Genomic DNA, 57,671 nt, shown 5'->3' with positions numbered 1-57,671 from the left:
CGACGAACTTCGGATAGGCCTTGCCCAGCGCCTCCGGCGAGATGTCCTGGTAGGTGAACTGGAAGCCGACCACCGAGGAGCCGGCGGCCTGGATCAGGTCGGCCGACATCAGGCCATTGCTGCCGAGCAGGGAGGTTTTCTCCAGGCCGGGGACATCCTTCGCCTGGCGGATGATCTGCGAGGCCGCCGCCACGAAGATCGGCATATAGACGAGGTCGGGCTTCAGCGCCGCGACATTGGTCAGCAGCGGCTTCATGTCGACTTCGGTGGGGGTCGTGGCCTCCTGCGAGAGCACCGTCCCGCCCAGTTCCTTGAAGCGCCCGGCCATGACCGCCTGCAGCTGTTCCGCGAACGGGCTGCCGTCATGGATGGTGACGATCGACTTCTTCTTGAGGGTGTTGAAGACGTATTCGGCGTCGGCCTTCCCCTGGTCGAGATCATTGGGAATGGTGCGGACGAAGCCGTCATAGCCGGGCTTGCGATCGGGCGCGGTCAGCTTCGGCGCGGATGCCGAGGTCCCGATATTGGTGATGCCGGCTTTCCAGAGGATGGGGGCCGCCGCCGTCACCTCGCTGGAGCACGCCGAGCCGAGCACGATCACCGTCGCCGGATTCGCCGCAAGCTTGGTTGCCGCCGTCTGGCCGCCTTCGGGCGTGCAGAGCGAATCCTGGGCGTTGAGCTGAAGCTGGTGGCCGTCGATCTTGCCGCCCCGATCCTTGAAGGCCAGCTCGACGCCTCGCTTGGAATCGATGCCGAGCGCCGCGTCAGGCCCGGACAGCACCCAATAGCCGCCGATCTGGATCGGCGCGCCCTTCTGGATCTTTATCACTCCGAGCGGGTCGGAAACCGGGTCCGCCGCCATGGCCGGAGTGGCGACGACGCCAGCCAGCAGCAAGTGCAGGCCTGCCGCTCCCGCCCAGCCCGATACTTTCAAAGACGATAAGTTAGGCATCCGAATTCTCCCTCTGGTTTCGTTGTTCTGGATCAGTACCCGGCCGCAGCGTGCCCAATGCCGTACCGGCCCGGGGCGATGATGCCCCTGGGGTCGAGCACGTCCTTGATGGCGTCGCAGGTCTTCTTCGTCGCTTCGCTCAGCAGCGACATGTGAAGGTCCTGGTACCGGATGGGTGAGCGCCCGACCTGCAGTCCGAGATCGGTATAGGCGGCGACCAGTTCCCGGTAGGCCTGGTCGGCGGCGCGGTCTTCGTCGGCGACCGCACGGTTCCACAGCAGATGGTGCAGGCCACGTGCGAAGCGCGGGCCGCAGACATACATCTTCAGATATTCGAGGCCATGCGCGCGCAGGATCTCCCGTGACTTGCGGCTGGATTCGACGATCAGGTCGCGCTCCATCGGAACACCCGGCGTGAAGCCCGCCATGCCGCCGCCCGGACGCCATGCCAGCTGCTTCAGCTCGTGAACGCTGGGAACGCCGGCATAGGCGGCGACCGCCGCGGCCAGCGCCGGCATCTCCAGCGCTTCCTCGTGCGGGATGTAGCGTCCCTTGCCGAGGCTGGCGAAATGGTCGCGAACGCGATTGATCTGCGGGGCAAGGGCCTCGTGGCTGCCGCCATAGAAGGCGCCGGAAACCGTCCATGAGCCCAGGCCGTGCGCGCGTTGCAGGTCCTTGCGATCATCATCGCTCAGCGCCTGCCCGCTCACATAGTTCGGGTGCGGCCCCTCGGAGGCCAGCAGCCAGAGATCATTGCACAGCCGCATCATCGTCGGCACGAAGCCGGACAGCTTCAACGGCTTGATGGCGGCGACAATATCGCCGACATCGTCGTCATTCTCGAAGGTGAAGGCGAAGGAACGCACCACCGGCGGCTTCGGCATCAGCCAGAAACCCGCTTGGGTGACGATGCCGTAATTGGACTGGATGAACAGCCCATCGAGATGCGGGCCGTAGGAGTATTTCGACATGTGCCAGTTGCGGGCGCTCGCCAGCGCACCGTCACCGGTCCGCAGGATCTCGCCGCTGCCGAGGACGACCTCCAGGCCGCACGTCATCGAGAAATGATCGGCATAAGGCGTATAGCCGGCGCCCTTGTCGAGGGCGTTGCCGAGCACCGAGCCGGCGGGGGGGCCGGAGGTCACATCCGCCATGAACTTGCCGCCCAGCCGCTCCAGCTCGTCATGGAGCTGCTGATAGGAAACCCCGGGCTCGATGGTGGCGATGCCCATGTCTTCATTAATGTCGATGATGCGGTTCATCCGCCGGCCGAGATCGACGACGATCTGGTCGGAGCTGACCGGCGCGCGGCTGCCTTGCGAGATGTTGTTGCCATTGCTGATCGGAAAGATCGGCGTGCCGGTATCGTTCGCCGCCTTCACGATGGCGACGATCTCGGCCTTCGTGCCCGGATAAAGCACCGCCGGCGGCGGCAGATCCGGCCCCGGCAGCGTCGTCTCGCCATAGCGGCTCACCGTCGCTTCCGACGTGTGAACCCATTCATCGCCGAGGACGCCGCGCACGATGTCGAGGAATTGCTGCGTCTGGGGTGGTAGGTTCGGCTTGCTCAACATCGGTTCTGTCACCAAAAGGCGCCTTCGGGGGCAGCGGTGAGTGCCGCCTCCCGGGAGGGCGTCAAATCTGCGGTTTCGGGGGAGAGATCGCGGCCGCGAAGCGCCGCCGGTCGTGGGCCACCGGTCGCCCAGTCGAGCAGTTCGACGGTGTGGACGGCCGGCAGCTCGGAATAGTGGCCGATCTGGGTGAGGCAGCCGAGATTGCCGGCGCAGAGAATATCGGCGCCCGTCGCCCCCACATTCGCCGCCTTGCGCTGGCCGAGCCGCGCCGCCAGCTCCGGCTGCAGCATGTTGTAGGTTCCCGCCGAGCCGCAGCAGAAATGCCGCTCCGGGATATCGTGGACCTTGAAGCCCGCGCGCTTCAGCAAGGCCCTGGGCTGGCTGATGACCTTCTGGCCGTGCAGCATCGAGCAGGCATCGTGATAGGCGACCCGATAGGCCATGTTGCCGGTTGCCGGCTGGAGCGGCAGCTTGTGGAGTAGCTCGGAGATATCGCGCGTGAGGCCGGCGACCCGGGTCGCGGCCGCCGACATCTGCCGATCGGCGGCGAACAAATGGCCATAGTCCTTGACCGTCGTTCCACAGCCCGAGGCGGTGATGACGACGGCGTCGACCTCGTCGCTTTCCAGCTCCGCCTGCACCGCGGCGATCACCTGGCGGGCGGCCGCTCGCGCCTTGTCTTCCTTGCCCATATGCAGCGTGAGGGCACCGCAGCAGCCCCCGGCGCCGAGCGTCACAACTTCCACGCCATGGCGCGTCAGCAGCCGGATCGCCGCATCATTGATATGCTGCGCCACCACCTGCTGGACGCAGCCGAGATGCAGGATGACCCGCGAGCGGCGCTCGCCCTCGGCCGCGAACACCTGGCGTTTCGTTACGGCAGCAACCCGTGCTCCGGTGGGAGCGAGCTCCAGCATGGCGCGCAGCCGCCCGGTGAAGATGTGCTTCAGCGGCTGGGCAAGCGAGGCCATCCACAGCGCCGCGGTCAGCGCTTTCGGGTTCGGCAGGATCCCGGCCAGCGCCGTGCGGATGAAGCGATCAAACAACGGCCGATCATAGGTCTTCTCGATATGCACTCGCGCCCGGTCGATCAGATGCGCGTAGTCCACCTTGGCGGCGCAGGTCGTCATGCAGGACAGGCAGGAAAGACAATTGTCGAGATGCTGCACCGTCTCCTTCTTCGGAGCGGCGTTGGACGCGAGCATGTCCTTGATCAGGTCGATACGCCCGCGCGGCGATTCGTTCTCGTCGCCGAGGAGCACATAGGTCGGGCACGTATTGGTGCAGAAGCCGTAGTGCACGCAGGTCTTGATGATCGCGTTGGCTTCGGCCAGTTCGGCGCCCTTCATGGTCACGTCCGTCTGCATGGTTTCACGCCTGCTCCGCTGAACGATCAGCGACGAGACGAACGTTAGGCGGCCCTTTAGCATATGGAAAATATGCATTAAGTATCGCAGTGATCTGAAAATCAGATCATGGAGGATGCGATGAACCTGAGGCAGCTGCGCTACTTCGTGGCCGTGTGCGACGAGCAGCATTTCCGCCGCGCCGCCGAGAAGCTGAACGTCTCGCAGCCGCCATTGAGCCAACAGATCAAGGAGTTGGAGCTAGAGCTCGGGGTCCGGCTGCTCGAGCGTTCCAACCGCGCGGTGGAGCTGACGCCGGAGGGATCGCTGTTCCTGCGGCGCGCGCGGGCGATCCTCGACAGCGTGGAGGAAGCCCGCCACGAGATGCATAATTATTCCGCCACCGGCGGCGGCATCAATATCGGCTATATGAGCGCCGCAATGGCTTCGAGCCTGCCGCCGATACTCTCCGCGCTGCGGGAAGACAGCAGAGGGGCGATAACCTTCAAGCTGCGGCAGCTCGACCCGGAATCGCAGCTGAGGTCCGTGGCGCGCGGCGAGCTCGATGTCGGCTTTGCCAGCTTCTCGGCGCGCCCGGCGCCGATCTCGATCGACGACAAGTTCCTGGTGATCGAGCGGGCCTGGCAGGAGCGCCTCAAGGTCGCGCTCCCGCATGGCCATCCGCTCGCCGGCAAGACAGTGATCAGCTTGGACCAGCTCAATGACGAGAAGCTGATCATCATGGCACGCAACCCGTTGCCGGGCTTCTTCGATCAGGTCATCAGCCTCTGCTACAATGCCGGCGTGGCCATGAACATCGTCTATGAGGCGACCCAGATGCCCGAAGTCATGACCATGGTCGCGGCGGGCTACGGCATCTCGTTCGTGCCGGAGCGGTCATCGATGCTTTGGGAGCGCCAGCTCGCGCTGATTCCGCTCTCGCAAAGCCCGACCACAGACGTTTCCGTGATGTACCGGGCCGACAATACGTCCCCGGTACTCACGCGCTTCAAGCAACTCCTCAAGAAGATCTATGCCGACGGGCCTTCCGAGAACTGACGGCGCCCGTAGCTATCCCAGATACGCCGAGCGAACGCGTTCATCGTGCAGCAGCGAGGTGCCGCTGCCTTCGAGCACGATGCTGCCGCTTTCCATCACATAGGCATTCGCCGCGATCTTCAGGGACAAGCTGGCATTCTGCTCGACCAGCAATATCGACATGCCCTGGGCGTTGATCTTGCTGATGGTATCGAACACGAAATCCACCATCACCGGCGAAAGGCCCATGCTGGGCTCGTCGAGCAGCAGGAGCTGCGGCTTCGACATCAGCGCGCGCGCCATCGCCACCATCTGCTGCTCGCCGCCGGAAAGCGTGCCGGAGACCTGCCCGATGCGCTCGCGCAGCCTCGGGAACAGATCCATCATGCGCTCGCGATCCTCCGCGATGCCCTTGCGGTCGCTGCGCCGATAAGCGCCCATGCGGAGGTTCTCATCCACCGTGAGCTTGGCGAACAGTTTCCGCCCCTCCGGCACATGGGCGACCCCCGATCGGGCGATCATGTGCGCCGGCGTCTGCGCGAGGTTTCTGCCGGCGAAATAGATGCTGCCCGACCTCGGCCGGAGAATGCCGCTGATGGTGCGCAACAGTGTGCTCTTGCCGGCGCCGTTGGCGCCGATGAGCGTGACGATCGCGCCCTTGTCGACGCGCATCGACACGCCCCGCAAGGCCTCGATCTGGTCGTAGAAGACATGCAAATCGGACACCTGCACCAGGGGCTCATTGTTCACGCCAGTTCCTCCTGACGATGCGCGGCGCGACCGAGATACGCCGCGATCACCGCGCCATCCTTCTTGACCTCCGCCGGCAGCCCCTCCGCGATCTTCACGCCATGGTCGAGCACGGTGACCTTGTCCGACACCCGCATGACGAGGCGCATCTGGTGTTCGATGAGAACGATGGTGATGCCGAAGGTTTCCCGGATGCGCAGGATGAAATGCATCATCTCGGTGATTTCGTGCGGATTCATGCCGGCGGTCGGCTCGTCCAGCATCAGCAGCTTCGGCTTCATACAGAGCGCCCGGCCGATTTCCAGCCGCCGCTGGTCGCCATAGGACAGGTTGCGCGCCAGCATGTCGCCGCGGCCCGACAGGCCGACGAAAGCCAGCATCTCGCAGGCCTCGGCATGGGCGCGCGCTTCGTCCTGCCGGCAATGGGCGGAGTTCAGGATCGCCTCCCACCATCGCGACTTGAGATGAAGGTGCATTCCTACCAGCAGGTTCTCGATGGCGGTGATGCCGTGAAACAGCCGGATGTTCTGGTAGGTCCGGGCAATGCCGGCGGCGGCCACCCGATCCGGCGTCAGCCCATCCAGTCTTTGCCCGGCAAAATGGATGGCGCCGGAGGTGATCCGGTATCCCTGCATGATGCAGTTGAACAGCGTGGTCTTCCCCGCACCGTTGGGGCCGATGATGCTGTGGATCGAGCCCTGCTCCACGCCGAGGCAAATCTGGTTCAGTGCCGTCAGGCCACCGAACTTCATCGTCACGTCGGTGGCCTGCAGCAGCGCCGGAGAGGGTTCGACCATTACCGCGCGATCGACAGCTTGCTTGGTATCGATGGACATATTCATGGTCCTTGCTCAGGCCTCCGCGCGCAGTTCGCGACGACGCTGCGGAGACGGCCAGAGCCCCTCGGGACGCACGCGCATGACGATGATCAGCAGCGCTCCATAGAAGAGATAGCGATACTCCTCGAACTCCCGCAGCACTTCCGGCAGGCCGATCAGCACGATGGCGCCGACGATCACGCCCGGCAGGCTGCCCATGCCGCCGACGATCAGCAAAGCCAGCACATTGATCGAGATAAGCAGGCTGAAGCTGTGCGGATAGACCGAGGTCAGCATGGTCGCGAAGATCGCTCCGGCCAATCCCGCGAAGGCAGCTCCCAGCCCATAGGCCAGCAGCTTCGATTGCACGAGATTGATGCCGAGCGCCTGGGCGACGTCCTCGTCGTCGCGTATCGCCGTCCAGGCGCGACCGAGCCGCGAACCCTCCAGGCGCCATGCGACATAGGCGGCGATGAGGACGAAGACGAGCGTCAGGTAGAACAGGTAGACCGGGTCCGCCAGTTCGAAGCTGCCGATGCTCGGCTTCGGGATCTGAAGTATTCCCTGGGCACCGCCGAGGAACGGTTTCGCCGCGTCCGAGATGACCAGCACGCGGACGATCTCGCCGAGGCCAAGGGTAGCGACGGCCAGGTAGTCACCCTTCACGCTGAGCACCGGGAGGCCGAACAGTACGCCCACCGTTGTCGCCGCGAGCACGGCAAAGGGCAGCGCCGTCCAGAAACTCAGGGCCGGCAGGAAAGTGTAGTGCGCCAGCGCGTAGTCACTGTCGGCGGTCAGCAAGGCGATGGTGTAGGCGCCCACCGCGAAGAAGGCGACGAAGCCCAGGTCCAGCAGACCGGCCAGCCCCACCTCGATGTTCAGCCCCATGCCCATCAGGACGAACAGCGAGACCAGCATCATCACCTGGCCGATATAGGAACCGGCCACCACCGGGAACAGCACGAGCACGCCGAGCAGCACGAGCGCGTTGAGCAACTGGTTGCGCGACTGCGAGGCCGGGTCTTCCGTGTCGCCCGATCGTCTGCGGCGCTTCATCCGGCCAGCCAGCCAGCAGATGGCGCAGGCCGCAATGAAGACGATCGCCGCACCCTGCATCGTCAGGCCGCCCCAGACATAGAGCGCCTCCCGAATGGCCGACACCGGCCAGCCGAAACGCAGCGAAATCTGGATCAGTTCCTGAAACACGCCGGCGATGAGCACGGCCACCAGGCCGTAGGTGATGCCGCGCCGAAGCCCACTCGGTAATGCGGTCAGCACGGCGCCGGCGACCGCGGCGGCCACGCTTGCCACCAGTATGATCACGCTGCCACCGACCGCACCCTCGCCGAACGTCAGGGTACGGAGCAGGTCGGCGGACAGCGCCGTGAACATCCAGCGCAGGCTGAGGGTGGACATCAGCCACACCAGGGCCACCAGGCAAAGCCCGGCGATCAGGCCGGCGCAGATCACCTGGATCGTCCGCCCCGCGAGGGCCAGGCCGGAGCGGCTCCAGACATAGGCGCCGCAGGCTCCGGAAAGCGCCGCCAGGAAGACATGGCCGAGCGTGACCGCATCGACGATGACGTAGCGCCCGGCAAACAAACCGAGTATCCCGACCGCCGCCGCATACACCGCCAGGATGCCTGCAATCGCGCCGGCCTTCAGCGGGAGCGTGGCGTTTGCCGAGAGGAGGCCGCCTGTCCGCGGCACCGACAATTCTTGGACGTGTTCCACTTCCCTACCCCTTTTTCTTGGTGAGACGCTCGCCGAAGAGCCCATAGGGACGGAAGATCAGCACGGCGATCAGCAAGGTGAACGCGATCAGGTCGCGCATCTGGTACGGCGCCGGCACGCCCAGCCCATCGAGCAGCAGCGACGGCCCGAGCGACTCGCAGAGCCCGAGGAAGATACCGCCGATCATCGCGCCGGGCAGATTGCCGATCCCGCCAAGGACCGCTGCGCCGAACGCCTTGATGCCGGGCGTGAAGCCCATGAAGAAATAGACCTGCTTGAAGACCAGGCCGAACAGCACCCCGGCAATGCCGCCGACGGCGCCGCCAAGGGCGAAGGTGAAGGTCACGACCTTGTTGACGTCGACCCCCATGAGCGTCGCGGTGTCCACGTCCTCGGAAACCGCGCGCATCGCGGTGCCCATGCTGGTCTTGTGGACGATGATGTAGAGGCCGAGCATCACGATGAGCGCGCTGGCGACCACCAGGACCTGCACCGCCGGCACATTGAATCCGAGCAGCGAGACCGGTGCACGCAGCCATGCCGGATCGGGGTAGGAGCGCAGGCCGGCGCCGAAGAAGCCGCGGAATGACTGCTGGAGGAAGAACGACACGCCGATTGCACAGATCAGCGGCGCGAGGCCGCGCACATAGCGGAACGGTCGATAGGCCAGGCGCTCGGTCAGCACCGCGATCCCTGCGGACACGACCATCGCAACGGCGAGGATCGCCGCGAAGGCAAGGACCGGATGTGCGTTCAGCGCGCCGGAGCGATCCAGCGACGCAGCAACGAAATAGCCTGCGAACGAGCCGGCCATCATGATGTCGCCATGGGCGAAATTGATCAGCCGCAGCACGCCATAGACCATGGTGTAGCCGAGCGCGATCAGTGCGTAGACGCTGCCGATGGTGATGCCGAAGGCGATCAGGTCGACCCATTGGTCGGCGGAGTAGCGATCCTTCAGGACCGACGCCGCGATGCCGAACACCAGGATGGCCGTGATGCCGATCCGCAATACCCAGGATGTCACACTGCCGAAAGTGATGGTCCTGCGCCAGCGTGGCTCAGCCGTAGTATCTGCGATGGTCATACGCGTTCCCTCCCGGCGCACGATCCCTTGACGACAGCCGTAGGGGGTTGAAATTCAACAAGCCCCTCTGGTCGCCACGGAACTCTTCTGTTCTCAACGAATACATCCACTGCACTGTTGGCCGACTAGACGACGAGCGGGCCGACATACGATTCAAGCAATCGGACCAGGCTGAGTGCCGTCATGTCCGACGTCTTGGGATTGGATGGCATGGCCTCGTTCTCGATACTCAGGCGAAGCTCTCCGAAGGCGCCGCGCGCCCCGATCTCATGCCGGTTACGGCGCAGCGACGGATCTGCCACCAACCGGACCCGGGTGCCATCGAGGCCGATGCCGGCGAGGGACGATAGGACGGCGGCATTCGCATTCATAGGATAGGCTGCCGCCACCTGCCGCGCCGATCCCTCGAACAGTGTCGTCGCCTCCGCGAGCGTCGCCAGGTCGACGACGGCCGCCGCCGCGGTGCCGTTCCAGGCCGCCGGCGGCTTGGCGATGGTGTGGGTCACGCTCTCCATCGCAAGCAGCGAAGCCCCCGACAGCGCCTGCAAACCGCCGAGCGCTCCCGGCGCAATGACGAGCTGGCTGTTGCAGGCACGGGCGGTCTCCAGCAGCGCTGCGAGCAGCGCGTCGTCGGTGAACGCGCTGGCGGAACACACCACGAATCGGGGCGCGCACCGCAACGCGGCCTCACCCCATTGCGAGACCGCATCGCGACTTGCGACTTCCACCACGACATCCGGCCGGATCGCTGCCAGCTCGCCCGGATCCTCCAGGCGTTGCACGCGCGCGGGCCACCAAAGCTGGGCCGGCGTGCCAGGCTGAACCCCGATCGCCACCAGTTCGACCGGATGGTCCGGGTTTGCCGCGATCAGCTCGGCGACCCGCCGGGAGATCGCCCCCGAGCCGATCAGGCACAGCCGCAATCCGCGGTGGTATTCCGTGTCCTCAATCGCCATTGCCGGCAGCGGTATGCTTGGCCTATTCACGTGCCGATCCCCCGATCAGAGGACGACCCATCCCTTGGGCGGAACCTTGCCGGGATGGATGCTGCCGCAATGGCTGCAGGTGCGCGCCGCCTCGTCGGCATAGAACGCCTGGTAGATCGGCGGCAGGTCCCTCACGATGCTCTTGAGCGTTACCTCGACCCGCTTGACCAGGCCGTTGCACTCGAAGCAATACCATTCGAAGGCGTCGAGCTGGCCGGGGTCGCGCTTCGGCTCGACCACCAGTCCGATCGAGCCTTCCTGCGGGCGCTGCGGGGAATGCCGGACATGCGGCGGCAACAGGAAGATTTCGCCTTCGCGGATCGGCACGTCGTAGAACTCGCCATTGTCGACGACCTTCAGCACCATGTCGCCCTTGAGCTGGTAGAAGAATTCCTCGACAGAATCGTCGTGATAGTCGGTCCGCTGGTTCGGACCACCCACGACCGTGACCATAAGATCGGCGTCCTCCCAGATCTGCTGATTGCCGACCGGCGGCTTCAACAGATGCTGGTGCTCGTCAATCCATTTGGAGAAGTTGAAGGCGCTCAGTCGCCCGGTTCTGGCCATCGTTCGCTGTCCTCTCTAACGTTCTTCAGTATCGATTGCTTCAGTGTCGATCGACGTTCAAACCGCAGGCTTCGAACGCCTGCTGGGTGAGCCTGCGCTCCTCCGGGGTCAGTGCCAGCAGCGGCGGCCGCACGGCTCCACCGATTTGTCCGAGCAATTCCTGCCAGAACTTCTGGTGCGCATGCGGCTTCTCGGCCGGGCGCGTCGCCCGCAGCGCCTCCCTCACCGGATCCAGGCTATCGCGAACCGCGCGCGCCGCCGATGCCTCGCCGGCGAACGCCAGATCGGTGTAGCGGCGCATCCGAAGATCATTGGCGGTTTGCAGCAGATAGGGCGGCGACGAGCAGAGATAGAGTTGCCAGCCCAGCTCGAGGATATTGTCCAGCCACTCCTCTTCGGAGGCGGTGCTGACAAGGATGCGGTCGCCGGCGAGCCTGGTCAGCTCGACATACATGTCGCGCGGGACGCTATACTTGATGGCGACGACATTCTCGATGTCGGCAAGCCGCGAGCAGAGCTGCGGCGACAGCAGATAGCCGCTGTCCGGATGGCTCCACAGCGCAATGCCGATATCGACCTGCTCGGCAATTGTCCGGTAGTAGTTGAAAACCGTCTCGTCGTGCGCCTTGAAGAAGTGCAGGACCGGCGCGTGCACCACGATATAGTCGGCGCCGGCGCGCTGCGCGTGCTTGGCCAGATCGATGACCACGTCGAGATTCTGGTCGGAGCACGACATGATGGTCTGTGCCCGGCCGGCACAGGCATCGATGGCGATCTCCAGACTGCGCTTCCGCTCCTCGACCGACATCGAGAAGAATTCGCCCTGCTTGCCCGCGATGAAGAATCCGTCGATCTTGAGATCGCTGATCCAGTGCTCGTAATTGCGGCGCGCGCCCGCTTCATCGATCGCGAGGTCGGCGGTGAACGGCGTGAGCGCAGCCGCCCAGATGCCGCGCATCGTCTCGCGCGAATGACGCTTCGCATCCTGCTTGGTGTATTTCATCGAGTGACTCGCTTAGGTCCATTAGAGACCAGTTCCCGTCACCCAACCGTACCCCGACCTATATCTCAATCCGCTATATTCTTATTATGTAATAAGCCAATCCTATAAATAGGCCTGATTGGCTGCGTGGTTCCAAGCGCGCACGATGAGGCCGCGCGGGAAGATCCTTGCCCGTGCAAGCACGGCTTCGGTGAAAACATCCACGCGTGACACTCGTTCGGGAAGATAAATCTTCCGCATCCGATGCAAGCTTGGCGGCGAGTGCCATGCGGCACGCCGGATGGCGTCACGGATCGTGCATATGCAAGACGAAGAAAGATCAGTACGGACCGGGCGTCCGCGTCACATCCGCCTGGTGCGGGGACTTGCCGCCGCAGCGCTGGCAGGCCTGGCGCTGGCCGTACCGATACGCACGCTGGCGACAGGAATCGCGCCGCCCGAGCCTCCTATTATCCGCATCGGCGTTCCCTATGTGCCGCTGCCGACAGCCACTCCGGAAGCCCGCCTCTATACCGAAGAAGGCTTCGAGCTCGACCTTGCCGCCGAGATCGGCAGGCACCTCGGCAAGAAGGTAGAACTCGTCGAGGTCTCAGATGAGGCAGGCGCCGCCACGCTCGACGCCGGCCGGATCGACGCGCTGCTGGCCCGGATAGGCGACGAGGATCCGCGCTTTTCCGCCGTCGAGATCGTGCCGGCCGGATACGCCTCCGGCCTGTCTGTGGCGATGCGCTCTGACACCAATGTCCAGTCATGGCAGGATCTCGCCGGAAAGACGGTATGCGTCGCGCAGGCCAATCGGCAGGCGCAACGCCTCGCCGAGGCTGCCGGGGCCAAATTGCTGGTCCGGCGGGTACCGGCGCTGTCGCTGGTCGGGGTGCGCACCGGGGAATGCGACGCCGCAATCCATGATGCGCTGCTGCTCGATCGCCTGTTCACGGACGAGCAATGGAAGAAATTCTCCGCCACCTTGCCGCCGAGGGACCCGACGCGGCTGGTCGTGCTGTTGCCGCGGGCACAGGGCCGGCTGTTCGACCGGGTGCGCGGCGCCGTCGAGGAGATGGCGCATGCGAGCGAGTGGACCGCACGTCGGAACAATTGGGTCACGACGGTCGCATTCGAGGTCTATCTCGATCAGGACGCGCCGGATTGCCATTGATGGGTGTGCGGGGCGGCGCCCTCGGCCTGCTCGCACTCGTCTTGCTGACCGGCTGGAACGTACCCGACCCGTCTGACGCTGAGCGACTCCGGGCGCTCTATTCGGGGCCGGTCTCGACCTGGCCGGCGCCGACCATCGATGACGGCATCGACTTCGTGGAATTCGGCGCGCTGGAGCTGAAGTCCGTGCTGGATGCCGGCAAGGCTGCACTCGGACGCCGGCTGTTCCATGATCCGACGCTGTCGCGAACCGGCGACAAGGCGTGCGCAAGTTGTCACGACGCCAACCTTGGCTGGTCCGACGGGCGTCCGGTCGCGGCGGGGATGGACCCGGCCAGGGGCGCGCGCAATGTGCCGTCGCTGTTCAGTGCCGCCTATCGCCGGGAATGGGGATGGGACGGGCGCGGCAGTTCGCTGGCCACCCAGTCATTGCGGCCGCTGACGCATCCGGACGAGATGGCCAATGCGGACGTGGCGTCGGTGGTAAGCCGGCTTGGCGAGAGCGAAGCCTACCGGTCGTCATTCGCCGCAATCTATGGCGACCCGACGATCACAGCCGATCGGCTTGCCGATGCATTGGCGGCGTTCCAGTCCGGACTGGAGGAGCCAACGCGCTTCGACGCCTTCCTGCGCGGCGACAGCGCCAGCCTGAGCGATCAGGAGATACGCGGGCTGCACCTGTTCCGCACCAAGGCCCGCTGTGCCAATTGTCATATCGGCCCGCTGCTGACGGATGAGCGCTTCCACAATCTCGGCCTGTCGGCCTTCCGCGAGAAGAGCCAGGATCTCGGGCGCCATCTCGTCACCGGCAGGCCGGAGCATGCCGGCCAGTTCCGCACGCCGAGCCTCAGGCATGTCGCCCGCACCGCGCCCTACATGCACAGCGGACTGTTCGCTTCATTGGCAGGCGTCGTGAATTTCTATGCCCGCGGCGGCGGCGACGTATGGGCGCGCAATGCGCGGGAGGCGCAGGCGCCGCTGTACAGGGAAGCCGCGCGGATCGCGACGCCGATCCGCCCGCTCGATCTCGACACCGGGGAACGCGCCGCACTGGTGGCCTTCCTGAACGCGATCTAGCTTATTCTATAATTTCTAGAGATTATATTGACAACAGGGTATCGGCGATGCTGACGTAAGGACCGGGACGTCGTCGCCGCCAGGCGATGGCGCCGGTTTCAGCGGATCAGCATGCGGTGGAGCGTCATGGGCAATAAGCGGCAGCTGTCTCTCAATGTCTTCGTGTACCCGGGCGGGCACCATGAAGCGGCATGGCGCTACGAGGGCTCGGACATCTCGACGCTGTACGACATCGCCTATTATCAGGAATTGGCGAAGCGGGCCGAAGCTGCGCATTTCGATGCGCTGTTCTTCGCCGACGGTCCGGTGCTTGCCGACAATATCCGCTACGCGCCGCGCTCCCGGGTCGAGCCGATCACCTGGCTGTCCGCGATCGCGGGCGTCACCTCGCATATCGGGCTGATCGCCACGGCGTCGACCACCTATTTCGAGCCGTACAACCTTGCCCGGCTGTTCGCCTCGCTCGACCACATCAGCAAGGGACGCGCCGGCTGGAACATCGTCACGACATCGGCCGGACAGGCAGCGCAGAATTTCGGCCTCCCCGAGCATCCGCCCCACGCCGAGCGCTATGACCGCGGTACCGAATTCGTCGAGGTCGTCGGCAAGCTGTGGGACAGCTGGGAGGACGATGCCGTCGTCGCCGATCCGGCATCCGGCCTGTTCGCTGACACCGACAAGATCCACGCCATCGACCATGTCGGCAAATACTTCAGGGTCAAGGGCGCGCTGAACACGCCGCGCATCCCTCAGGGCCGGCCGGTCTATGTGCAGGCCGGCTCGTCCGAGGATGGTCGCTCTTTCGCCGCACGCTATGCCGAGGCGATCTTCACCGCGCACCAGACGCTGGGAAGCGCGCAGGCATTCTATGCCGACATCAAGCGCCGCGCCGCCGTGCTCGGCCGCCGGCCGGAGCACATCAAGGTGCTGCCGGGGCTGAGCCCGTTCATCGGCAGCACCGAGGCCGAGGCGCGGCGGCTGGAGGAGAGCTTCAACGAGCTGATCCAGCCGGAATACTCGCTGGACCAGCTCAAGCGCATGACCGGGCTCGATCTCGCTGCCTATGATCTCGACGGACCCTTCCCGCGCCACCTGCTGGACCTCGACGGCCGCATCGCCAGCGCCAGCCGCTTCCAGCTGATCCTCGACATCATCGAGCGCGAAAATCCCACCATCCGCCAGCTCATCAACCGGCTGGCCGGCGGGCGCGGGCATTTCGTGCTGACCGGCACGCCGGAGCTGATCGCCGACCAGATCCAGCTCTGGTTCGAGAACGGAGCCGCCGACGGCTTCAACATCATGCCACCCTGGCTGACCGGCGGCTTCGACATCTTCGCCGCGGAAGTAGTGCCGATCCTGGTCAAGCGCGGCCTGTTCCGCGAGCGCTATGAAGGCCGCACGCTGCGGGATCATTACGGCCTGCCGCGGCCGGAAAGCCGCTTCGCCGGCGACACCCGCGCGAGCGCCTGAGGGCGACCCGGTGGGCAGGATCGTCATCATCGGCGGCGGGTTTGCGGGGGCGGCCGCGGCCATCAAGATCATTGCCGGCTCAAGCGGGCGGCTCGATCTGACGGTAGTCGAGCCGCGCGAGCGGTTGGGCCGCGGCATCGCCTATGCGACCGCGAACCGCGATCATCTGGTCAATGGGCTCGCCGGAGGGTTCGGTCTCCATCCCGAGGATCCGGGGCATCTGGTGCGCTGGCTCGAAGAGCACGCCGAAAAGCTCGGCTGGACGCCGCCGGCCGGCACTCCCTGCGCGGTGAGTTCGCCGCCGCGCGCCGTCTTCGGCGCCTATGTCGAGCATGAGCTGGATCGCGCAATAGCGAGCGCCGGTGAGCGTCTGCGCTTCACCCATCTTCGCGACCGCGCCATCGACTTCGATGGAGAGGTGGTGACGCTGGCATCCGGGGCGCGGCTTGCCGCCGACCGGATCGTCCTCGCAACCGGGCTGTTCCGCAAGGAACCGGCCTTCGTGACCCGCGCGCTCGCGCAAAGCCGCGCCTATGTCCGGGATGTCTTCGACACGGACGCGCTCACATCCGCGGCAGGCGCGAAACATGTGCTGCTGCTCGGCTCCGGGCTCACCATGCTGGACGCGGTCGTCAGCCTGGAGACGCGCGGCTTCCGTGGCGCCTATACCGCCGTCTCGCGCCGCGGGCTGCTGGTGCAGGCGCGCCGGGAGGCCGAACCGTGGCCGGACATGTTTGCCGACGGTCCACTGCCGAAGACCGCGCGCGACGTGCTGAGGCGGGTGCAACGGGAACGCCGGCAGCTCGCGGCGAACGGCGAGGACTGGCAGCGCCTGCCACCGCTGTTCCGCCAATACGCCGCCGCCATATGGCGCCAGCTGGACACCGGCGAGCGGGCCAAGCTGGTGCGCCATCTCGGCTCATTCTGGAACCTCGTCCAGCACCGCGCCGCAACGCCCTCTTTCGCCGTGCTCGATCGGGTGCGCGGCGAAGGACGGTTCCAGAACCTCGCGGCCACGATAACCGCGCTGGAGCCCGCGGCAAGCGGTGCCCGCGCAACGCTGCGGCCGCGCGGAGAGCGGCAGGCGCTGTCGCTGGATGTCGATCTCGTGGTCAACGGGCTCGGTTTCGAGTTCGACTGGAACCGCCTCAAGGATCCGCTGGTCCGTAATCTGGTGGCGAAGGGATTCGCAGTGCCGCATCCGCTCGGCTCGGGCGTGCGGGCCGACCCGGACACGCTCGCTCTCGTCGGACGAGACGGCCGGGTGTCGACCCGACTGTTCGCCGTCGGCCATGCCCTGCGCGCCGAGATGTGGGAGGCGAGTTCGATCCGCGAGCAGCTCGACCACGCCATCCGCCTGGCCAAGGTGCTGAACCGCGCCGGCTTAATGATTGGAGAAGCCGCATGAACGAGATCAGCCGCGCCGGATATGTCGGGCAGGCTCTGCCTGCGGCCTCCGATGTTGCGCTGGAGCGGCGCTACCGCGAAGCGCTTAGCGTCAGCCGGACGCCGTGGAACGATACGATCGCGAGCCAGCTCGACCATCGTTCGGTACGGGCGTTTCTCGCCGAGCCATTGCCGGACGGCACGCTGGAGGTGCTGGTAGCCGCGGCGCAGTCGGCGCCGAGCTCGTCGAACGTGCAGGCCTGGAGCGTGATCGCGGTCGAGGATCCGGAACGCCGGGCACGGCTCGCCGCGATCGCCGGCAATCAGAAGCACATCGAGCTTGCCCCGATCTTCCTGGTCTTCGTCGCCGACCTCTCCCGCGTGCACCGGATTGCCGAGCGCGCCGGTGCGACTACGGACGGGCTCGATTACACCGAGAGTTTCCTCATCGCCTCGCTCGACGCCGCCTTCGCGGCGCAGAACGCGCTGGTTGCGGCGGAATCGCTCGAGCTCGGTGCGGTCTATATCGGCGCGCTGCGCAACAATGCCGAGGAGGTCGCGCGGATCCTCGGCCTGCCGCCGCGCGCTTTCGCGGTGGTCGGCCTCGTCGTCGGCCGGCCCGACCCTGCGGTGCTGACCGACGTAAAGCCGCGTTTGCCGCAGGACGCGGTCCTGCATCGCGACGTCTATTCCACGGCACGCGAGGAAGATGCCTTCGCGCGCTGCGACCGGCACACGCTGATGTTCCGGCGCGAACAGCAACTCGACGCCACGCCATGGACCCACCTGGCGCTCCAGCGGCTGCATTCCGTGGCTTCGCTGAAAGGACGGCATTTGCTGCGTGAACAGCTCGAAAGGCTGGGCTTCTCATTCAGATAGGGACGGCGGATCGGCGGAGCCGGCGCTGTCGTCGTCGGGATCACCCATGGACAAGACGGATCAGAAAATCCTGCGCATCCTGCAGGCCGACGCCTCCAAGCCGATCGCCGAGATCGCGCGGCTGGTGAACCTGTCGCAGACGCCGTGCTGGAACCGGATCCGGCGCATGGAGAATGAGGGCATCATCAAGGGGCGGGTGGCGCTGGTCGATCCGCGAAAGGTCGGCCTCGGCCTCACCGCCTTCGTCGCCGTCGAGGCCGTCAGCCACAGCCGGGAATGGACTGTGAGCTTCCGCAGGCTCATCCAGTCCATGCCGGAGGTGATGGAATCCTACCGCATGGCCGGCGACATCGACTATCTGCTTCGCGTCGTCGTCCCCGACATGGAGGCCTACGACAATTTCTACAACCGGCTCATCGAAGGCGCCGCGCCGAAGAACGTGACCTCGCGCTTCTCCATGGAAGTGCTGTCCGCGCGCACCGTGCTGCCGTTCTGAATCCGCTCCGATCCTGAGCACATTATTGCACGAGTCAGCGGAGTGTTCATCCAAACCTGCCGCGCCAGTAGAGAATAATCTTCCGAATATAGTATTTACTAAAGATTATTGATCGTTTCGTCGCCAGGTCAGCTTCTATAGCGTTACGTAATCGCAATCAGAACTTACGCGTCATCGCTATATATAAGGAGGCAGAAGTGAAGAGCTGGCTGTGGTCGAGCGCTCGGCTCGACGTTCGCAAGATCGCATTGGGCGCGGCAGCGCTCGCGCTGGTGGCGGGCACCGCTTCGTCGGCTATCGCCGCGGAGCCGCTGACCTTCATCAATCTCCAGCACAATCCCTGGACCGTCGTCGCCAAGGAAAAGGGGATCTTCAAGGAAGAGTTCGACAAGGTCGGCATCAAGGAAGTCAATTTGATCGCCAGCGGCGCCGCCGAACTTTCGGGCGCAGAATCCGCCGGCCTAAATCGCGGCTCGATCGCCATCGCGCAGCGCATGCTCTATCCGGCGACGGCGCACCGCGCCAATGGGCTCGATGCCGTAGTGGTCTGGGTTTCCGAGGCGTCGAACAAGTATCGCACGCCGCTGCTGGCGCGCGCCGAGAATACCGAGATCAACTCCATTGCCGACATGGAGGGCAAGATCTATGGCAGCAACCGGGTCGGCTGCTCCTACACCTCGGTGTACGAGGCCTTCGACGCCGCTGGCCTGCCGCTGGACACCAAGCAACGCACCGGCAAGATCCGCTACAAGGGCGTCGAGAACAATGGCGCGCGCAACGCCGCGCTGCTGAGTGGCGCGGTCGACGGCCTCGCCACCCATATCGGCAATAATTCCGGTGCCGCGCTCTATCTCTCCGGCAAGGTCAAGATCGTCGGCCGCACCGTGGAGAACGGCGTCTACGAGAATGGCGCCGGCCGTGTCTCGTTCTTCGCCATGCGCGACTTCGCCGAGAGCTATCCGGATGCGGTCAAGGCCTTCCTGATCTCCTATCGCCGCGCCACCGCGTGGATCCAGGCGAATGTCGATGAAGCCTCCGAGATCATCTCGAAGGGCACGCGCGTGCCGATCGAGATCGCCCGATTCCAGATCGTCGATCCCTCGGGCTACGAGTTCATCGCCGGCGACGAGAACGCGGACTCCGTCCGCAAGGCGATCCACGATTTCCAGGACTGGTACATCGCCCACGGCGACGACGTCTTCACCGACCGCAAGCTCGACGACCGGCAGATCGCCGAGTTCGTCGACGGCAAGTTCTTCCGCGGCGGCAAATATTCGATCTACCAATAAGTATTCGATCCACTGACACGGCCTGGAATACCGGGATCACGGCTGACGATCCGTGATCCCGGCTGTACATAGAGCGAGCCGGATATGACCGACGTCATCAATGTCAATATAGTTGCCGGCGCTTCTTATGCGGGGCGAGCCGCCGCCGCGCGGCGGCGACCGGCCAGGCGCGGTTCCTCCCGGATCTATATCGGGGCGATCCTGCCGCTTTCCTTACTGGCGCTGTGGTCCCTCGCCTCTTATCTCCAATGGGTTCCCGCGATCTTCCTGCCGTCGCCGATCGCCACGGCAAAAGCTTTCTACGCCATGGTGACGCGCCAGCAACTGCATGTCGATTTCCTGCGCAGCATCTCCATCGTCAGCCAGGCTTTCATGTATGGTTCCATTGCTGCGGTGGTGCTCGGGATCGCGGCGGGACTGTCGAACAATGTCGAGCGTTTCTTCAGCCCGACCTTCGACAGCATCCGCCATATTCCGGGCGTCGCCTGGCTGCCGCTGATCGTGCTGTGGCTCGGCCTCGGCGCGCCGGCGCAGATCCTCGTCATCGGCAAGTCGGTGTTCTTCCCGGTGTTCCTCAACACCTTGCAGGGCATCCGCAATGTCGAGAAGAGCCATGTCGAGCTCGCCAATGTGCTGACCCTGAACCGCGTGCAATTGGTGCGGCGGGTCATCCTGCCGAGCGCCGTGCCCAGCATCATGGTCAGCCTGCGCTATGCCGCCGGCGTCGCCTGGGCGCTGGTGGTCACCGCCGAGGGCCTGAGCGGCCAGGAAGGCCTCGGCTACCTCATCTTCCGCGCCCAGAGCCTGCTCATCACCGATCAGCTGATCGTCTGCATGGTCATCATCGGCCTGGTCGGCTTCGCCATCGACCGCCTGATGTTCCTGCTGCAGCGCTACGTCCTGCGCTGGAAGCAGGGCTATGAGGGCTGAGCGGTCGTCCTCAAATCAACGCTTGAAGGAATGCTGAAATGACGATTGCCGTCGCCCCCACCATCGAGACCGGTGCACGTCCCCTGGTCCGCGAATTGCTCTACACCATCTGCCCGGTCCTGGTGGCCTCGAACGTCGCGCTCGAACTCGGCTGGATCCATGACGAACTGGCCAAGGTCGCCGCCAGGCCGCTCTATCTGCGCTCGCAGGCTTCCGATGTGCCGTGGCCGGCGCACTACAACCACGCCTCGGACAGGCTGATCCGCGACGGCGGCAACAGCCCCGCGATCTGGTCGAAGGCTGATCTCAGGCCGACCGTACTGATCGGTCTCACCCAGGCGCAGCCGGCCGGCAAGATCATCGTGCGCGCCGACGACGATATCTATCGGGTGGCGGACCTGAAGGGCCGCCACATCGGGCTCTACAAGAGCCAGCGCAACGAGAAGATCGACCACCGCCGCGCCACCTCCGAGCACGGCATCCTCGCCGCGCTCGCGGTGCACGGGCTCACGCGGTCCGACGTCCAGATCGTGGATGTCGAGGACGCCGATTCGCATGCGGAAGTCCCGGCCGAGACGCCGGCGGGCATCTGGGCACAGCGCCGCGCGTCCGCGACCTCGACCGAGGGCGTGCGCAGCGCCGAGGCCCGCGCGCTTGCCGATGGCCGGATCGACGCGCTGTACGACTATTCGATCGGCGTCGCCAAGCATCTGGAGGCCACCGGCCGTTTCAAGGTGATCGAGGATCTCGACCGCTATCCCGACTGGACGCTCCGCATCGCCAATGCGCCGCGCACCATCTCGGTCAGCAAGGAATTCGCGGAAGCGAACCGCGACGTGATCGTCGCGTTTCTGCGCGCCGCGATCCGCGCCGGACGCTGGATCAACGCCAATCCGGACGCGGCGGCGGATATCTTCTACCGCACCACAATCTATGCCGACCGCGACGAGATCGCCAGGGCGCTGCGCGGCTACGATCTCGTGCCGAACCTCTCGGCACAGAACCTCGCCGGCCTCGCCATCGAGAAGAAGTTCCTGCTCGACCACAAGTACATCGCCAATGACTTCGACGTCAGCGAATGGGCGGACGCCTCCTATCTGGAAGAAGCCCTGGCGGGCGCCTGACATGGCACGGCGCCGGCCTTTTGGTCGGCGCCGATTTGCCGGCAAAATATTAAGACAGGAATGGACACAGGCATGACAACGCGCGGCACCCTGGAGATCACCGATGTCGGCAAGTATTACGATGTCGACGGGCAACGGCTGAAGGTGCTCGAACACATCAACCTGCGGGTCGGCGCCGGCGAGTTCGTCACCATCGTAGGTCCGAGCGGCTGCGGCAAGTCGACCATACTGCGTCTCGTCGTCGGGCTGGACGGCGACTATTCCGGCCAGATCAGCCTCGACGGTCGCCCCATCCATGGCACCAGCCTCGACCGCGGCATCGTGTTCCAGGATCATCGGCTGCTGCCCTGGCTGACGCTCGAGGAGAACATTGGCCTCAGCCTGGAGAATTCAGGCTGGAGCAGCGCCGAGAAGAGGAAGACCATTCGCGACCATATCGAGCTGGTCGGCCTGCGCGGCTTCGAGAAGGTCTATCCGTATCAATTGTCCGGCGGCATGGCGCAGCGCGCCGCCATCGCGCGCGGCCTCGTCAACCGTCCCGAGATATTGCTGCTCGACGAGCCGCTCGGGGCGCTGGACGCGCTGACCCGCCTGCGCCTGCAGGAAGAACTGCTGCGCATATGGCGGGTCGAGAAGACCACGATGATCCTCGTCACCCATGACGTGGACGAGGCCATTTATCTGAGCGACCGCATCCTCGTCATGAACGCCAATCCGGGGCGCATCGTCGAGGAGATCGCGGTCGACCTGCCCTTGCCGCGCGACCGCGCCGGCCCGGAGTTCGCGCGCATCAAGCGGCAGATACTGGAGCGCATGGGCGAGTACGCGCCCCGCGCCGAGGCGGCGTGATGCGGGGGCTGCGCCGCCTCACAGGGGCGATGGGTGTCGCTGGCCTGCTCGCGGTGGCCTCAACGGCATACGCCGTCGACACCCCGCCTTCCGATGAACTGCCGGACCTCTCGCCGATACGCGCGCTGATCTATTCCGGCGACTATGCCAAGGCGGCAGCGGAACTGGAGCAGTTGGCAACGAAGGTCCGCCATGCCGACGTGTTCAATTTGCTCGGCTTCAGCCTGCGCAATATCGGGCGCTATGACGAGGCCGACAAATGGTACCGCGAAGCGCTCTATTACGATCCGGCGCACCGCCAGGCCATCGAGTATCAGGGCGAGCTGTATCTGACGACGGGCCGGCTCGACAAAGCGCAGGAGAATATCGAGGCGCTCAAGATATTCTGCCTGCCGGCCGGCTGCCCCGAGCTCACCAAGCTGGAAGCGGCCTATCGTGCCGCCGCGCACGCCAAGGCATCGGGCGCTTCAAGCACCACGATAAAATAGCGCCTTTCCTGGCGCGTCACGACACGGCGCGAGGCGATCCGAGTGCCTGCTCGTGGACATCGCCGGCTGGATGATTGAAGCAGCCCGGCAGATGGGTAACGCTGCTGCATGCCCGTCTCGAGACGCGCCATGCAGAGGATTCGGTGATGCCCAGTGATGCCAGCCTGACGAAGCGGTCGGCCTGCGAAATCGTCGATCTGCTCCAGCGGGGCGAGGTCACGCCGCTCGATTGCCTCGATGCGCTTGAGGCTCGCGTTGCGAGCGTCGACGGCACGGTCAACGCGCTGCCCACCCTCTGCTTCGATCGTGCCCGCGACCATGCCCGGCGATTGATGGAACGCCCGCTTGGCAGCCGCGGATTGCTGGCCGGCCTGCCGGTGCCGATCAAGGACCTGACGGAGGTGGCGGGCGTGCGCACCACCTATGGCTCGCCCATCTTCGCCGACAACGTTCCCGAGGTGTCCGACCTGTTCGTGCGGACGCTGGAGGCGGAAGGCGGGCTCGTCTATGCCAAGTCGAACACCCCCGAATTTGGTGCGGGCGGCAACACCTTCAATGAGGTGCTGGGCACCACGCGAAACCCGTGGAACACGCACTTGTCCGCCGCGGGCTCATCCGGCGGGGCGGCAGCGGCGCTGGCGAGCGGCACCGCCTGGGTGGCGCAAGGCTCGGACCTCGGCGGCAGCCTGCGCAATCCCGCGAGCTTCTGCGGCATTGTGGGGATGCGGCCAAGCCCCGGCCGCGTCGCCAACCTGCCCGGAGCCCGCATCGATCAGCATCTGGCGGTCGAGGGGCCAATGGCGCGCTCGGTCGAGGATACCGCCCTGCTGCTCGACGCCATGACCGGCGAAAGTCCGCTGGATCCGGTCTCGCTGCCGAGGACCGAGAGCTTCCTCACCGCGGCGCGCTCCGGCTGGCGGCCGAAGCGCGTGGCCTTCTCGGCCGATCTCGGCATCACCCCGGTCGATCCCGAAGTGGCCGCGATCTGCCGCGCCGCAGCGGCTCGATTTGCCGAGGTCGGCGCCATCGTGGAGGAAGCGCATCCCGACCTCTCCGAGGCCCACGACAGCTTCCAGGTGCTGCGCGGCCTGGGCTTCGCGGCCGGCTATGCAGGGCTGCTGAAGGAGCATCGGGACAAGATGAAGCCGGAGGTTGTCTGGAACATCGAGAAGGGCCTCGGTTTTTCCATGTCGGACATTGTCCGCGCCGAGAACAACCGCGCCGCGATGTTCCGCAGAATGAATGCCTTCTTCGAAACCTATGATCTGCTGGTGTGCCCGGCCACGATCGTCGCCGCCTATCCGGTGGAAGAGCGTTACGTGAAAGAGTGCGCGGGCCACACTTTCTCGAACTATGTCGAATGGCTGGCGATCGCCTATGCGATCACGCTCACGACGGCACCGGCACTCAGCCTGCCCTGCGGCTTCACTGCCGACGGGCGCCCGGTCGGCCTGCAGATCGTCGCCCGGCCGCGCGGCGACGCATTCGTGCTTGCGGGCGCACGTGCGCTCGAGTCCGTATTGAACCTGCGTCCCGCCACGCCGATCGATCCGCGCACGCCATAAAGTGCGCGGGGCGAGAGTGACCTCCAGCCCCGCGACACATCACCTGTTCACCTCGGTCCAGATGCGGGCATAGAGCTGGCTGACCTCGGGCGGGCAGGCAGTCAGGAACTCGCCGGCCTTCTCGAACTGCGCCGGGACGACGAGTTCAGGCGCGTCCTTCATGTTCTCCGGCATGAATTTCTCGGAGCCCTTGATGCCGTTGGCATATTTGGCGAACGCCGAAATCAGCGCCGCATTCTCCGGCTCCATGATGAAGTTCATGAACAGCTTCGCGTTCTCGACGTTCTTGGCGTCCTTGAGGATGGCAACGCTGTCCATGAAGAACGGGAAGCCTTCCTTCGGATAGCCGAAAGCGATGTCCGAGTTCTTCAGCCGCGCGCGCATCACTGCGCCGTTCCAGTAATAGACCGCCGCATAGTCGCCGGACGGCAGCTTCTCGGTGACGCTATAGTCCATGGCGAGCCATTTCGGCTTCGCCTCGACCAGCTTGTCCCGAACCTTCTTCAAAAGGTCCTTATCCGCCGTACACCAGTCGCCGCCGAAGTACTTGATGGCGGCGAACAGCACGTCGTTCATCTCCGGCTCGACATTGATCTTGCCGACCAACTCCTTCGGCGGGTCGAGGAAGATCGCCGAAGTGTTGATGTCGCCGCCATAGACCTTCTTGTTGACGCCGACGCCGGACAGGCCCCACTGCCACGGGATCGTGTAGTGGCGCCCCTTGTCCCAGGCCACGTCGACCCAGCGCGGGTCGACATTCTTGAAATTCTCCATCTGGTCGGGCCGGGCCTCGAGCAGCAGGCCTTCCTTCACCCAGATCGGCACGTAGTTGGCGGACGGCACGACGATGTCGAAGCCGTGGCCGCCGGCGCGCACCTTGGCGAGCGCGGTATCGTTGGAATCGTAGTCGGTCACCGTGACCTTGACGTTGTACTTCGCCTCGAACTTCTTGATCAGCTCGGGGCTGGTGTAGTCACCCCAATTGTAGATGTTGAGCGCGCCTTCGGCCGCCGCGCTGCCGGCGAACCCCAGGATCGCGAATGCCGCGGATGCGACCGTCATCTTCCAGTTCATGTTCCATCTCCGTAGGTTTGTTGTCGTTAGGTCTTCCGGCGATTTATGAAGAAGAATGCGGTGACGAGCAGGACCGAAATCGCCAGGAATGCCGTCGCGATCGCGTTGACCTCGGGGCTCACCGCGCGACGGATCTGTCCGAGCATGTAGGTCGGCAAGGTGTCCTGCCCGCCCGACTTGACGAATTCGGTGATGACGACGTCATCCAGCGAAATGACGAAAGCCAGCATGAACCCGGCGATGATGCCCGGCCTGAGCAGCGGCAGCGTCACCCGTCGGAACACCATCCAGGGCGTGGCATAGAGATCGGCGGCGGCACGCTCGAGCGTGCCATCCATGCCCTCGAGCCGCGCACGTATCGGCAGATAGGCGAACGGGATGCAGAACGCCGTATGCGCCAGCATCAGATAGCCGAGCCCGGAATAGCCGGTCAGCACCTTGAAGCGCGAGAACACGATCAGCAGCGCCACCGCCGTCACGATCTCCGGCACCATCAGCGGCTGGTTGATGAAGGCATATTTGAAGGCGAGACCGCGATAGGGGGCAGTGCGCGTCGTCGCGATCGCCGCCATGGTCGCGACGACCGTGGCAGTGGTGGCGGCAACCATCGCGATGATGAGCGAGCGCCCGGCGGCGTCCCGCACCGCCTCGTTCCTCGAAACCTCGACGAACCAGCGCAGCGACACGCCACCCCACGACGTGACCGAGTCGCTAGCGTTGAAGGCGTAGGCGACAAGCGTCGCCATCGGCAGATAGAGGACGGCGAAGGTGAAGAGCGCGACCGCGGCGAAACCCGGCTGCGTGCGAACGTCGAACCGCCCTCTAGCCATGCTGCGCCCCGGAACGTGAGGCGTTGCGCACATAGACCAGCAAGGCGACCATCACCACCGCCATCAGGGTGATGGAGATCGCCGCACCCAGCGGCCAGTTGCGCCCGGCGCCGAACTGCAGTTCGATCAGGTTGCCGAGCATCATGTTCTTGCCGCCGCCCAGCACGCGCGGCGTGACATAGGCGCCGAGCGAGGGGATGAAGACCAGGATCGAGCCGGCGATGATGCCCGGCTTCACCAGCGGGATGATGATGCGCCACAGCACGCTGAACCGGCCGGCATAGAGATCGTACGCCGCCTCGATAAGCCGGAAGTCCAGCTTTTCCATGCTGGCATAGAGCGGCAGCACCATCAGCGGCAGGTACACATAGACCATTCCGAACAGGATGGCCCAGTCGGTGTACATGATCTGCAAGGGCTGATCGATGATGCCGGCGGCGCGCAGCAGCGTGTTGACGATGCCCTCGTTGCGGATGATCTGCTGGATCGCGAAGGTGCGGATGAGCAGGTTGGTCCAGAACGGGATGGTCACCAGGAACACCCAGACCTCGCGGGTGTGCCGCGGCCGGGTGGCGATGAAGTAGGCGGTGGGAAAGCCGAGCAGCAGCGTCAGCACCGTGGTGATGATGGACAGCCGCAGCGAGCGCCAGAAAATCGAGAGGTGCGCATCCGCCAGAGAAAACGTATCGTCGAAGATGTCGCGCTGGAAGAACACCGAGAACCAGCCGTCGAGCGAAAACTGACCGAACTTCACATCGCCATAGTCGCCCTTCGCCATGAAGGAATAGGCGAGCATCACGAACAGCGGGCCAACCGCGGCGACGAAGATGATGATCAGCGCCGGCGCGGAGAGCAGCCAGCGCCCGCGGATCCTGTCGCCCTCGCCCTTCCGTGCGATCTCCTGCGCGCTCGCCATGCTCAGTCCCGCAGCACTTGCGCGGCGTCCGCGGCGATCTCGATACCGGCACGGTCGCCGACCTGGAAGCCGCAGGACTGGGTGCGGGAGTTCTGCTGGCGCACCGTGAAGGTGTCGCCGTCATCGAGCTTGATGTGGATGTGCGTGTCGGTGCCGAAATAGACCACGTTCTCCACGATGCCGGAGATCTGGCCGCCCTCCTTGACGGCGCGTGCATGCTCCGGCCTGACGACGATGGTGGCCGTGCCGTTCGGTTGCAGCCCTTCCGCGATGGTCGCGGCGATCTCGGCGCCCGATGCCAGGCGCACCCGCGCCGCGCCATTCTCCACCCGCGCAACCTGCGCGATCAGGAAGTTGGTCTCGCCGATGAAATCAGCAACGAAGCGATCCGCCGGCTTGTCGTAGATGTCCCACGGCGAACCGACCTGCAGCACCTTGCCTTTGGACATCACCGCGATGCGGTCGGACATCGTCAGCGCCTCTTCCTGGTCGTGCGTGACGAAGACGAAAGTGATGCCGGTCTCGTGCTGCATGCGCTTCAGCTCGATCTGCATTTCCTTGCGCAGCTTGTAGTCCAGCGCCGAGAGCGGCTCGTCGAGCAGCAGCACCTTGGGGCTCGGCGCCAAAGCGCGGGCAAGCGCCACGCGCTGCGCCTGGCCGCCGGAGATCTGGTCGGTGCGGCGCTGGGCGAGTTCCTCCATCCGCACCAGCTTCAGCATGACGGCGACGCGGGCGTCGATTTCGGCCTTCGGCCGCCCGAGCATCTGCAGGCCGAACGCGATGTTGTCTCGCACCGTCAGATGCGGGAACAGCGCGTAGCTCTGGAAGACGGTGTTGATCGGCCGCTTGAAGGGCGGCAGTCCGGCAATATCCTCGCCGTGCAGCAGGATCGCGCCTTCGGTCGGGTATTCGAACCCGGCGATCATCCTGAGCAGCGTGGTCTTGCCGCAGCCCGAGGGGCCAAGCAGGGTGAAGAATTCATTCTCGCGGATGGCGATGGATACGTTGTCGAGAGCGCGGAGCGCATCCGGTCCCTGACCGAATTCCTTGACGATGCCCCTAGCCTCGATCGCGACGCGCTGATCCCGTCCGTCGGCAGGCTCCGGCATTACACACCCGTTATCGTCTATGCCGTCCGTGGGACGGGGGGCATCCCACGCGTCTGCGCCGTGAGCTGGAGGTAGCGTAGGTGACGGCTTGGTTTCCGGCAAGGCAGCTCGCTATGAATATGTGAGGAAGGGATTCTGCCATGCCAATTGCCGATATCATCATCGAAAATGCCCGGGTCATCACGATGGATCCGGCGCGACCTCATGCCGAAGCGGTCGCACTCAGGGACGGCGGAATCCTCGCTGTCGGCAGTCGCGCCGAGGTGGCCGACATTGCCGCCGCAGCGACACGGCGCATCGACGCCGGCGGCGCCTCCGTGCTGCCCGGCTTCATCGACAGCCACATTCATTTGTTCGCCGGTGGCGCGCAGCTCAGCAGCCTGTCGCTCGCGGGCCTCACCGGCTTCGATGCCATCGCGACGGCGATCCGCAAGCGGGCGACAGCGGAGTCGGGCAGCAACCTCCTGATCGCCGAGCAGGCCGCCTACTTCATGTTCGGTGCCAGCGAGCCGATGACACGGCAATTGCTCGACCGCATCCTGCCAGATCGCCCGCTGGCGCTGTTCGCCAGCGACCATCACACCATGTGGGCGAACACCGCAGCGCTCCGGGCTGCCGGCATCCTGCATGGGCTGGAGACGCCGCCCGGCAGCGAAGTGGTGATGGGCGCGGACGGGCTGGCGACGGGTGAGTTGCTCGAGTTCGAGGGGTTCGCGCCGATCACCGCGCTGACGCCTACCGGCGGGCGCGAGATGCTCGGCCTGATGGGCCGCGAGCCGAGCACGCCGCCCACCGCCGCCGAGCGCGCGGTCGACCGCGACATCCTCCGGCGCGGCCTGGCGCATTGCGCCTCGCTCGGCATCACCGGCTTCCACAACATGGACGGCAATCTCTACCAGCTCGAACTGCTCGGCGAGATCGAGCAGGCAGGCGAGCTCATAGCGCGCGGCCGGGTGCCGTTCCGGCTGTTACCCGGCCAGCCATTGTCAGACCTGCAGCAGGCCGTCGAGATGCGCCGGCGCTGGAACTCCGACCGGCTCAAGGCCGACTTCGTCAAGATCTTCATGGACGGCGTCGTCGAATCCAAGACCGCGCACGTGTTCGACGACTATTGCGGCTCGCCCGGCATGCGCGGCTCATCCTTCTTCGAGCCGGACGAGTTCGACGCGGTGTGCATCGAGGCTGACCGGCTCGGATTCCAGATCACCGTCCACGCCATCGGCGATGCCGCAGTCAACCGCACCCTCAACGGCTACGAGGCAGCGCAGCGCGCCAATGGCCGCCGCGACAGCCGCCATCGCATCGAGCACATCGAAATGCTGGCGCCGTCAGACCTGCCCCGCTTTGCGGCGCTGGGCGTCCTGGCATCGATGCAGCCGACGCACGCACCGGGCGGTGCCTATCCGGTGGAGCCGATCCTCTCCATGGTCGGCCGCGAACGGATGCGCACCGCCTATGCCTGGGAGACCATCCGCAAGACCGGAGCGCGGCTGGTATTCGCCAGCGACTGGCCGATTGCCTCGCTCGATCCGCTGTTCGGCATCAAGACCGCAATGACCCGGGTGCCGCCGTTCGACGGCGCTCCGGACGAGCGGCAGAGCCTTGCCGACTCGATCGCGGGTTTCACCACCGACGGCGCCTTTGCCGAGTTCGCGGAGGGCCGCAAGGGGCAGCTGAAACCCGGCGCAATGGCGGACCTCGTCATCCTCTCCGGCGACATCGAAGCCGTCCCGCCGGAGGAGATCGACGCGCTGAAGGTGGCAGCCACCATCTGCGACGGGCAGCTGACCTACGAGCGCGGCACCTCGTAACGCAGCGGCGGGCGCCGATCGAACCAGGGCTGCGCCTCCTCGATGCGCGCGCACAGGCCCATCAGCATCTCGTCGCGGCCAAAGGCTGAGGCGAGATGGACCCCGACCGGCAGCCCCTCCGCGGTCCAATGCAGAGGCAGCGACGCAGCCGGTTGGCCCGATGCATTGAAGGCGGCGGTAAAGGGCGAATAGGCGAACACCCGCCCCGGCCCCATGCGGTAGTCGACATAGTCCTCGGGCTTGTGATTGAAACGGCCGATGACCGCGGGGGGCTCGGCGAGGGTGGCAGTCAGCAGCACATCGTAGCGCTCGAGGAACGCGGCCATCTCGCGGCCATAGGCGTGCACCTTGTTGATCGCTTCGAGATAGTCGCTGCCGCTGACGGTGCGGGCATAGGCGATGGCGCCGCGCGCAATACCCTCAATCTCGTCCGCAGCAAGCGGCCGCCCGCGCCTGCGCACCGCGCTGTCGACCGAAAGTGCAGAGCCGCAGGCAACGATCTTGGTCCATGCCGCCATCATGCCGGACGTATCGGCATCGGGCAGCTCCTCCTCGATGACGTGGCCGAGATCGGCAAGCAGCCGGGCCGCCTGCTCGACGGCGGCGCGGCACGCCGGATCGATGGCCTCGCCGGTCAGCGTCGTCGTCGTATAGGCGATCCTGAGGCGTCCATCGCGCCGGTCGAGGGCGTCGCGGAACGTTCCCTGCAGAGGCGGGGCGACATAGGGCGCGCCAAGGTCGGAGCCTTGCGTCGCGTCGAGCAGGACCGCGGTATCGCGCACCGAGCGGGTCAGGAAGCCGTCAATGGCCATGCCCGCCCAGCCCTCGCCGACATAGGGGCCGTCGGGCAGGCGGGCGCGAGTCGGCTTGAACCCGAACAGCCCGCAGCTGGAGGCGGGGATGCGCACCGATCCGCCGCCGTCCGAGCCGTGCGCGGCGGGCACGATGCCGGCCGACACCGCCGCCCCCGAACCGCCGGACGAGCCGCCCGGCGTATGGTCGAGGTTCCATGGGTTGCGTGTCGGGCCGCCATAGACGGCCGCCTCCGTCACCGGCCCGATCCCGCCTTCGGGCGAGGCGGTCCGGCCGAACGTGACCACCCCGGCGGCCTTGATGCGGGCGTAGATCGCCGAATCCTTCGCATAGCGCGTGCCAGCGAACAGCCGCGAGCCGTTATTGGACGGGAAGTCGATGGCCTCGCAACCGAGGTCCTTGAGCAGGAACGGCACGCCCGTGAGCGGGCCGTCCGGCAGGCCGTCCGCGATAAGGCGCCGCGCCACGTCCTCCTGGATCATGGTCACGGCGTTCAGACGGGGATTGAGCGCCTCGACGCGGCGGAGCGCCTCATCCAGCAACTCGCCGGGAGTGACTTCTTTCCGGCGTACGAGTTCCGCCAAGGCGACGGCATCGCATGTTTCGTAGAGATCACTGATACGCACGCCGGAACCCCTGCCAATTGACCGCGAAGATCAGAAATTCTTCACCGCGACCTTTGCGTGCTCGACCTGCGGCGGCTGGGCGAAATAGGGGCCGACCAATGCACGCCACGCCTGGAAGTCCTCCGATTCCCGGAAGCCGACCATATGATCTTCGATCGTCTCCCAGCCGACGACGAGCCGGTAGCGGCTCGGAAACTCGATCGAGCGCTGGATTTCCATGCTCCGGCATCCCTTGGCACGCTGGAACAGCGGTCCTGCTTCGGCAAACGCCTTCTCGAACTCGGCTTCCTTGCCGGGCACGACTTCGATGATGGCAATCTCCAGGATCATATTGGCTTCCTCGGCGGCTGGTCAGCGAATGACAGAACTCTCGCGAGCCGGCGCGCACGGGCAGCAGGCTCCTGCCACTCCTCGCACGATCGCCGGCTTGGAAGAATAGCTTTCCACGCCGTTTCGCAAATTCCCCAGTCGCGGAGCGGGCTCCTCGCCCAGCGTGCTAGGTCAGCGGAACGGCGGCTCGTCGAAACGGCGGTGCCGTTGCATCCGCTCCGGAAGACAGGCAGCTTGCATTCCTGGGAGAAATCCATGCAAACCTCAGGGCTTGGAACGCCCTCGACGACCCGGATCTGCTGCGCCTGGTCCAGTCGATGACCTCCGGAGTGCCCGAGCGGCGCCCTCACGCATCAAGCGGCGCCTGCCGCGCAAGGCACCTGCGCTCATCCACCATACCGGCCGCTGGGCTGTACCGAGGAGAATTCATGCCCGGCCATGCCGTCGAAGGCCACCAGCTCTCCGGATTCCTGCCGGTTCCTGCCGGCACCATTCCCTGCCCCCACCAGCTCGGCATGGTCGAGACGCAGTTCGGCCCCGTCGAAGTGGCGCTGACCGGGCATGGACCCGCCGTGCTCGCGCTGCATGGCGGGATGGGCGGCTACGATATGGCCCTGATCCTGGCCCTGGGCGCCTTTCCCACCGGCTATGAGATCATCGCGCCATCCCGCCCCGGCTTTCTCGGAACGCCGATGGGCAACCTCGAAAGCGCGCAGGCCCAGGCCGATCTCTTCGCGGCTCTGCTGACGCGCCTCGGCAGGCAGCAGGCCATCGTGCTCGCTCCCTCGGCCAGCGCGCCGGTCGGGCTCGCCTTCGCCGCGCGCCATCCGGAGCGCTGCGCCGCGCTGATCATGATGTCGCCCTGCACGAAGCGGCTCCACGTGCCGTGGCATGTGCGCGCCCGCCTGCCGTTCATGCAGGCACTCGCCCGCCTGCCGGGCGTCGCCGCGGGCCTGCAATGGCTGACCGTGAATCGGGCCGGATGGTGTGCCCGCGGCCTCATCTCCGATCCGGAGCTTCGCGCGCGCGCCCTAGCGCACCCGGAGGCCGGCCCACTGATGCGCTCGCAGCTTGCGATCCTCTTCAAGCGGCTCGCCGAGCGCCTGCCGGGCACGTTCAACGAGCTGGTCCAGCTCACCACCCTGCCCGAACTGCCGGAGAACGCCGTGAGAGTTCCGGTTCTCGTCATTCACGGCACCGCCGACACCATGGTGCCGTTCGATCATGCCACGCACATTGCCGTGGCTATTCCGGGCGCCCGGCTCATCACTATCGAGGGTGGGGAGCATTCGTGCCTGTTCACCCACATCGAGCAGATGCGTGCGGGGGTCAGCGGCTTTCTCACGCCGCTCGCCATGACGCCCGCCTCGGCGTGATCGCGTAGTCCCAAGTCGCCTGCGAACGTCTCCGGCTGAGGGAGCGCGGCGACTGCCCGAAACACTGGCTCCTGGCGAATTGCTTGGACGCCACTGCCAGATATTGCCCGATTATTATTAGGATCAGGTCGAGCCGATCCACCACGCGACGGCTGGCGGGAATTTCTTGCGCCCCGCAAGGTCGATTAAACGCGCACTTGCATAGACGGTATTAAATTACATCCAGTTTTTTTGCCTGCGCGGATAATGTCGGCACGGCAGGGTATACGTAGAGGAGACAACGGCACATTATCGATTGAAGATAAGAGGTCGCCGATCTTCTCAAAAATGGAAGAAATATTTGCGCATTTTGATCATAGCGGTGGGTACACGCGGGGACGTGCAGCCTCTTGTAGCCCTAGCAAGAACGCTACTGGTCAAAGGTCATTCGGTCCAGCTTGCAAGCTTGTCAACGTTTGCCTCTTTGTGTGAAAGCAACGGTGTAAACTTCATCCCATTAAGGGGTGATCTGGAAAGCGAAATGAAGAATGCAGCGGGCGCCGAGCTTGGCTCGGCAGGCCGCAATCCATTTTCAGCGACAGCTGCATTTAAGAATATCATAGAACAAAATATAGTCGACTGGACCCGAACAATCCGCGCCGCTGCCGCCCAATGTGATGTCATTGTTGCAGCTGGAACGGCGGTTTTCTTCAGTCTTGGTTTGGCCCGCGCATTTCAAATACCTTTGGTGCAAGTTTATCTGCAGCCGGTATTGCCCTCTGCACAAGCTGGAAGCCCACTGCTTCCGCAGCTTCCGTTCCGGCTGCCGGGCTTTATGAATTCCGCTCAATATGCAATTGCCGCCCAGCTTTTATGGCAAGTTCTACGGCCAGCTATCGCTCGAAGCGAAGCGGAGCTTTCGGGAAACGCTTCGGTACCCCTGCTCGTCCCCTTCAAGAGCATGCTGCATGCAAGGCAAACTATCTTGCTTGCCTATAGCCGTCACCTGGTCCCACAGTCCGGGCAGCCACCAAACGTTCTCAACACCGGTTTCTGGCAGCTTGATCGTTCGCCCGCCTGGAAGCCGACGCCCGACCTCGCGCGCTTTCTAGGCGCGGGCCCGCCCCCGATTTATGTCGGCTTCGGCAGCATGCCGATACGTCAGCCAAGACAGGTTGCGCATGCCATCCTGGCGGCTGTGCGCTCGCTTGGAGCGCGGGCCATTCTCGACGCGGGCTGGAGCACGATGGAGCCGTCCGACCTGCGCGACGACGCCATCGTCATAAAGAACGTGCCGCACGACTGGCTGTTCGAACATGTCGCCGCTGTCGTCCACCATGGCGGCGCGGGAACCACGGCGGCGGCGCTGCGAGCCGGGCGGCCATCGGTAATGGTGCCGTTCATTCTCGACCAGTTCTTCTGGGCCGAACGCCTGCATGCGCTGCACGTAGCTCCCCCGGCGCTGCCCTTCGACAGGCTGGGCGAGCGGCGGCTTGCCGCCGCCCTCAAACAGGTAATGGGCGATTCCAAGCTTCGCGAGAATGCGAAACGCCTTGGGCAACAGGTGCGTTCTGAAGGCGGCGTGGCACTCGCCGCAGAGCGCATCGAGCGCGTCGTGCCGAGCACAATTCGGCCGAGCGCAGCTCAGCCGGCCTCGGTCGCGAGCGTGTCCTGAGCCGGCTCGGTCTTGCGCGCCCGGCGCCGACGGAACCAGTCCATATAGAGATAGATTACCGGCGTGGTGTAGAGGTTGAGGACGCCTGACACCATCAGCCCGCCGATGATCGCATAGCCGAGCGGTTGCCTGATCTCGTAGCCGGGGCCGGTGCCGAGCGCCAGCGGCAGCGCGCCGACAATGGCCGCGAGATTGGTCATGACGATCGGACGGAAGCGCAGCACGCACGCCTTGTAGATGGCGTCCGCACTGGAAAGCCCTTCGCTGCGTTCCGCTGACAGCGCGAAGTCGATCATCAGGATCGCGTTCTTCTTCACGATGCCGACCAGGAGGATGATGCCGATGAAGGCGATCAGCGACAATTGCTGTCCGCTCAGCAACAGCGCCAGCAGGGCGCCAAGGCCGGCGGATGGAATGGTCGAGAGAATGGTGAAGGGGTGGACATAGCTCTCATAGAGCACGCCCAGCACGATATAGATGGTGAAGATCGCGGCGAGCAGCAGATAGGGCTCGGAGCCCGATGACGAGTTGAAGGCGCCGGCCTTGCCCTCGAAGCTGGTACGCAGCGTGCCCGGCGGGCGCAGCTCCGCCACCGTGTCCTCGATCTTCGCAATGGCCTGATTGAGGGCGACGCCGGGCGCGAGGTTGAAGCTGATGGTGATGGAGGGGAACTCGCCCTGGTGGGGGATCACCAAAGCGGTCTCGCCTTCGCTGGTCTTGGTCACCGCCCGCAGCGGAATCTGGCTGCCGTCCGGCGCCTTTACATACACGCTCTGCAGCGTGTCGATCTCGGCCTGCAGATTGGCGTCCACTTCCAGCACGACATAATACTGGTCGGTCGTCGCGTAGATGGTCGAGACGCGGCGCTGGCCGAATGCGCTGTAAAGCGTGTCGTCGATCACCTGCGGCGAGATGCCGAGCTGGGCGGCGCGGTCGCGGTCAATGTCGAGAATGACCTGGAGCCCGCCATTCTGCAGGTCGGCGCCGACATCGCGCAGCTCCGGCAATGTGCGGAACCGGGTGAACAATATGTCGAACCAGTGATCGAGTTCCTCCCAGTTCTCGTCCTGCAAGGTGAACTGGTACTGGCCCTTGCCCTCGCGGGCTCCGACATTGAGATCCTCGACCGGCTGCAGATAGGTGCGGGTGCTCGGCAGCGCGGAGAGCGCCTCGCGCAATTCGTCGATGATCTCGGTGACGGCACCACGCTCGGAGCGTGGCTTCAGCATGATGTAGAAGCGGCCGGTGCTGACGCTTGCCGCGCCGCCGCCGGTATCGACAGACGTTGTGCCGATCGAAGAGGTGACGTTCTCCACCGCGGGATGCTCGCGGATCGCCTTGGCGACGGCGATCTGGCGCAGGCGCATGGCGGCGAAGGAGGTGTCGGGCGGCGCCTCGGTGATGCCGATGATGACGCCGGTGTCCTGCGTCGGCATGAAGCCGCTGGGCATGATGGCGTAGAGTGCGATGGTGCCGACCGCGCACAGTGCGGTCAGGAACAGCATGAAGCGCCGATGGTCGAGCGCGTGGCGCAGGCTGCGGGCATAGCCATCGAGGATGCGGTCGAAGCCCCACTGGATCCAGCGGCCCAGCCTGCCCTCCCGGGGCTCGCTGTCGTCGGCGTGGCGCACCTTCAGGAACCGTGCGGCGAGCGCAGGGGTAAGAGTCAGCGAGACCACGGCCGAAATGAGGATGGAAACGCAGAGCGTCACCGAGAATTCCCGCATGATCACCCCGATCACCCCGGGAAACATCAGGAACGGGATGAAGGCCGCGACCAGCGACAGCGTGATGGCGACGATGGTGAAGCCGATCTGGGCGGCGCCCTTCACCGTCGCCTCCAGCCGGCCAAACCCCTGCTCGCGGAAGCGCGCAATGTTCTCCACCATCACGATGGAATCGTCGATCACGAAGGCGATGGCGACGGTGAGCGCGGTCAGGGAAATGAGATCGAGGCTGTAGTCGAGGAAGTACATCACGATGAAGGTGCCGGCGAGCGCCACCGGGATCGACATGCCGGCAATCAGCGTCGCCCGCGTATCGCGCAGGAACAGCAGGATGGTTCCGATCACCAGCAAGGTCGTCGCCAGGAAGGTGAGCTGCGCATCGTGCAGCGTGCCGCGTATGGTGACGGTGCGGTCGGCAATGATATCGACATGGATCGAGGGTGGCAGCCAGCGACGGATCTGCGGCAGCGCCTCGCGCACGCGGTCCACCGTGGCGACGATATTGGCGCCGGCCTTGCGCTGGATGTACACGAAGATCGCCGGGTCGGTGTTCAGCCAGCCGCCGACGCGGGTATCGACCACGCTGTCGGCCACGGTTCCGATATCGCCGAGCCGCACGTTGGCGCCATCATGCTGGGCGACGATGAGCCGCGAGAAGGCGGCGGCATTGGTAAGCTGGCTGTCGGTGACGATGGCCTCCGACCGATAGTCATTGTCGAGGCTGCCGGTCGGCAGCGTGACGCTGCCAGCCACGATCGCGGCGCGGACATCGTCGAGGCCGATGCCGACCGAGGCCATCGCCGCCGGGTTCATGCGCACCCGGACCGCCGCCTTGGCTGCGCCCTGGACGACGACATTGCCGACGCCTTCGAGCTGCGCGAGCTTGTCGACGATGACGCCATTCACATACTTGATCACCTCATCCGGCGGCAGCGTATCGCAGCGGATGGAGAGGAAGACGGCTGGAATCAGGATCGGATTGATCTTCTTGAACACCGGCCGGCTCGGCATGTCCTTCGGCAGTTCGTCGCCCGCCGCGCTGATGGCGGCCTGCACGTCGACCGCCGCCCCGTCGACGTTGCGCTCCGGCGCGAACTGCAGGGTGATCTGGGTGTTGCCGAGCGTGTTGATCGAGGTCAGTTCGGTGATCGAGGCGATGCGGCCGAGCCGACGCTCCAGGGGCGTCGCGACGGCACTCGCCATGGTCTCCGGGCTCGCGCCGGGCAGCTGCGCGGAGACGACGATGGTCGGCACGTCGATCGCCGGCAGAGTGGCAATGGCGAGTTGCCGGTAGGCGGCAGCGCCGATCAGCATGATGCCGATGGCGATCAGCATGCTTCCGACCGGTCTGCCGGCGAAGAGGCGCGCGAGGCCGGTCACCTGGCTATCCCTCCCCGGTAAAGCGCGGCAGCTCGGTGTCGGAGATGCGCGGCAGTCGGGGCATAGGCGCTTGCGCGGGTGGGCTCGAGGGCGCGACCGTCGAGGGCACGCTTGCGGCCTTGCCTTCGAACGTGAAGCGGCTGAACAGCAGGTAGATGACCGGCGTGGTGTAGAGCGTCAGAAACTGCGAGATGATCAGGCCACCAACGATGGCGATGCCGAGCGGCTGGCGCAGCTCGGCGCCGGCGCCGTGCGCCACGGCGAGGGGCAAGGCGCCAAGCAGCGCCGCCATGGTTGTCATCATGATCGGCCGGAAGCGCAGCAGGCAGGCCTGCCGGATCGACTGTTCCGGCGACATGCCGGACGAGCGCTCGGCCTCGCGCGCGAAGTCGATCATGATGATCGCGTTCTTCTTCACGATGCCGATCAGCAGGATGATGCCGATCAGCGAGATCAGGTCGAGCTCGCGGCCGAGCAGATAGAGCGCGGCGAGCGAGCCGAGGCCCGCCGATGGCAAGGTGGAGAGGATGGTGATCGGGTGGATGAAGCTCTCATAGAGCACCCCGAGCACGATATAGACCACGACGATCGCTGCCAGGATCAACAAGGGCTGGCCTGCGAGCGAGCTGCGGAACTCCGCGGCGCTGCCCGTGAAGGCGGTGGCGATCGCCGGCGGCAGGCCGATGGCGCGTTCGGTCTCGGAAATGGCGTCGATGGCGGCGCCCAGCGAGTAGTCGGGCGGCACGTTGAAGGACAGTGTGACGACCGGGAAGCGCCCGAGATGGCTGATCGTCAGTGGTGCGGTCTCGGTGTGGAAATCGGCGACGGTGCTCAGCAGCACCGGTGTCCCGCCGTCCGACTGCACATAGAGCGAGCGCAAGGCGGAGGGATCGGTCTGGAACCGCGGATCGAGCTCCAGAATCACATGGTACTGGTTGAGCTGGGTGTAGATCGTCGAGATCTGCCGCTGCCCGAAGGCGTCGTACAGCGTATTGACGATGGAGTGGATCGACACCCCCAGCTGGGCCGCCTTGTCGCGGAAGATCGTCATCCGCGTCTGCAGGCCGCCGCTATTATTGTCGGTGGCGAGATCGGCCAGTTCCGGACGCTGCCTCAGCGCGTCCGCGAGCTTCGTCGACCAGTCCGCCAGCTCTGCCGTGTCGGGATCCTGCAGCACATATTGGTATTGGGTACGGCTGACGCGGTTGTCGATCTGGATGTCCTGCGCCGCCTGCATGAAGAGCGAGATGCCGGCAATGGGGGCAACAGTGTCGCGGATACGCGCCATGACCTCTTCGGCACTGGCGTCACGCTCGTCCCGCGGCTTGAGGTTGATATATAACTGGCCGCTGTTCGCCGTCAGATTGACGGAGCCCGAACCGACGAAGCTCACGAGGCTCGCCACATCCTTGTCGGCGAGAATCGCGCTTGCCATGCGCTGCTGGGCCGCGACCATGGCACCGAACGAGATGTCGGGCGGCGCATCGGTTACCCCGATGATCATGCCGGTGTCCTGCTGCGGCAGGAACCCTTTCGGCACGATGAGGTAGAGCACCCCGGTCGCCACCATCGCCCCGATGGTGATGCCCAGCATCAGCCGCCGGCGCGCCAGCACCCATTCGAGGCTCTTCTCGTAGAGCGCGATCTGCCGGTCGAACAGCCAGTCGTACCAGGACGGCTCGCGCGGCTTCTCCGGCTCGCGCTTCAGGAACTGCGCGCACATCATCGGCGTCAGCGTCAGCGACACGATGCCGGAGACGATGACGGCGACGGTGAGCGTGACCGCGAACTCGCGGAACAGCCGGCCGACCACGCCGCTCATCAGCAGCAGCGGAATGAACACGGCGACCAGCGAGAAGGTGAGCGAGATGATGGTGAAGGTGATCTCGCGCGCGCCCTTCACCGCGGCTTGCGTCGGCGAGGCGCCGTTCTCGATGTGGCGGACGATGTTCTCGATCATGACGATGGCGTCGTCGACGACAAAGCCGGCGGCGATGGTCAGCGCCATCAGCGAAAGATTGTTGATGCTGAAACCGGCCGCGTACATCACGCCGAAGGTGCCGATCAGCGACACCGGCAGCACGATGCTCGGGATGATCGTCGCCCACGCCTTGCGCAGATAAAGGAAGATCACCAGCACCACGAGCGCCACGGACAGCACCAGCGTGAACTCGACTTCGGCCACCGATGCGCGGATGGTCTCGGTACGGTCGCTCAATATGTCGATCTTGACGCTGGCCGGCACGGCGCCGCGCAGCTGGGGCAGGATCGCCTCGATGCGCTCCACCGTCTCGATGATGTTGGCGGAAGGCTGGCGCTTCACATCCACCAGGATCGCGGGTCGCTCGTTCTGCCAGCCGGCGAGGCGCACATTCTCGACACTGTCGGTGACGGTCGCGACGTCCTTCAGCCGCACCGGCGCCCCGGCGCGATAGGCGATGATGATATCGCCATAGGTCTCGGCGGAGAGCAGCTGGTCGTTGGCGGCGATGGTGTAGGACTGGCGTCGCCCGTCGAGATTGCCCTTCGGCGCATTGACGTTGAACTGCGCCACGATCGCGCGGAGATCCTCCAGCCCGAGATTGAGCGCTGCGAGCGCGCCGGGCACGACCTGGATGCGCACGGCGCGCTTCTGCCCGCCCTGGATCGAGACCAGCCCGACGCCCTCGACCTGCGACAGCTTCTGCGCCAGCACGGTCTCGGCGAAATCGTTGACGCGCGAGAGCGGCAGCGATTGGGAGGTGAGCGCCAGCACCATGATCGGTGCATCGGCGGGGTTCACCTTGTTGAAGACCGGTGGATTGGGCAGCTCGGCCGGCAGCGTTCCCGCCGATGCGCTGATCGCCGCCTGGACGTCCTGCGCGGCCGAATCGATGTTGCGGCCGAGGGTGAAGCGCAGCGTGATGGCGCTGCGGCCGAACGAGCTTACCGAACTGATCGCGGCGAGCCCGGGTATCTGGCCGAGCTGCGCCTCGAGCGGCGTCGTCACCGAGGAGGCGACGACATCGGGGCTGGCACCGGTGAGAAGGGTCGTCACCTCGATCGTGGGGAAATCGACGGTGGGGAGCGCCGAGATCGGCAGCGCCCTGTATCCGAGCAATCCCAGCAACACGATGCCGATGGTGAGGAGCGATGTGGCGATCGGTCGATGGATGAAGGGCTCGGAGAGGCTCATGAAGGCGGCGCCGCGCTACGCTCCGACCCCGGATAGAAGGGCTGGCCGTCGCCGCCCGGCCGCTCCGCGCCGCTGATCGAGACGCGGTCGCCGGGCTGCAGCTTGTACTGGCCATCGACGACGATGCGCTCGCCGCGCGACAGGCCCTGCTCCAGCGTCGCCACCCCGTCCTGCACCTGCCCGACATCGACTGCGCGCATGGCGACCCTGTCGTCGGCGCCGATGACATAGACATAGGTGCCCTGCGGCCCGCGCTGCACCGCCGGCGCCGGCACCACGATGGCGTCCGGCTGCTGCATCAGGAGAAGGCGCACGGTGACGAACTGACCGGGCCACAAAGCATTGTTCGTATTGGCGAATGTCGCCTTCAGCTTGAACGTGCCGGTCTTCGGGTCGATCTGGTTGTCGACCATAGTGAGCGTGCCCTCGGCGAGCTGGGTCCGGCTGTCGCGGGCAAAGGCATAGACCGGCAGTCCCCGGCTTTTCGCGAGCTGCTCGGACACCTGCACCCGATCTTCCTGGGGAAGCGAGAACACCACCGAGATCGGCTGGAGCTGGGTGACCACGACGATCACCTTGCGGTCGATCGCCATGATCATGTTTCCGGTATCGACCTGCCGCAGCCCGGCGCGACCGTCGATCGGCGATGTGATGCTCGTATATTCGAGGTCGAGCCGCGCGCGCTCCGCCTCGGCCTGCGCGGCCTCGATGGTCGCCTGGAGCTGGCCGACATCCGCGCGCTTGCCGTCGAGCGCCTGCCGCGAGCCGACACCGGACTTCTGCAATTCCTCGAGCCGTCCGAGGTCGGCCTTGGCGGCGACGATCTTCGCCTCGCTGACACGGACCTGCGCCTCGGCCTGTCGTACCGCTGCCTGATAGGGGCGCGGATCTATGACGGCGAGCACCTCGCCGGCCTTGACCTCCTGCCCTTCGACGAACAGCAGCTGATCGAGCTGTCCATCCACGCGCGAGGTGACGGTGACCGAATTGAACGCCTGGACCGAACCGAGCCCGGTGCGGAAGACCGGCACGGTCCGCTTCTCGGCGAAAGCGGCGATTACAGGGGTTGCGCCCGCCCCGCTGGCGCTGCGCAGGTCATCGACAATACCTGGACTCTTCGGAGCAATAGCACTCCATCCAATCTGAGTACTGGACACGATGCTCCAGCCGACGCCGCCAAGCAGCATCAGCACCAGGAATTTCTTTGTGTAGGGCCTCATCACAGTGCCTGCCTGCCCCCTCGGCAAGTAATCATGCGGCATAGTGCATCGACCGAGTTCGGTTTGCAACGCAACAGTTCATTTGCGGCACCATGGCACCTTTTTCGCAAGGATCGTTAGCCAGTGCGGGTTACAGCGGCCTGACAGTGTAGACAACGGCGATTGTGCATTGCATTATGTTGTGGGGGCGGGATAAACAAGTGGTGAGATTCCCACTTGGTATTTCCGCAAAAATTATTCTCTAAAAACGTTGATCTGACGTTAGGGAACAGTTATGCGGAAAGATGATCCTCGTATTGATGAGATCATTGCCGTCGTTGCCGGGGAGACTGGCCTGGATCCGAAGTCGATCGATGCCGAGACACCGATCGCGGATCTCGGCATATCCTCGCTCGATCTTATTGAGACGATCTTCAAGCTCGAGAGCCGATTCGGCATCGAAATCCCGAATGATGGCCCCCTGAACAACACCGGCGTGACCGTCGGAGCATTGATCAATGAAGTACTGGCGCTCCTTGATGGAGTCGCCAGGGGCGGAGCCTTGGCGAAGCCCGCAGCCTAGCAGTGCCGAATGGGTTCCGACCCTGTCGTTTCGACGCGTGTCCTTGCTGAAGGCCTGGCCGCTGCTCGATCGAAGCCAAGGATTCGGACGGTGCATTAAAACTAGAAGGCAGCCGGCGGCGCCGTGTTTTTGCGGGCGCGGACCGCGGCTTGAGTCAGGGGCGAATCAATGGATGCCTTGTCGCGAGACGGGTGGGTGGAACTCACATCGCGTCAGCGGTCGATTTGGCTGGAGCTGCAGTCCTTCGGCAATGCCGCGAGCTATCAGATAGGCGGCTACACACGTATCGATCGCAGCATATCTCCCGAACTGTTCCGCCAGGCTGTCGGCATCGTCATGGCGCGCAACGAAGCGCTGATGCTTCACGTCGACCCGTTCGAACCGCGGCAGCGGCTGGAGCGAGGATTTTCCCCGCCCGTCCATTATATCGATTTCTCGAATGAGCCCGATGGCGAGACGGCGTTCCTCGCCATGGCCGAGAGCCTGTTCGCGACGCCGCTGCCGCTCGGCGACAACCCGCTGTTCAGCATGACGCTCGCCAAGATCGACGAGGACATCTGGTACAGCCTGCTGCGCAGCCATCATCTCATCGTCGACGGGCTGTCCATTCCCATCCTCACGCGGATGATCGCGCAGGCCTATGACGCGCTCGTCGACGACAATGAGGAGGCGTTGCCGAGCGGCTCCGCCTATTTCGACTTCGCCGACGAGGACACCCAGTATCGCGGCTCGGCTCGCGCCCCCCGCGATCTCGAGCATTGGAAGGAGCGGCTGTCTCCGCTTCCCGAACCGGTCTTCGCCTCGCGCCCGCCGCACGCCGTCAGCGCCGACGCCGTTACCCGAGCGCCCGCGGTGCTGTTGCCATGGGAATTGCCGCGGGAGGATTATGCCCGGTTTCTTGCGGCTTGCGACGCCGTGAACGTACGTCCGCTGCCGGCGCTGCTCGGGCTCACGGCCGCGCTGGCCGGAGACCTGACGCAGTCGGAAAGCGTCGTTCTCGGCGTCGCCGTGCCGGGTCGCGGGCGCTCTGCGCGCAGCAAGGTCGGAATGTACAACGGCGCGATGCCGGTGCCGATCCGGATCGAGCCGCAGATGGACCTCGGAGCCATCGCCACGCATGTGGGCGAACAGCTCGGCCGCGACTATCCGTTCCAGCGCGCGCCGGTCGACGAGATCTGCCGCGCGCTCGGGGTCGGCCGGGAAGGCCGTCGCGGCGTGTTCGATATCTTCCTCTCCTACATCCCGGCCGAACTGACGAACTTCGATTTCAGCATGGCAGGGGTGAGCATCGAGCCCGCCATCCTGCGCGGCCCCGAAGCCAATCCTCTCGCCATCTATGTGTCCGAGAACAACCGGCATCGCCCGGTGCTGGTCGAGTTCGCCTTCAATCCGGCCTATCTCGATCGGGCACGCGCGGAGACGCTGCTGGATCGCTTTAAGCGATTGTTCGCGCGCTTCTGCGACGACCCCGCGAGCAGGACCGCCGACCTCGATCTCTTCACGGCGACAGAGCGTCGGCAGGTTCGCGGCATGCCCACGGCGGAGACTCCTGCCGTGCATATTGTCTCGAGTTTCACCGCCGAGCCGATCGGCACCACCCTCGCCTATTGGACGGCACGGCTCGGCTTCGGCGCGAGCCTGTCATTTGCCGGCTATAACCAGGTCTTCCAGGAGCTGATCGATCCGGCGAGCGCGACCCGTTCGGGGGCGGCGAAGGGGAACGTCGTCCTGCTCCGCATCGAAGACTGGCTGCGCTTCCGCAGCGGCGACGATCCGGGATCGGATGCCGCTCCCTTCCTGCGCGAAATCGCCAGCTCTTTTGTCTCCGCGCTGAAGGCCGCCGCCGCGGCCTCGCGAGTTCCCTGTGTCGTCGTCATCTGCCCGCCATCGCAGGCGTGGGATCGCGGCGGCGTCCAGGCGCAATTGCAGACCGAGATCGAGACCGTGCTGCGCCAGGGGCTCGCCACGCTCGCCAATGTCGGCTTCATCGATCATGCCGAGGTGCGCCGGCTCTATCCAACCGCCGCCGAGCAGGATCCGGAAAGCGATCGGCTCGGCCATGTTCCCTACAGCGCGGCAGGCTACTCCGCGCTGGCCACCTGCGTGGCGCGCCGCCTGCACCTCATGCTGCGTTCCCCGATCAAGGTCATCGTCGTCGATTGCGACAACACGCTGTGGGGCGGGGTCGTCGGCGAGGACGGTGTCGAGGGCATCAGCCTGGAGGCGCGGCACCTCGCCTTGCAGGCACGGCTGGTCGAGGCCGCCAATGCCGGCGTCCTAATCGGTCTGTGCAGCAAGAACATCGAGGCCGACGTGCTCGCCGTGCTGCAGCAGCGAGACGACATGCTGCTCAAGCCGGAACATGTCGTCGTGCATCGCATCAACTGGCAGCCGAAATCGGCCAATCTGCGCTCGATGGCCGCCGAGCTTTCGCTTGGCGAGGACAGCTTCGTCTTCCTCGACGACAACCCGGTCGAGATCGCCGAAGTCCGCGCCAACTGCCCGTCGATCATCGCTGTCGGCGTCGATTTCCTGTCGCCCGAGGGCAGCGATCCGCACCATCTCTGGCCGCTCGACGTCGCAGTGGCGACCGCGGAGGACCGCAAGCGGACCACGTTCTACAAGGAGAATGCGCGTCGTTCCGAACTCAAGCGCGGGGCGGGGGACTATGCGCGCTTCATCGAGGAATTGCAGCTTGAGATCCGCACGGCGGAGCCCCGCGAGGACGAGCTGAAGCGGCTTCAGCAGCTGACCGAGCGCACCAACCAGTTCAACATCAATGGCATCTGGCGCACCGCCGCGGAATTCGCCGCCGCGCGCGGCGATGCGCTGGTGCGGGCGATATCGGTGGCCGATCGCTTCGGCGACTACGGCCTCGTCGGGCTGATGCTGGCGCACCGCGACGGGACCACCCTGGTCACCGACGCCTTCCTCATGAGCTGCCGCGTGCTTGGCCGCGGCGTCGAGCATGCCATGATCGTCGAGCTGGGACGCTTCGCACTGGCCCATGGCCTCGACACGGTTCGCGTCGACGCGCTGAACCTGCCGCGCAACCAGCCGGTGCGCCAGTTCCTCGCCGCGCTCCCGGGCGCGATCGTCGCGCCGGATGGAGCGGTGACGTTCGCTGCGCCCGCGCAGCAGGCGGCGGACGCCCGCTTCCGGCCGGAAGAGGCGCCGGCTGAAGAGGTCGACCTCACCGAAGTGCCTGCCGCCAGTTCCAAGCCCGGCGCGCTCGCCCCCGAGACCTGGGAACTGATCGCGCGCCAGCTCAATCGCGTCGATGCCGTGGAGCAGGCCGCGCGCGCCGCCAGTACGGTCGAGCGCACCAGCGCCACGGCCTATCGCGCGCCGCGGACCAAGCTGGAGGCGGAACTCGCGACCACCCTCGCCGAGATACTCGGCGTCGAGCGCGTCGGCATAGACGACAATTTCTTCGAGATCGGTGTCCACTCGCTCCTCGCCGTGCAGTTCGTCGCGCGGATCCGCTCGCAATACGGCATTGCCTTGCCGATACGCGCACTGTTCGAACGCCCGCAGCTCGCCGAACTGGTTGAACTGGTGGCCCAGCAAAGCGGCGCCGGCGGCGGCTATGCCGCAGTGGTGCCGCTGCAGACCGGCGACGGCGGCCCGCCGCTGTTCTGCGTGCATCCGGCCAATGGCGACGCGGTGTCCTTCATGCGGCTCGCCAAGGCGCTCGGCCCCGGCCAGCCGGTCTACGCCTTCGAGGCCATGGGGCTCGCGCCCAACGAACCGATGGCGGCGAATGTCGAAGAGATGGCGGCCGCCTATCTCGACGAGATGCGCCGGGTCCAGCCCAAGGGGCCATATCACCTCATCGGCTGGTCGTTCGGCGGTGTCATCGCCTATGATATCGCGCATCGGCTGCGGCAGGCCGGCGAGGAGATCGGCCTGCTCGCCTTCATGGACACGCCGACCCCTTATGGGCGCGACGAGCCCGATCTCAGCTTCGACGAGGTGATGCGCATCCTCGCCGCCGACCTTGAGACGATCGAGCGCAAGTTCGAGCTTCCGGGCAAGCGGCGGGTCAGCGACCGCACCGTCACCATCGAGCAGGTCATCGCCACGGCGCAGCGCATGGGCGTCGCGCCACCGGAATATTCGGTGCCCGAGGCGAAGCGGAAGATCGCGGTCTACGCCAATTGCGTGCATTTGTTCCGGCGTTACAATCCGCCCGCGAGCGACGTGCCGATCCTCCTGTTCCGGGCCACGCGCCAGAAGGGGATGGAGTATCGCTGGCGCGCCTATACCAGCGGCGCGATCAGCATCCGCAACGTCCGCTGCAATCACGTCCAGATGGGCTTCGAGCCCTATACGCTGACACTGGCCAGAGACCTCCTCGCGGTCCTGCAGGGCGAGCAACTCGAGATGAAGCGCTGGCGCGCCGTGGCGCGCCGCGTGTCGAACGTGCTCGCAAGCGGGGCACGCTTCCTGCGGGCGGCCTGACGAGGTGGATGCGCGCGACCGGGGCGAGGCAATCGAGATCTGGCGCATCGCGTTGGACGAGATCGACCTCGCGACGGCAACCGAGGTTCTCGACCTCGGCGAGATCAGCCGAGCGGACAGTTTCGCCACGCCGCTGCTGCGCCGGCGCTTCCTGTCGCGTCGGATGGCCTTGCGGCAGATACTCGCTTGTCGGCTCGGCATCGCGCCCGCGCGCGTCGCGCTTGAGCTGAGCGCCCAAGGCAAGCCGCGTCTCGTCGATCGGCCCGGCCTGTTCTTCAATGTCTCGCATTCCGGAGCGCTGGGACTGCTTGCCCTCAGCACACGCAGCGAACTCGGGATCGACATCGAGATGGTCCGGGACGTGCCTCGGTGGACCGAGATCGTGCGCGAGTTCTTCGCGGAAACGGAACGTGAGGCACTGCTTCGCTCCGATCGGACTGTGAGCACGTTCCTCGCTTTCTGGACGCGAAAGGAAGCGGTCGCCAAGGCGACCGGGCTCGGCCTCGATCTGCCCTTGAGCAGCTTTACCGTCGCGAAGCTCGTCGGCGCCGAAAGCTCCGCAGTGACCATTCGCGGATTGAGGGGGGCAGCGCGCACATGGCATGTGCGGGACCTGATGTCGGGTCCCGAGCACATCGCCGCTCTGGCAAGTTCCAGCGCGTATGCCGAGATCAAGTGGAAGTCGTTCCCCGTATTTGGCGAGCGCTGACGCCTCGATCCGGAAGCGAACGCAGGCACCCGTGTGACTCGCCTGAAGATACAGCCGCACCATCCGATGCCGACCAGCATCACGGATGATCGCCACCGCCCGCGCTGAAAGCTTGTTGCCTGCGAACGGCGGCGGACAAACAAGAACGGAGATTTGGCGGTGGGGCCAGTCTACGGCGAACTGCTCTCCGTCCCGGTATCCCTGCCCTACGGGATTTTGCGCGGAATTGCGTCATCCGCTTTCGGTGAAGGACGCAGATGCACGCAATAATATTTCGACATACAAGGCCTTTAGTCGAACACGCTTGAGCCGATCATGCGTCGCAATGTCAAGTCTACCTAGTAGTTGCTGCAGGGGACAAAATTGCGGAGAGCACGATGGATTCGCGGCAGACAAGACGGCCAATCGTGAAGGTGAGGTTCGGTTGAAAAATCGACCTTCAGGCGAAATTTGGTGGAGCGGTTGCTGATCTAGTCTGCGTGACGAGTTTTAGCGACCCCGGGAACACTGCAAACCCACCTTTCGAGATCAGATCGCGTTTCGATACAAAGCGCCTGTCAGCGTCGCCGAGTTCGCGCGTGAGACCTGAGACAGTCCGTTGCTAGAAGACTTGCAGGCGATGCGCTGATGAGGGGCTCGTAGGCTCGCTCCACCCCACCAGATGAAAAAACAACTTTCCTAACCGCGTCGTCCGCATGCGGGCGCGCGGTGAATCGGCCGGCCTGCAATTCCGCCCCCCGCAGGCCCGCCGACCATCTTGAACACGATATCAAGCCCCAGTCCTGCATGAAGGGAACCTCGCTGCGATCCAAGCGCCTGAACCGAGCGGAATAGCTTTGGCCGAGCTCGCGGAAGAGGTGGGATCTTCGCTTCCGGCGTCCGCCGATCCCGGCGCGCGACTGCGTGGTGGAGCAAGCCTGGAGACGGCCGAGTCCTGGCATGTGGCTTACATGGATCATGCGGGCCACGCGGAATCCTTGCGCACCACCTCGGCCGGCGCATGCATCGTCGCCGATCGCTTCGCCCACATGGTTCCGTCCGGCACTGTCGCCATCGTTGTCCGGGATCCTCACTTGGCTTACGCCAAGCTGCTCACTCGGCTGCACCCCGAGACGTTGCGGCCCAAGCCTGTCCTGGGCCAGGCCGACGTCACGACCGGATGTTTCGTCCATCCCACAGCTCAGATTGGAGCGGGCGTGGTGCTCGATCCCGGCGTCGTCATCGGAGAGCGGGTCATCGTCGGAGCCGGCACGACGCTTGGCGCCCATGTGGTGCTGGGACCGGACGTGGTGATCGGCCAGGATTGCTCCATCGGCGCCGGCGCCACCATCGTGCACTCCGGAATGGGGGATCGGGTCATCATCCATCCCGGCGTTCGCATCGGCCAGGACGGTTTCGGGTTCGCGCTGAGCGCGTCAGGCCATGTGAAGGTGCCGCAGCTTGGCCGTGTCGCGATCGGAAACGACGTGGAGATCGGCGCGAACACCACGGTCGATCGCGGTAGCGGCCGGGACACCATCATCGGTGAGGGGACGAAGGTCGATAACCTCGTTCAGATTGCCCACAATGTGCGGATCGGACGCCACTGCGTGATTGTTGCCCAGGTCGGGATCGCAGGCTCGACAGTGCTGGAGGACGGCGTTGCGGTGGGAGGCCAGAGCGCCATTGCGGGCCATCTGCACATTGGCCGGGGCGCTCAGCTGGCCGCGGCCTCTCGGCTCATGCGGAATGTGCCGGCCGGCGAACGCTGGGGCGGAATGCCGGCGAAACCTTTACGCGAGTGGTTCCGCGAACAAACAACCCTCAAGAAAATGGCAAAGCACCGCAACGGCGCCTGGTCTCTTTGACCGGCGTGCGACTGTTGTCAGCGCCGGTCGGGCCGCCCGATCTCGAGCCCGGTCCAATGGGCAGCAAAGGCCCACATGTCGGCCGTCTCCGCGATGACCTTGTCCAACGGCTTGCCGGCGCCGTGACCGGCGCGGGTCTCGACGCGAAGCAGGCGCGGCCTGGGCCCGATGTCGGCAGCCTGGATGGCGGCGATGTATTTGAAGCTGTGCCCCGGTACGACGCGATCATCGGCATCGGCCGTCGTGACGAGGATCGCGGGATAGGCATTGCCCGATGTGACATTGTGATAGGGCGAAAGCGCCAGCAGATTGTTGAACGCCGCCTCATCCCGCGGATCCCCGAAGTCGAACGTCCAAAAGCTCCCGCCGGTGAAATGGTGGAAGCGCAGCAGGTCCAGCACGCCGACGCCCGGCAAGGCCGCGGCGAACAGGTCCGGGCGCTGGTTCACCACGGCCGCTACCAGCAGTCCGCCGTTCGATTCCCCCTGGATCGCGATACCGTCCGTGCCGGCAATCCCCGTGTCCCGCAGATGTTCGGCGGCAGCGATGAAGTCGTCGAAGGAGTTCTGCTTGTTCGCCAGGCGGCCGGCATCGTGCCAGGCCTTGCCGTACTCGCCTCCGCCACGGATGTTGGCGATCGCCAGGACCCCGCCCTGCGCGACCCAGGACAGTTGCGTCGGCGCGTAATACGGCGTCATGCTGATGCCGTAACCGCCATAGCCGTAGAGCAGCGTCGGTGCCGGCGCCTGCGTGTCCCTGCGCCGGACCACGAACATCGGAATCGTCGTGCCGTCCTTCGAAGCGTAGAAGTGCTGCTCGACCTCGATGGCCGTCAGGTCGAATTTGACCTTCGGCTGCGCCCACACGGTGCGCGCCTTCGTTGCCACGTCGTAGCGATAGATCGTCATCGGAGCGTTGAAGCTGGTGAAGACCAGGAACGCCTCGTCGTCGTCCAGCGTGCCGCGGATGCCGGCGCTGCCGATTCCCGGAAGTTCGACCTCGCCATCCGGCGTCCCGTCGAGCGCGTGGCGCCGGATCGCGGTCTTGGCATCGACCAGATAGGCGGCCATGAGCCGGCGGCCGACGAGCCAGGCGTGTTGGAGGACAGCCTCGTCCTCTCTGACGAGGTCGAGCGGCTTCGGAGCGGCCTCGGCGAGATCGATCGTCACGATCTTGCGGCGCGGCGCGTCCTGGGTGGTGATGACGAAAAGGGTGGTGCCGTCGTTGCCGACGGCCGACCATTCGGCTGCGAAATCCTCGCCAACCACGGTTCGGACCGTCCAATCGCCATCCGACAGATCCACCACGCTCAGCATCGTCATCGACGATCCGGGCGTTGAATGGATCACGAGGTAACGCCCGTCCTCGGTCGCCCCCGCGAGGTGCAGCAGGTGCGGGCGATCCGGCGTGGCATGGACGAGCCTGTCGTCGGCTTGGGGCGTTCCCAACCGGTGGAGGTACACCGCGTGATTGGCCACACCGGCATGCGAGGCAGTGCCCAATTCGGGCTCCGGGTAGCGGGAGTAGAAGAAGCCGGATCCGTCCTTCGCCCAGGCGATGTTACCGAAGCGCGCCCACTTGATCTCATCACCCAAAAGCTCGCCCATATCGACGTCAAGCACCTTGATCTCACGCCAATCGGTGCCGCCGCGCTGCACGCCGTAGGCGACGTACGCGCCGTCGTGTGATGCATCCCATTCCGCGATCGCGTCGGCGCCGTCGTCGGACCAGTCGTTGGGGTCGATCAACACCCTGTCCGGCCCGTCCACGCCCATCCTTACATGGAGCGCGCCCTGGTTCTTCAGGCCTTGCCTCTTGATGTGGAAGTACCGGTCGCCGCGCTTCAGGGGCACGCCGGCCTGCTCGAAGTCGAACAGCTCCGACAATTGCTTCCGAAAAACGTCCCGACCGGGCAGGCCGTCGAGATAGGCGCGCGCCAGGTCGTTTTGCTGGCGTGCCCATCCGGCGACCTCCGGGTCATGGCGGGCGTCGTTTTCCAGCCAGCGATACGGGTCGGCGATCCTGTGCCCAAAATGGGTTTCGGTCACGTCGGCGCGGCGCGTTTGCGGATACATGATGGAGGTCATTCTCTGGCTGGCCCTCGTTTCGCGATCACTCGTCCGACGTCGCCTATGCCGGGGGCAGCGACACCAGAATATGTCACTTAGTGACATTAAGCATGTCCCTAAATGTCAACATTGTGACGACTTGAACGACGCAGCGCTTGGGAGCAAATGAAGGGTGCAGGAGCAGGAGCTTGGCCCGAGAAAACACCCGCCTGGAACTTTCCAGACATGCAGCCCGGTTGTTCCTGGAGCGGGGCGTCGCCGATACCAGCGGCGATGACATCGCCGCGGCCGCCGGCGTCTCCACGCGCACGGTCTGGCGCCACTTTCGATCGAAAGAGAGCGCCGTTGAGCCGCTGTTTGCGCATTCCTCGCTGAGGTTTGCCGCCATGCTGCACCGATGGCCCAGGGACGTTTCGATTGAAGACCTGTTCCATGCGAGCTTCGGGCCGGGCAACCAGTCGCCGCAGGACATCGCCGACGACATTCTCCTGGTAAGGCTCCTCGCCCGGCTGCCGGAGGAACCTGAGTTGCGAACCGCATGGCTGATGTCCTGTCATCTCGGCGAAGAGCACCTGATCGAGGTCATCGCGGAGCGCCTCGATCGACCACGCGGTGACTTCGAAGTTCGCCTGTGCGCCGCGACCGTGATGGCGGCGATTCGCGTCGTCGACGAGACCGTCAGCCTTGCCGCCATGAAGTATGGATTGAAGACGACCCTCACGGAGGTGAATGAGCACCTCGCCCAGGCCATCCGCAAGGCCAGCACCCTGCCGTTCTGCGATCCGATCGCCCCGCGGATATGGCCGGACGACAAACTCGCGCCCTCGTTGGCCAAGGCCGCGCAGAATGACCCCAGCCAATGACGGTATGGCCCGGCCCGTCGAAGGCGATCCGCGTGCCCTTGGCGAAGGGGTGCGGGCCCTCAGGGCAAAGCCAACGGGCCCCGGAGCAAGGAGCGCCAGCGGTGCGACGTGCATGGCTCGTCGTGCTTTGAAATTACATTGAAATATGGGCGGTCGTTTTAAATGACCTGGGGTTCCACAACTCCTACAAACTCGAGATGGTCGTCCATGAATAAGTAAATACAGCCATATCCGCCGGATTTTGGTGTAGCCCCCAGAGCCGAATCTGTACCGAAATCCGCAGCAAGGGAGTGGCGGTGAAGCTTAGAGGCTCGACCGTGCTTAGGGAGCCGAGACGGTGAGATTAGAATACCTAATTCACGGCGTAACGTCTTAGGAATGCAAAAAGTAACTATTGCCGGCGCGCCGTCTGAGGCTTCGAGGCTCAACACCATCCGCTCGGCGGCGCATCAATTCTCCTAGTCGAATAGCGCGGCCACTGGCGCCTTGTGGCAGCGCGAGAGCCCATCTATGGTGCTCGCATTAGGCGAGTTAGTGACAAATACAATGCAGAATGGTCTGTACGTTGTGCGTTTCGAAACGGCATTAGGGCAAGGATCTGGCGTGGTCGTCGTGCGCGACGGGTCAATCGGCGGCGGTGACACAGGCACGTTCTACCGGGGCTCCTATACGATTGAAAATAGACAAGCAACCGCGACTATCACGGTAGGACGCTATCTGCCGGGCTGGTCAGTTCTCGGCGTTGAGGCAGCAACTATCACGCTCAAAGGGCCCGTTACCTGGAATTCCGCCGCGCTTGAGGGGCAAGGCCCAGGTGGCATTCCGTTCAAATGCTTCCTGACCCTTATTCCCTAGCCCGCGCCGACGCTGATGAAAATGCCGGCCACGGTTCTCACCGCCGTGGGTGTCCCCAAAATTGGAGGACCCGCATGAACGGTTTGCTCGCCTTTACCCATACTGGTTCCATGGCCGGCATGGCGGACCCGACGCGAGGAGCGCGCGGTCGCGCCATCCACGAAATTTACGCCCCACAAAGCGTTGCTATCGCTCGCAAAAGCCCGAAAGTCCGGAGTTCGGCCGCATCGTACGACCTCGCCGTCGGCCTTCCGCCCGGTGCCCATCGCCGCGGCCGCGTCTCCGGCACGCCGGGAATGAACGCAAGCCTTCATTTTGCTATGTCTGCGTGTTCTAAGGAGAGGTCGCTATTTCGCGACTGGGGGTCTTCCTGATGAATTATTCGATTGCGCTGGTTTGTACACTTCTTGCCATCACGGCAGTCGCCTCCACTGAGGCGAGTGCCGTCACGTGCGCGCGCGGCGTAGTAAGGGCGGGCTGCGCGGGGCCAAACGGCGCCGTAGTCGTCCGCCGCCCGGTCGTGGCCGCGCCGGTGGTGGTTGCGCCGGTAGTGGTGGCGCCTCGCCCCGTCGTCGTTGTCCCGGTGACGCCACGCTGCCGCTACGTCAATGGTGTTCGCGTCTGTCGGTAACGCCTATGCGGCAGCATAGCCGCTACATTTGCTACGGTTCTTGAGACCATCGAGAACCGTAGCAACATTGGCAAATGCAGCAGGGATGCACCCGTAAGCCAGATTTCCTGCCGGTCATCCCTCGAGTATCGGCACGACGTTGTCCAAGGCGGCGCCGGTCGCATAATCCTCCCATGCCTTCATCGGCCGGCGGCGCTTTTCCAGCGCGCCACAGCAAGGCGCGGCCCGAACGCTTGGGACGCAGCAGCCGCAGCGAGCCCGACCGCACGCTGCCCGCTGCGACACAGGTTTGCCCACCTCATGTGGAATTGTGGTTCCCGGAAGGGTAGCCAGCCCTGGCTACCCAGCCAGAGGAGGCCTTCCATGTGCGATTACAGCCTTGAGTCTGTCGCCTCTCGACCAGCCAAGGTCGGAGACAAACTGGTTTCGAGCCTCTTTCCGAACTCGGGAACGCGCGGCTTCGCCGCTGCCGGTGAGCCGGAAGTTGCGGTGTGCCTGCTCCCTGGAACGGAACTGGCCTTCGATAAGCCGGTCGAATTCGAAGGGCGGATTGCCTTCTTTTCGACCCGTAAAGTCAACCAGAGCGTCGCTCGGTTCCGCCATATCAATTAGAACACACCACGCGCGCATCATGATGCGCTGGAGTTTGCCGACGGGAGAATTGTCCTGCTCACGCGTTTGACCCAAGGGCAGATTGCGCACGTACTGCAGCTGCCTGCGGATTCGCGTGTGGAGAAGTCGGCGCCTGAGGCGGCCATTGGTCGATCCTTTGTGGATTGAAGAGTGGGCGTGTCAAAGGGCATCGGCGGGCACGCTTAGCCGATGCCTGCATGAGGCTCTCTTCGCTCCAGGACACGTGACGCTCCTCGCTCCAGGCGACGCGCCCAAAAAGAAAGGGGCCGCTCACGCAAGCGGAGCGGCCCAAGTCTAGGGAGGAAACGCCCAAGGAGGGCAGCGGGCGCGACGCCAATCGCGCCCCGCATTGCAGCAGTATCGCATGGAACGGTGACAGTTCGGTGCTTGAACTTTCCTCTGGAATGATGGGGATATTTCTAATTTTTAAGCAGTTGCATATCGACGCAGCAGCGCATCGCGATAGGCTGGCTAGCCGTGGCAACCTCTCCAGACGAAATCATGCAAGAAAAACTGACTGCCCTTCGAGCCCGCCTGCTCCGGGCCCAGCACGAACTCATCGTGTCCGCGGCTGACGCAGGCACCATCCCGTCCGACAACGCGCTGCGGAAGATTGCTGACCTCGAAGTCGCTATTGGCGCCGTAGAGTCCATGCTCGAAGCCGACAAATGAGCCGCGACCTCCGAGCCGCCCCCATAGCATGGGCAAGGCGCGGCTCGGGCCGCGAGGGGGCTCACCTGCAATCCCTTTCGTCCGCGCCAGTGGATGCTCGGCCTCATAAAGCTACACCGAGCATTTTGAGGCTTTCGATCGCGCGCGCGTTTCCCTGAGCGGCAGCTTTTCGGAACCATTCGTTTGCTTTTTGGCGGTCGGGTGTTCCGCCTTGGCCATCGAGATAGATCCTTCCCATGGCGCCCTGCGCAGCAGCATTTCCCTGCTCGGCCGCTTTGAACAGCCAATACTTCGCGATCTCGTTGTCCGGCGTTAAACCCTGAGCTCCGGCGCCGTAGGCCGAACCAAGCTGTTCTTGCGCGGCCGGCCAACCGACGCATGTACCCAGGAATGATGGACCGGCTGCAATGGACCGCAGCCACCGACATTACCCGCCATCTGGCGCCTTCGTTCTGAAAAGAACTGCTCACTCCACTCCTTAGGCGGGCTGGACGTCCCCGTTTTGGCGGCGAGCATCGGCTGCGGTCGCTCCGGCATTTGGACCGCATTTCGACTCGCGTGCTTTCAAGAACCATCGCAGGCTCGGGCCATAGGCGGCCCCCGGCGAACGGGGACAACTCGTCACCACAGGCGCGCTGGCGCGAGCGACAATGCCCTGCGCACTATGCTCGCGTTCCCTGGCGGGACGCGAAATACGCGACCGCATGGTCAGTGAACCGCCGAAGTATGAGCCCGCGGTGAGCGCCATCGCGCGAGGCGAGCACAATGCGCAGCGGACGCACATTATTGTCGATCTGGAGGGTCTCCACCCTCCCTCCGTCATAGGTGATCGGGGACGGCGGGCGCATCACCAGCAGCGTGAAGCCGAAGCCCGCCGCGACCGCGCTGCGTACCGATTCCAGCGAGGTGGAGATGTACGAGATGCGCGGGCTGATACCGATTTCGTCCAGCAGTCCCTCGAAATAGCTGCGGCTCCCCGGGCCATCGAGCATCACATAAGGCTCATCGGCCAACTCCGCGAGATCGACCGAGCAGCGGCCAGCGAGCCGATGGCCGGCGGCGAGCACGACCATCGGCCGGAGCGCGGCGAGTTCGACGAACGCCAGCCCATCGGGCTCCCCTCCGCGATCATAGGTGAGCGCCAGATCGATCGAGCCCTCCCTGAGGGAGTGCGCGAGATCGGCCAGCGACATCTCTCGCTGGCGGACGATAACGCCTGGCGCCTCGTCGGCGAAGGCGCGAATGAGGCCGGCGGCATAGAAGGGCGACAGCGTCCAGAAAACGCCGAGCCGGATCTCGCCCGCGGCCTCTGCCGCCAGGGCCGAAGCCTCGCGCTCGACCTGCTGCGCCTGCTGTTCAAGGCTGGTCACGTGCTGAAGGAAGATGCGCCCCTGAAGGGTCAACGTCAGCCCTCGCGCGTGGTGGCGGTCGAACAGCACGAGGCCGGTCACGCCCTCAAGCTTGTCCAGCGCCTGCGCCACTGAAGGCTGCGAGATATTGAGGGCACGCGCTGCCTGCGCGATGCCGCCATGCTCGGCGACGGCGCGGAAATAAGTGCATTGGCGCAGCGTATAACGAACCATATTCGAGCTTGTCTAAACCAAGGATATTTGAGTTTTCACCTATCTTAAAAAAAGTTCAATCTGGTTCTCGAGCACACGCCAGTTCGACCGGAACAAGGCTCGGCTCTATTGCGAAGACGAGGATGTCCGCCATGTCGCTAGCCCAGCCCGTCGCCGAGTTGATCGAGACCGCCGGCCGG

Annotated in this window: 46 protein-coding genes (2 of these 46 cut by a window edge); 25 read left to right on the top strand and 21 right to left on the bottom strand. The window is 64.9% G+C overall.

Annotated features, from left to right (window positions below):
* The 3 genes in view from G3545_RS20430 to glcF are tightly spaced (at most 32 nt apart) and all read right to left on the bottom strand, a layout consistent with a single transcriptional unit that may run on beyond the window.
* Positions 1-952, bottom strand: the 5' portion of a protein-coding gene (locus G3545_RS20430; RefSeq protein ID WP_170015130.1) for a branched-chain amino acid ABC transporter substrate-binding protein. The gene continues 308 nt to the left of window position 1, outside the view; 952 of the gene's 1,260 nt are visible here — the first part of the coding sequence; it begins with the start codon at positions 950-952; its stop codon lies off the left edge, out of view.
* A gap of 32 nt (positions 953-984) precedes the next feature.
* Entirely contained in the window at positions 985-2,523 is a 1,539-nt protein-coding gene (locus tag G3545_RS20425; RefSeq protein ID WP_206151304.1) for an FAD-binding oxidoreductase, read from the bottom strand.
* Between the two features lie 11 nt (positions 2,524-2,534).
* Positions 2,535-4,064 carry a glycolate oxidase subunit GlcF gene (gene glcF, locus G3545_RS20420; protein ID WP_348644589.1) on the bottom strand — a complete coding sequence of 510 codons (1,530 nt, stop codon included), beginning with the start codon at positions 4,062-4,064 and terminating at the stop codon, positions 2,535-2,537.
* On the opposite strand from glcF, the gene G3545_RS20415 reads away from it, so the two are divergent.
* Positions 4,014-4,931 (top strand): LysR substrate-binding domain-containing protein, encoded by a 918-nt coding sequence (locus G3545_RS20415; protein ID WP_170015128.1) that lies wholly within the window; start codon positions 4,014-4,016, stop codon positions 4,929-4,931. The two genes, glcF and G3545_RS20415, sit on opposite strands and share 51 nt — an antisense overlap.
* 12 nt (positions 4,932-4,943) lie before the next feature.
* Here the strand turns inward: G3545_RS20415 and G3545_RS20410 are convergent, their stop codons facing one another.
* The 7 genes from G3545_RS20410 to G3545_RS20380 all read right to left on the bottom strand — a co-directional run bounded on the left by G3545_RS20410 (position 4,944) and on the right by G3545_RS20380 (position 11,855).
* Positions 4,944-5,660: an ABC transporter ATP-binding protein gene (locus G3545_RS20410; RefSeq protein WP_246702496.1), complete on the bottom strand. Its 717-nt coding sequence runs from the start codon at positions 5,658-5,660 to the stop codon at positions 4,944-4,946.
* Complete coding sequence (locus G3545_RS20405; protein ID WP_246702495.1) at positions 5,657-6,496, bottom strand: ABC transporter ATP-binding protein; 840 nt, start codon at positions 6,494-6,496, stop codon at positions 5,657-5,659. Before G3545_RS20405 ends, G3545_RS20410 begins: the two co-directional genes overlap by 4 nt.
* Before the next feature lie 15 nt (positions 6,497-6,511).
* Complete coding sequence (locus tag G3545_RS20400) at positions 6,512-8,212, bottom strand: branched-chain amino acid ABC transporter permease (protein ID WP_170015126.1); 1,701 nt, start codon at positions 8,210-8,212, stop codon at positions 6,512-6,514.
* A gap of 4 nt (positions 8,213-8,216) precedes the next feature.
* Complete coding sequence (locus G3545_RS20395; protein WP_170015124.1) at positions 8,217-9,299, bottom strand: branched-chain amino acid ABC transporter permease; 1,083 nt, start codon at positions 9,297-9,299, stop codon at positions 8,217-8,219.
* Positions 9,300-9,424: 125 nt separating this feature from the next.
* Positions 9,425-10,255 (bottom strand): aspartate dehydrogenase, encoded by an 831-nt coding sequence (locus tag G3545_RS20390; RefSeq protein WP_170015122.1) that lies wholly within the window; start codon positions 10,253-10,255, stop codon positions 9,425-9,427.
* A 45-nt stretch (positions 10,256-10,300) separates the two neighbouring features.
* Positions 10,301-10,852, bottom strand: coding sequence for a 3-hydroxyanthranilate 3,4-dioxygenase (locus tag G3545_RS20385; RefSeq protein ID WP_170015120.1), 552 nt, complete (start codon positions 10,850-10,852; stop codon positions 10,301-10,303).
* A gap of 40 nt (positions 10,853-10,892) precedes the next feature.
* The gene (locus G3545_RS20380; RefSeq protein WP_170015118.1) at positions 10,893-11,855 is read right to left on the bottom strand and encodes a dihydrodipicolinate synthase family protein; all 963 of its coding nucleotides are present in this window, start codon (positions 11,853-11,855) and stop codon (positions 10,893-10,895) included.
* 301 nt (positions 11,856-12,156) lie between these two features.
* Here G3545_RS20380 and G3545_RS20375 point away from each other — a divergent pair, with 301 nt between their 5' ends.
* The 12 genes from G3545_RS20375 to G3545_RS20320 all read left to right on the top strand — a co-directional run bounded on the left by G3545_RS20375 (position 12,157) and on the right by G3545_RS20320 (position 24,563).
* A complete protein-coding gene (locus G3545_RS20375) occupies positions 12,157-13,011 on the top strand; it encodes a transporter substrate-binding domain-containing protein (protein ID WP_170015116.1) in 855 nt (284 codons plus the stop codon).
* Complete coding sequence (locus tag G3545_RS20370) at positions 13,011-14,087, top strand: cytochrome c peroxidase (protein ID WP_170015114.1); 1,077 nt, start codon at positions 13,011-13,013, stop codon at positions 14,085-14,087. Before G3545_RS20375 ends, G3545_RS20370 begins: the two co-directional genes overlap by 1 nt.
* Before the next feature lie 126 nt (positions 14,088-14,213).
* Entirely contained in the window at positions 14,214-15,557 is a 1,344-nt protein-coding gene (locus tag G3545_RS20365) for an LLM class flavin-dependent oxidoreductase (RefSeq protein WP_170015112.1), read from the top strand.
* A 10-nt stretch (positions 15,558-15,567) separates the two neighbouring features.
* The gene (locus G3545_RS20360; RefSeq protein ID WP_170015110.1) at positions 15,568-16,965 is read left to right on the top strand and encodes an FAD/NAD(P)-binding protein; all 1,398 of its coding nucleotides are present in this window, start codon (positions 15,568-15,570) and stop codon (positions 16,963-16,965) included.
* Positions 16,962-17,822 carry an NADPH-dependent oxidoreductase gene (locus G3545_RS20355; RefSeq protein ID WP_170015108.1) on the top strand — a complete coding sequence of 287 codons (861 nt, stop codon included), beginning with the start codon at positions 16,962-16,964 and terminating at the stop codon, positions 17,820-17,822. The genes G3545_RS20360 and G3545_RS20355 overlap by 4 nt, the downstream gene beginning before the upstream one ends.
* A gap of 46 nt (positions 17,823-17,868) precedes the next feature.
* Positions 17,869-18,318: an Lrp/AsnC family transcriptional regulator gene (locus G3545_RS20350; RefSeq protein WP_170015106.1), complete on the top strand. Its 450-nt coding sequence runs from the start codon at positions 17,869-17,871 to the stop codon at positions 18,316-18,318.
* A gap of 197 nt (positions 18,319-18,515) precedes the next feature.
* Positions 18,516-19,607 carry an ABC transporter substrate-binding protein gene (locus tag G3545_RS20345; RefSeq protein WP_246702494.1) on the top strand — a complete coding sequence of 364 codons (1,092 nt, stop codon included), beginning with the start codon at positions 18,516-18,518 and terminating at the stop codon, positions 19,605-19,607.
* 84 nt (positions 19,608-19,691) lie between these two features.
* Positions 19,692-20,537 (top strand): ABC transporter permease, encoded by an 846-nt coding sequence (locus tag G3545_RS20340; RefSeq protein WP_170015104.1) that lies wholly within the window; start codon positions 19,692-19,694, stop codon positions 20,535-20,537.
* 38 nt (positions 20,538-20,575) lie between these two features.
* Positions 20,576-21,661: an ABC transporter substrate-binding protein gene (locus G3545_RS20335; protein ID WP_170015102.1), complete on the top strand. Its 1,086-nt coding sequence runs from the start codon at positions 20,576-20,578 to the stop codon at positions 21,659-21,661.
* A gap of 72 nt (positions 21,662-21,733) precedes the next feature.
* Positions 21,734-22,510, top strand: a complete 777-nt coding sequence (locus tag G3545_RS20330; RefSeq protein WP_170015100.1) for an ABC transporter ATP-binding protein — start codon at positions 21,734-21,736, stop codon at positions 22,508-22,510.
* Positions 22,510-22,998, top strand: coding sequence for a tetratricopeptide repeat protein (locus G3545_RS20325; protein WP_170015098.1), 489 nt, complete (start codon positions 22,510-22,512; stop codon positions 22,996-22,998). The genes G3545_RS20330 and G3545_RS20325 overlap by 1 nt, the downstream gene beginning before the upstream one ends.
* Before the next feature lie 146 nt (positions 22,999-23,144).
* On the top strand, positions 23,145-24,563 hold the full coding sequence (locus tag G3545_RS20320; RefSeq protein WP_170015096.1) for an amidase family protein: 1,419 nt from the start codon (positions 23,145-23,147) through the stop codon (positions 24,561-24,563).
* Positions 24,564-24,602: 39 nt separating this feature from the next.
* On the opposite strand, the gene G3545_RS20315 is transcribed toward G3545_RS20320, so the two are convergent.
* From G3545_RS20315 to G3545_RS20300, 4 genes are read right to left on the bottom strand one after another with little or no spacing between them, the layout of a single operon-like run.
* Complete coding sequence (locus G3545_RS20315) at positions 24,603-25,637, bottom strand: extracellular solute-binding protein (protein WP_170015094.1); 1,035 nt, start codon at positions 25,635-25,637, stop codon at positions 24,603-24,605.
* A gap of 26 nt (positions 25,638-25,663) precedes the next feature.
* Positions 25,664-26,467, bottom strand: coding sequence for an ABC transporter permease (locus G3545_RS20310; RefSeq protein WP_170015092.1), 804 nt, complete (start codon positions 26,465-26,467; stop codon positions 25,664-25,666).
* Positions 26,460-27,383 carry an ABC transporter permease gene (locus tag G3545_RS20305; protein WP_170015090.1) on the bottom strand — a complete coding sequence of 308 codons (924 nt, stop codon included), beginning with the start codon at positions 27,381-27,383 and terminating at the stop codon, positions 26,460-26,462. Before G3545_RS20305 ends, G3545_RS20310 begins: the two co-directional genes overlap by 8 nt.
* Before the next feature lie 2 nt (positions 27,384-27,385).
* On the bottom strand, positions 27,386-28,492 hold the full coding sequence (locus tag G3545_RS20300; RefSeq protein WP_170015088.1) for an ABC transporter ATP-binding protein: 1,107 nt from the start codon (positions 28,490-28,492) through the stop codon (positions 27,386-27,388).
* 140 nt (positions 28,493-28,632) lie between these two features.
* Here G3545_RS20300 and G3545_RS20295 point away from each other — a divergent pair, with 140 nt between their 5' ends.
* Positions 28,633-30,303, top strand: a complete 1,671-nt coding sequence (locus G3545_RS20295; RefSeq protein ID WP_170015086.1) for an amidohydrolase — start codon at positions 28,633-28,635, stop codon at positions 30,301-30,303.
* Here G3545_RS20295 and G3545_RS20290 read toward each other — a convergent pair.
* Both G3545_RS20290 and G3545_RS20285 read right to left on the bottom strand, forming a co-directional pair.
* The gene (locus G3545_RS20290; protein WP_170015084.1) at positions 30,282-31,742 is read right to left on the bottom strand and encodes an amidase; all 1,461 of its coding nucleotides are present in this window, start codon (positions 31,740-31,742) and stop codon (positions 30,282-30,284) included. The genes G3545_RS20295 and G3545_RS20290 overlap by 22 nt on opposite strands.
* 30 nt (positions 31,743-31,772) lie before the next feature.
* A complete protein-coding gene (locus G3545_RS20285; RefSeq protein WP_170015082.1) occupies positions 31,773-32,072 on the bottom strand; it encodes an antibiotic biosynthesis monooxygenase in 300 nt (99 codons plus the stop codon).
* Positions 32,073-32,500: 428 nt separating this feature from the next.
* Between G3545_RS20285 and G3545_RS20280 the strand changes: the two genes are divergently transcribed.
* Both G3545_RS20280 and G3545_RS20275 read left to right on the top strand, forming a co-directional pair.
* Positions 32,501-33,448: an alpha/beta hydrolase gene (locus G3545_RS20280; RefSeq protein WP_170015080.1), complete on the top strand. Its 948-nt coding sequence runs from the start codon at positions 32,501-32,503 to the stop codon at positions 33,446-33,448.
* 295 nt (positions 33,449-33,743) lie between these two features.
* Positions 33,744-35,102 carry a glycosyltransferase gene (locus G3545_RS20275; RefSeq protein ID WP_348644588.1) on the top strand — a complete coding sequence of 453 codons (1,359 nt, stop codon included), beginning with the start codon at positions 33,744-33,746 and terminating at the stop codon, positions 35,100-35,102.
* On the opposite strand, the gene G3545_RS20270 is transcribed toward G3545_RS20275, so the two are convergent.
* From G3545_RS20270 to G3545_RS20260, 3 genes are read right to left on the bottom strand one after another with little or no spacing between them, the layout of a single operon-like run.
* On the bottom strand, positions 35,072-38,209 hold the full coding sequence (locus G3545_RS20270; protein ID WP_206151302.1) for an efflux RND transporter permease subunit: 3,138 nt from the start codon (positions 38,207-38,209) through the stop codon (positions 35,072-35,074). The genes G3545_RS20275 and G3545_RS20270 overlap by 31 nt on opposite strands.
* Positions 38,210-38,213: 4 nt before the next feature.
* Positions 38,214-41,384 (bottom strand): multidrug efflux RND transporter permease subunit, encoded by a 3,171-nt coding sequence (locus G3545_RS20265; protein WP_170015076.1) that lies wholly within the window; start codon positions 41,382-41,384, stop codon positions 38,214-38,216.
* Positions 41,381-42,604 (bottom strand): efflux RND transporter periplasmic adaptor subunit, encoded by a 1,224-nt coding sequence (locus G3545_RS20260; RefSeq protein WP_206151300.1) that lies wholly within the window; start codon positions 42,602-42,604, stop codon positions 41,381-41,383. The genes G3545_RS20265 and G3545_RS20260 overlap by 4 nt, the downstream gene beginning before the upstream one ends.
* Positions 42,605-42,878: 274 nt before the next feature.
* Here G3545_RS20260 and G3545_RS20255 point away from each other — a divergent pair, with 274 nt between their 5' ends.
* From G3545_RS20255 to lpxD, 4 genes are all read left to right on the top strand, one after another.
* A complete protein-coding gene (locus G3545_RS20255; protein WP_170015074.1) occupies positions 42,879-43,166 on the top strand; it encodes an acyl carrier protein in 288 nt (95 codons plus the stop codon).
* 195 nt (positions 43,167-43,361) lie between these two features.
* Positions 43,362-47,630 (top strand): HAD-IIIC family phosphatase, encoded by a 4,269-nt coding sequence (locus G3545_RS20250; protein ID WP_170015072.1) that lies wholly within the window; start codon positions 43,362-43,364, stop codon positions 47,628-47,630.
* A 4-nt stretch (positions 47,631-47,634) separates the two neighbouring features.
* Positions 47,635-48,339: a 4'-phosphopantetheinyl transferase superfamily protein gene (locus tag G3545_RS20245; RefSeq protein WP_170015069.1), complete on the top strand. Its 705-nt coding sequence runs from the start codon at positions 47,635-47,637 to the stop codon at positions 48,337-48,339.
* A gap of 830 nt (positions 48,340-49,169) precedes the next feature.
* Positions 49,170-50,186 carry a UDP-3-O-(3-hydroxymyristoyl)glucosamine N-acyltransferase gene (gene lpxD / locus G3545_RS20240; RefSeq protein WP_246702923.1) on the top strand — a complete coding sequence of 339 codons (1,017 nt, stop codon included), beginning with the start codon at positions 49,170-49,172 and terminating at the stop codon, positions 50,184-50,186.
* Positions 50,187-50,203: 17 nt separating this feature from the next.
* Here lpxD and G3545_RS20235 read toward each other — a convergent pair whose 3' ends face one another.
* Complete coding sequence (locus G3545_RS20235) at positions 50,204-52,273, bottom strand: prolyl oligopeptidase family serine peptidase (protein WP_170015067.1); 2,070 nt, start codon at positions 52,271-52,273, stop codon at positions 50,204-50,206.
* 170 nt (positions 52,274-52,443) lie between these two features.
* Between G3545_RS20235 and G3545_RS20230 the strand changes: the two genes are divergently transcribed.
* From G3545_RS20230 to G3545_RS20215, 4 genes are all read left to right on the top strand, one after another.
* Positions 52,444-53,118 carry a TetR/AcrR family transcriptional regulator gene (locus G3545_RS20230; RefSeq protein WP_170015065.1) on the top strand — a complete coding sequence of 225 codons (675 nt, stop codon included), beginning with the start codon at positions 52,444-52,446 and terminating at the stop codon, positions 53,116-53,118.
* 510 nt (positions 53,119-53,628) lie between these two features.
* Positions 53,629-53,973: a GrlR family regulatory protein gene (locus tag G3545_RS20225; RefSeq protein WP_170015063.1), complete on the top strand. Its 345-nt coding sequence runs from the start codon at positions 53,629-53,631 to the stop codon at positions 53,971-53,973.
* Between the two features lie 994 nt (positions 53,974-54,967).
* A complete protein-coding gene (locus G3545_RS29995; RefSeq protein WP_348644587.1) occupies positions 54,968-55,216 on the top strand; it encodes a hypothetical protein in 249 nt (82 codons plus the stop codon).
* Positions 55,217-55,738: 522 nt separating this feature from the next.
* Entirely contained in the window at positions 55,739-55,909 is a 171-nt protein-coding gene (locus tag G3545_RS20215; protein WP_170015061.1) for a hypothetical protein, read from the top strand.
* Between the two features lie 662 nt (positions 55,910-56,571).
* Here the strand turns inward: G3545_RS20215 and G3545_RS20200 are convergent.
* Positions 56,572-57,492: a LysR family transcriptional regulator gene (locus G3545_RS20200; protein WP_170015057.1), complete on the bottom strand. Its 921-nt coding sequence runs from the start codon at positions 57,490-57,492 to the stop codon at positions 56,572-56,574.
* A 131-nt stretch (positions 57,493-57,623) separates the two neighbouring features.
* On the opposite strand from G3545_RS20200, the gene G3545_RS20195 reads away from it, so the two are divergent.
* Positions 57,624-57,671 carry the start of an SRPBCC family protein gene (locus tag G3545_RS20195; protein ID WP_170015055.1) on the top strand. It continues 1,107 nt past the right edge of the window, so 48 of the gene's 1,155 nt are visible here — the first part of the coding sequence; the start codon lies at positions 57,624-57,626; its stop codon lies off the right edge, out of view.

This window comes from Starkeya sp. ORNL1 (genome assembly GCF_012971745.1).
Classification (GTDB): domain Bacteria; phylum Pseudomonadota; class Alphaproteobacteria; order Rhizobiales; family Xanthobacteraceae; genus Ancylobacter.
Note: the sequence above shows the minus strand (reverse complement) of the source record. Positions and strands in the feature narration are given on the sequence as shown.

Excerpts from the sequence above, each read along its gene's own strand:
- G3545_RS20315 (WP_170015094.1), bottom strand. The coding sequence starts at position 25,637 with ATGAACTGGAAGATGACGGTCGCATCCGCGGCATTCGCGATCCTGGGG.
- G3545_RS20255 (WP_170015074.1), top strand. The coding sequence starts at position 42,879 with ATGCGGAAAGATGATCCTCGTATTGATGAGATCATTGCCGTCGTTGCC.
- G3545_RS20370 (WP_170015114.1), top strand. The coding sequence starts at position 13,011 with ATGGGTGTGCGGGGCGGCGCCCTCGGCCTGCTCGCACTCGTCTTGCTG.
- G3545_RS20385 (WP_170015120.1), bottom strand. The coding sequence starts at position 10,852 with ATGGCCAGAACCGGGCGACTGAGCGCCTTCAACTTCTCCAAATGGATT.
- G3545_RS20265 (WP_170015076.1), bottom strand. The coding sequence starts at position 41,384 with ATGAGCCTCTCCGAGCCCTTCATCCATCGACCGATCGCCACATCGCTC.
- G3545_RS20225 (WP_170015063.1), top strand. The coding sequence starts at position 53,629 with ATGGTGCTCGCATTAGGCGAGTTAGTGACAAATACAATGCAGAATGGT.
- G3545_RS20395 (WP_170015124.1), bottom strand. The coding sequence starts at position 9,299 with ATGACCATCGCAGATACTACGGCTGAGCCACGCTGGCGCAGGACCATC.
- G3545_RS20260 (WP_206151300.1), bottom strand. The coding sequence starts at position 42,604 with ATGAGGCCCTACACAAAGAAATTCCTGGTGCTGATGCTGCTTGGCGGC.
- G3545_RS20340 (WP_170015104.1), top strand. The coding sequence starts at position 19,692 with ATGACCGACGTCATCAATGTCAATATAGTTGCCGGCGCTTCTTATGCG.
- G3545_RS20355 (WP_170015108.1), top strand. The coding sequence starts at position 16,962 with ATGAACGAGATCAGCCGCGCCGGATATGTCGGGCAGGCTCTGCCTGCG.
- G3545_RS20285 (WP_170015082.1), bottom strand. The coding sequence starts at position 32,072 with ATGATCCTGGAGATTGCCATCATCGAAGTCGTGCCCGGCAAGGAAGCC.
- G3545_RS20390 (WP_170015122.1), bottom strand. The coding sequence starts at position 10,255 with ATGGCGATTGAGGACACGGAATACCACCGCGGATTGCGGCTGTGCCTG.
- G3545_RS20365 (WP_170015112.1), top strand. The coding sequence starts at position 14,214 with ATGGGCAATAAGCGGCAGCTGTCTCTCAATGTCTTCGTGTACCCGGGC.
- G3545_RS20320 (WP_170015096.1), top strand. The coding sequence starts at position 23,145 with ATGCCCAGTGATGCCAGCCTGACGAAGCGGTCGGCCTGCGAAATCGTC.
- G3545_RS20375 (WP_170015116.1), top strand. The coding sequence starts at position 12,157 with ATGCAAGACGAAGAAAGATCAGTACGGACCGGGCGTCCGCGTCACATC.
- G3545_RS29995 (WP_348644587.1), top strand. The coding sequence starts at position 54,968 with ATGTGCGATTACAGCCTTGAGTCTGTCGCCTCTCGACCAGCCAAGGTC.
- G3545_RS20280 (WP_170015080.1), top strand. The coding sequence starts at position 32,501 with ATGCCCGGCCATGCCGTCGAAGGCCACCAGCTCTCCGGATTCCTGCCG.
- G3545_RS20415 (WP_170015128.1), top strand. The coding sequence starts at position 4,014 with ATGAACCTGAGGCAGCTGCGCTACTTCGTGGCCGTGTGCGACGAGCAG.
- G3545_RS20215 (WP_170015061.1), top strand. The coding sequence starts at position 55,739 with ATGCAAGAAAAACTGACTGCCCTTCGAGCCCGCCTGCTCCGGGCCCAG.
- G3545_RS20335 (WP_170015102.1), top strand. The coding sequence starts at position 20,576 with ATGACGATTGCCGTCGCCCCCACCATCGAGACCGGTGCACGTCCCCTG.
- G3545_RS20300 (WP_170015088.1), bottom strand. The coding sequence starts at position 28,492 with ATGCCGGAGCCTGCCGACGGACGGGATCAGCGCGTCGCGATCGAGGCT.
- G3545_RS20235 (WP_170015067.1), bottom strand. The coding sequence starts at position 52,273 with ATGACCTCCATCATGTATCCGCAAACGCGCCGCGCCGACGTGACCGAA.
- G3545_RS20405 (WP_246702495.1), bottom strand. The coding sequence starts at position 6,496 with ATGTCCATCGATACCAAGCAAGCTGTCGATCGCGCGGTAATGGTCGAA.
- G3545_RS20200 (WP_170015057.1), bottom strand. The coding sequence starts at position 57,492 with ATGGTTCGTTATACGCTGCGCCAATGCACTTATTTCCGCGCCGTCGCC.
- G3545_RS20380 (WP_170015118.1), bottom strand. The coding sequence starts at position 11,855 with ATGAAATACACCAAGCAGGATGCGAAGCGTCATTCGCGCGAGACGATG.
- G3545_RS20305 (WP_170015090.1), bottom strand. The coding sequence starts at position 27,383 with ATGGCGAGCGCGCAGGAGATCGCACGGAAGGGCGAGGGCGACAGGATC.
- G3545_RS20330 (WP_170015100.1), top strand. The coding sequence starts at position 21,734 with ATGACAACGCGCGGCACCCTGGAGATCACCGATGTCGGCAAGTATTAC.
- glcF (WP_348644589.1), bottom strand. The coding sequence starts at position 4,064 with ATGCTGCTCGTCGCACACGGCCACGAAGTAGCGCAGCTGCCTCAGGTT.
- G3545_RS20310 (WP_170015092.1), bottom strand. The coding sequence starts at position 26,467 with ATGGCTAGAGGGCGGTTCGACGTTCGCACGCAGCCGGGTTTCGCCGCG.
- G3545_RS20350 (WP_170015106.1), top strand. The coding sequence starts at position 17,869 with ATGGACAAGACGGATCAGAAAATCCTGCGCATCCTGCAGGCCGACGCC.
- G3545_RS20295 (WP_170015086.1), top strand. The coding sequence starts at position 28,633 with ATGCCAATTGCCGATATCATCATCGAAAATGCCCGGGTCATCACGATG.
- G3545_RS20325 (WP_170015098.1), top strand. The coding sequence starts at position 22,510 with ATGCGGGGGCTGCGCCGCCTCACAGGGGCGATGGGTGTCGCTGGCCTG.